Here is a 42,133-nt window from a genome sequence, read left to right as displayed (position 1 = left end):
CCCTGGGCACCGCCACCAGCGCTGCAGCGCTGAACGCTATCGCTGCTGCTTCGGCTGCTGCGCACGACGGCGCTGTCAACAACCCACAAACCTTCATCCTGACCAAAGGTCTGGACAACGTGGTTGGTGGCGCAGGTAACGATGTGATCATTGGTGCGATCGACACCAGCGGCGCCCCAAATGCAGAACTGAACACCCTGAGCAACCTCGACATCATCAATGGCGGCGCAGGTATTGACACCCTGAAAATCGCGAACAACGGCACCGACCCTATCATCTTGGGTAATCTGAGCAGCGTCGAAATCGTTACCGTCGACAGCGCTACCGCTCTGACCGTTGATTCGTCGACCATTTCCGACATCACCAACCTGAACGTAACCAAGGCTGGCGGCACGATCACCGCGACTGCTGGTGCGACCACCAGCGTTGACGTTTCGGTTAAGGATAGCGGCGACGTGACCGTCAACGGCGGCAAAGACGTCAACGTTGCCCTGACCGACGCGGTTAACGACGTCGTTGTTGGCAATCTCGCCGGTGCCGCTGGCGCCGTGACCGTCGACGTGACCGGCAAAGCTGCCGCTAACAACGCCAGCACTGGCCTGGGCAACATCACCGTTACCGGCGGCAAAACCGTCAGCGTGACCCAGCACGCGACCAGCTCGTCGAGCGCAATCGTTGCTGATGGCACGACCGAAACCATCACCCAGGGTAATGTCGTTGTTAACGCTTCCTCCATCACCACCGATGTGACCGTTAAGCAAGACGCTCAAGTTGACGCTGCCAGCCGCGCTGCTGCAACCGGTGCAACCGAAGTTGCTAGCGTTAAATTCTCGGCACTGAAAGCCGCCGAAACCGTCACCGTTGGCGGCCTGACCTTCACCGCATCCAAAGACCTGACCGCCGCTCAAGTGGCAGAAGCCTTTGCCAACCTGTCGTCGAGCGCTGTGAAGCCAACCGACGTCACCCCAACCACCGCCACCGGCGATACCCAAGGTTCGGGCGTTCGTGCCAACGGCGTGTTCACCGGTTCGCTGCTGGCTGACTGGTCGTCGGCTGCAGCTTCGGCTGATGGCACCGTGGTGTTCACTGGCAAAGCCACCACCGCGATGACCGACCTGGTTGCTACCGCTACCGGCACCGCTACCGCTACGGCTACGACCACCACCCAAGGCATCACCGCTGTTACCGCACGTAACACCCTGGGCGTCGACAACGGCACCGTCACCATCGCTGGTGGCAGCGTGCTGAAAAACGTTACCGTTGACGGCTATTCGACTGGCTCCATCTCCGGCACCAACGCGGTTCTGGATACCATCAAACTGGCAAACGGTGGCAGCTTCTCGGTCGCTGGCGCTGCTGCGACCCTGGGTCTGACCGCAGACAACGTTGACGGCACCGTCTCCGTGGCCGCTGGCACCAAAACCATCAATGCCGTTGTAACCGGCGCAGACGCCGAAACCACCCTGGTATCGGCTACCGCTGAAACCGTCAACGTTTCGGGTTCCGGTAACGTCATTGGCACCACCGTCACCGGTGGCCTGAATGTTGCAACCGCCATCAACACCAGCGGCCAGACCGCTGACGCTAGCGCAACCTTCACCATCGCTAACGGCACCGTCACCACCTACACCGGTGGCGCAGGTTCCGATGACGTGACCGTGGTCAACGCAGGCACCGCCATCACCAAGGCAATCAACCTGGGCGCCGGCGACGACGTTCTGACCCTGCAAGGTACCGTTGTTGTGCCAACCGCTACCCTGAGCGGCGGCGCTGGCACCGATACCATCGCAATGAACGGCGCTAGCGCTGCTTCCCTGTCGGCAAACGGCGATTTCGCAGCCAAGATCGACGGCTTCGAAAAACTGGCAATCACCGACAAAGTAGCAGCCGCTACCACCGTCAACATGGCTAACATGGACGGCATCACCTATGTGGTGAGCAATAACTCCCTGGGTACCTCCGCTTCGGGCGCGAAGGAAGTGTTCACTGCTGACTTCTCGACTTCGGGTGCTGTCACTAGCTCTGACACTATCACCTTCGCCGGCCAGACCGTCAACCTGGCTGGCGGCGAAACCCCAGCACAGATCGCTCTGAAAGTTGCAGCCGCTGGTGGCTACTCCGGATGGGTGGTAACCGGTGTGAACGGTTCCGTCGTGACGTTCGAGGCGGCTGCAGTTGGCGCTGTGACTGACACCGTTGCTGCTGACTTCGCCATTACCGGCCCAGATGCAACCACCGCAGCAGTTGCTGCCCCAGTGATAAGCACCCAAGGTAGCGTAACCTATACGCTGGATCTGACCGGTGTTGCACTCTACGATACCGACACCCTGACTATCGGTGGCGTAACTGTCTACACCGCGCCAGCTGCAGCTACTACTCTGCGTGACGCGACTGCAGTCAAGGCTGGTGTAGTTGCATTGGGCACCGTTACAATCGGTGGTGTGGCATACGCCATCACTGCTGGCTCGGGCAATAACGTTATTCTGACCGCCACCGACGCTGCAGCGGCTGCCAGCCTGCAGTTCCAAGCAATCGACATTGGCGCTGATGGCAACGGTTTCGCAACTGGCACCCCAGTTGCTGCATTGAAAGTCGGCGTCGCTACCGAAGTGTTCGTTGCTAACTTCGCTACCTCCGGCGCAATCAAAGGCGCCGACACGATCGTCTTCGACGGCGTGACCATCACCCTGGCAACCGGCGATACCCAAACGGCCATCGCTGCTAAGGTTGCTGCTGCTGTTAATGCTGCTAGCGCCGCTCACTGGACCGCTGTTGCTAGTGGTACTTCGGTTACCTTCACCAACAAGGTGGCCGGTGTTGTAACTGACATTGCTAACGGTGCCTTCGCTATCAACAACGTAGCTGATACCACTGGTGGTACTGCTAAGGTTGTGGTCACCACTACCGCCCAAGGTGTTGCCGCTGGTGGCATCGTAACTACCGCAGCCTTGACCCTGGACAAGTTTGCCAACGCTGGCACGCTGGAACTGGTTGACGGCGGCGCAGGCGTGATCGTGAAACTGGCCGACGCAACCGGTTCGGCTGACAGCTTCAATCTGGTAACCAAAGTGGTCACCGGTAGCCTGGACTTCGGTACCGTTACTGTTGCTGGCGTTGAAACCATCAAGTTCACCGCGACCGATACCGACACCTCGACCACCACCGGTGGCGGTGTTCAGACCTCGACTGTGACCCTGAACGCTGACAAGGCTGCTATCGTAACCATCGACGGTTCGTCGAACGTCAACCTGGGGCTGGGTACCGACACTGTCAAACTGACGACCATCGACGCTAGCGCTCTGACCGGCAACCTGACTGTCACCGCTAACGGTGCTAACGCGATGACCATCACTGGTGGTGCTGGTAAGGACGTTATCCACGCTTCGGTTGGTACTACCGCCAAAGCTGACATCATCAACGGTGGTGCAGGCAACGACACCATCTACGTTGGTTCGAATGGTGCCAAGCTGACCGGTGGTGACGGCAACGACACCTTCATCGTTAATGGCGACGGCAACAAAGAAGCCAACACCTACTCGGAAATCACTGATTTCAAAGCTGGCGACATTCTGCAACTGCGCGCTTTCAACACTGCCGCTACCGCTGTTGTCGACGTTGCTGGCTTCGGTAAGCTGACTGCAACCCTGAACGAAGCAACCGCAACCTTCTCGAACTTCGTTGATGCTGCTATCAAACAGGCTGCTCAGGTTGCTACCGATGCAGGCACTGACATTAATGCTGCTGTGTGGTTCAGCTTCAAAGGCGACACCTACGTTGTTGTTGACAACGGTACTCATACTGCTGCCTTCGATAACGGTACGGATTCGATCGTTAAGCTGACCGGCATCAATGGTGACAGCCTGAGCTGGAACGCGACCTTCGCTACCGCAGCACTGGTGTAATCTCTTCGGAGACGGCCCTCTTGCTTACATAGAAGAGGGTTGCTAAAGTCTCAAAACCCCGGCACTTCGGTGCCGGGGTTTTTTTTCGTCCAGAGTAAGACGCTGTTTGGCTGCAGAAATCAGCAGCAAGCTCGCGCATACATTATTTTGACGGCAGCGCGCAACCGAACCCCAAGGCCTTTCCGGTAACAAGCAAGTCAATACTTACACCGCCGTCGCAGCCTTCCAGGCTGGTGACGTACTGCAACTGATGTGGAATAATGCTGATAGTAGCGGTATCGAACCTCACCTCCCGCAAGGGGTGGGGTTTTTTTTCTGAGGATTGCATGCATATTTTTTCTTTGAGCAAGGATGTCACGCTCGACACCAAGGCTTTCCGCCGCCACTTTCAGGCAGTAACTGATCCGGATGCTGCCCAAGTGGACCGGCTCTACCTTGAGGTTGGCTGCGAGTTGCGCCTGATTATCGAAAAGTTGCAGGACGAATACGTCCTCGCACATCCAGGCACGGATGAAGCTGCCAAGCAGATGCTGTCCTTGGACGTGCTGGGCGTGAAGCTGGGCGGTGAGGAATCCCTGCTGGCTTGGCCCTTTTTTCCGACCCGCCTGGGACGAATGTCTTCGCGTCTGGTCGGCGAGGGGCTGTATTTTCACAAGGAGGCCGAGGTGCTTCCGGCGCAGTTGCAGGCTTTGCGGGCCAGCAAGCCTGACAAGCAGCATTTTCGCATTGCAGTAATCAACGGCTTTGGTGCCAACCTCGGTGATTGCACCATGGGTATCACCGCCTTTCGGCAGGTGCAGTCCTGTCTGGCTCGCTATCTTCCCGGCGTGAGCTGCGATATCGTATTCGGGGGCGGGGTGGCCGCAGCCGCAGCAGATATCGTTGCATTTGATAAATCCGTCGAGCGCGTGTTGCTCCAGACACCAACGGTATGCGAGTTTGCCCAGTACGACGGCTATTTTGACTTTTCCAGCATCACCGACATGCCAGAATACGAAACCTTGCCTGCGGTGGACTGGTATTTGTGGTGGTGTGGCCTCGACCCGCAGGCCGTACGCCCCGAGGAAAAACGCAACCGTGGCCACATCCGCCGGAATGCTTGGAACGAAGTACACAGCGTGCTTCGTGACGAACCGGGAAAAAAGGTGCTGTTTAATCCTAAGGCGTCCGCTCAGCTACGCACAATGCCGCCTGAGATTGCCAGCAAATTTGCCAAGCGGCTGCTGGAGCTCGATCCCGAGATGAAGCTGATTGTGGATCAGCCTATTGATTTGGTGCATAAACGGTTGATCGACCTCTCCGGCCAGATCAACACACCCGAAAAATTCAAGGCGCTATGCGGCTTGGTTGATGGTCTGATTACCGTGAACAGCTTTGCGTCGCATGTGGCAGACCTGTGTTCTACGCCGGCGGTTCATCTGTGCTCCACAATTGCTGGAAGCCACTATCCTTATTACCCGTTTTCTGCGGCGATCAATCCGCAAGGCTATGAACAATTGCCGGCCTTTGGCAAAGTCAAGGTGGAAGATGACGTGTGGGAGAAGATTAGCTCGCTTTATCACAACGTCTGGGAGAGTATTTCGCCGGCCGAAGTGTTGAGTAGGCTGCAAGAAAAGATGGTGCAACGCCAGGCGGCGGCCCATGAGCCAAAGCGACTTTCCCTTGTGGGGGATATCAACACGGCCAGCTGTGTGGACAGCAATGACGCCACGCGCCGCCTGGTACGGCAAAGGCTAATTGCCGAGCACGTGCACGCCACCGAGCGCCTTGCTCATTTGATACAACAGATTCTCAAGCCTGGCAGCGTGTGTGTCCTGGCCTGCGCTCCTGACGCCAGCTTGGCGGTGACCTTGGCGAAGCGCGTAGCGCCGCACGGCGAGCTGATCGTTATGGAGCCGCGCGCCTTGTTGGCGCGCAGCGTGGAAAGCAGCCTATTCAACGCCGGCTTGTTTGCCTCGCGCGTGATGCAGACGATGGCCGTGGGCGGCGCCAAGAAGGTGACAATGAGAGCGTTGGACCCTTGGACCGAAAGCCGTTCCAGCGAATGGGGCAATACCCATCAGGTAGTCACTGTGCCTAATCAAACCGTGGATGATTTGGCCCTGACATCTTGTGGCAGCCTGGTTGTGCAGTCACCCATGCCCTTCGGGCAATTCATTGCCGGGGCCATGCAGACCTTGAAGCGCTGTCGTCCCTTCATTTTCATGGGGCCTGTCAGCCGTGATGAGGCTGCCAATGCCTTTACCGTTGGCCTGGAGGCCGGCTATGAGTTTTGGGCCGAAGCCGCCTTGCCGGGCAATGACCTGAGCAGCATGCTGGTCGTTGGATGCCCCAAGGAGAAGGGCGTGAAAATGGATAGATTTCTCAAGGTTAATGTGACGTAATGAGCGAGGAGACGGTAATGACCATGGAAGCGGCAGCGGCAACTAATTGCCCGGCATGGCCCGCCATGCCGCAACTGCCTGTGGCATGGGGGGAGGTGTTCGACAAGCTGACCATTCTGCAGATTAAGGCAGAAAAGTTGCAAGATGCTAATAAGCTTGCCAATGTGAACAAGGAGCGCCAGGAGATCGACAAGGTAGTCGGCGATCTGGCCCGCTTCCCTGCTGGCTTGCCTGGACTGCTGCTGCAGTTAAAGGACATCAACAGCCAATTGTGGGAGGTAGAGGACGGCAAGCGCGACAGTGAACGCCGCCAGTGTTTTGACGACAGCTTCTTGCAGTTGGCGCGCAAGGTCTACTTTGGCAATGATCAGCGTGCGGCGATCAAGCGTCAGATCAATGAATTGCTGGGCAGCGCCATCGTGGAAGAAAAATCCTATCAGGCCTATTGACGCGTGTACTCTCACGCGCACAACACTCCTCAGACCGTTGTAACCGAAGTGTAAAATATGTGATGCACATCACATTTCTTGAGCGTTTTCAGCGATAATGCTGCTTCGCGTTAAATTTTCATTCCCGTACGAATTCCACTTTGCAAGTGACCGGGGGCGAAATCGAGCGTAACGAGCGGTTCCGCGTTCAACCTGCATAGTGATGCATAAATGAAAAACTTCTTAAAAACCAAAGGCGAAATAGCCGAACTCCTGACGACGTTCAAGTCGACCTTCGTCACCATCGGTGTATTTAGCGCTATCACCAATATGCTGATGCTGGTGCCATCGATCTATATGTTGCAGGTGTATGACCGCGTGCTGGCCAGCCGCAGCGAATTGACGCTGCTGATGCTGACCATCATGATGCTGGTCGCCTACCTGATCATGTCCGGCCTGGAACTGATACGCAGTTACGTGCTGATCCGTGTCGGCGCGCGTTTCGATGTCCAACTGAACAAGCGTGTCTACACCGCTGCGTTCGAGCAGAATCTGAAAAAAGCCGGCGGCAATGCCGGTCAGGCACTGCAAGACTTGACCAATGTCCGCCAATTCCTCACCGGTAACGCGCTGTTCGCTTTCTTCGACGCGCCCTGGTTCCCGGTCTACCTGATCGTGATCTTCATGTTTGAGCCGTCGCTGGGCTTGTTCGCCTTGGGCGGTACTTGCGTGCTGGTCGTGCTGGCGTTTATCAATGAGCGCATCACGCACAAGCCGCTGGCCGATGCCAACGCCAGTGCTATCGTGTCGAACGCGCTGGCCACCAACAATCTGCGTAACGCCGAGGTGATCGAATCGATGGGCATGTTGCCGAGCCTGCTGCGCCGCTGGCATAAACTGCATGACAATTTCCTGCAGCTGCAGGCAGAGGCCAGCGAGAAAGCCGGTCTGATTGGATCGATCACCAAGTTTGTGCAGGTATCGCTGCAGTCGCTGGTGCTGGGCTTTGGCGCACTGCTGGTGCTTGAAAATAAAATTTCCGCAGGCATGATGATTGCCGCGTCGATCCTGGTGGGCCGTGCATTGGCGCCGGTGCAGCAAGTGATCGGCGTATGGAAAAGCTTCGCCAGTACACGTAGCGCTTATGAGCGTTTGACGGCGCTGCTGGAGAATAATCCCGAACGTCCAGCGGGCATGGAGCTGCCGAAGCCGCAAGGTGCGCTGGCGGTGGAAAACGTCACCGCTTCGGCACCAGGCATGACCTCGCCGGTGCTGAAAGGTGTCACCTTTGCGATTGCTCCGGGCGACGTGCTAGGTGTGATCGGCCCGAGCGGTTGCGGCAAGTCGACGCTGGCGCGCTTGCTGGTCGGTGTGTGGCCTGCCGCCGGCGGCAAGGTGCGCCTGGATGGCGCGGATATATACCAATGGAATAAGGGCGAACTCGGGCCGCACATCGGTTACCTGCCGCAGGACATCGAACTGTTTGGCGGTACTGTCACCGACAATATCGCGCGCTTTGGTGATGTCGACCCTGAGAAGGTGGTGCTGGCGGCCAAGCGCGCCGGCGTGCACGATATGATTTTGCACCTGCCCAAGGGCTACGATACCCCGCTGGGCGACGGCGGTGCCGGCTTGTCCGGTGGTCAGAAGCAACGCCTCGGCCTGGCACGTGCGATGTACGGCGATCCTGCGCTGCTGGTGCTGGATGAGCCAAATTCGAACCTGGACGATGTCGGCGAAGCAGCGCTGGTTCAGGCAGTGAACGATCTGCGCCAGCGCGGCAAAACCATCGTGCTGATTACGCACCGTACTTCGGCGATCAGCGCTACCACCAAACTGTTGCTGCTGCGTGATGGCATGGTCAACATGTTCGGCCCTACCAAGGATGTGGTCAACGCCTTGAACGAAGCCAATCAGAAACAAGTGCAGGCGCAACAACAGGCCCAGGCCCAGGCGCAGGCTCAAGCCCAAGCGCAAGCTCAAGCTCAAGCTCAAGCTCAAGCTCAAGCGCAAATGCAGGCCGACGCGGCTGCCAAGGCCCAGGCCGACACTTCGAATCAGGAGTAATCATGCGAAATTTATCTACCAATACCACGCCGCCGGCTGAGGTTATCGCCCATGACGTGACGCCGCTGGCAGTCAATACCGATGCATCGCGCTATGCGCGCATCGGCTGGATGATCGTGCTGTTCGGCTTCTGCGGCTTTGTGCTGTGGGCATGCTTCGCGCCGCTGGACAAGGGCGTGCCTATGTCCGGCACGGTGGCCAAGGAAAGCAGCCGCAAGGCGATTCAGCATCTGAGTGGCGGCACGGTGCAGGAAATCCTGGTCAAGGATGGCGATGTGGTCAAGGCCGGCCAGGTGCTGGTGCGCCTGAACAACACGCAGGCGAAATCGCAGACGGAAACCTCGCGCGCCCAGTACATCACCGCGCGTGCGACCGAGGCGCGCCTGATCGCTGAACGCGACGGCCTGAGCAAGATGGCTTTCCCGGCTGCCTTGGTAAAAGACAAGCAGGACCCACGTGTGGTGGCTGCGGTGGATGTGCAAAACCAGTTGTTCAATTCGCGCCGCACCTCGCTGAGCAACGAGTTGAGCGCCTACGATGAAAACATCGCCGGCCTCAAGTCGCAGTTGCAGGGAACGCAGGAATCGCGCGCCAGCAAACAGCAGCAGATCGTGATTATCAAGGAACAGCTCGACAATATGCGTGACCTGGCCAAGGATGGCTACATCGCCCGCAGCCGCATGCTCGATGTCGAGCGCACTTTTGTCCAGTTGAATGGTGCGATCTCCGAGGACAACGGCAACATCGGCCGCGCGCAACGCCAGATTGCCGAGATTACCTTGCGCCGTCTGCAACGCATCCAGGACTATCAGAAGGAAGTGCGCACCCAGTTGGCGGACGCGCAGCGCGAAGCGGAAGCGCTGGACAGCCGTCTCGACGGTCAGGAGTATGAACTGGCCAATACGGAAGTCAAAGCACCGGTGGACGGCACTGTCGTCAACTCGGCCGTGTTCACCAATGGCGGCGTGGTGGCCCCTGGCTTCCGCATGATGGATCTGGTGCCGACCGACGACCCGCTGGTGGTAGAAGGCCAGCTGCCGGTCAACCTGGTTGACCGTGTCCACACCGGCCTGCCGGTTGAGCTGATCTTCTCCGCCTTCAACAGCAACCGCACGCCGCACATTCCTGGTGAACTGATCCAGGTATCGGCCGACCGTACCGTCGATGAGCGTACCGGCCAGCCTTACTACAAAGTGCGCGCCCGCGTGACCCAGGAAGGCGCGAAGATTATCGCCGACAAGAAACTCGACATCCGTTCCGGCATGCCGGCCGAGTTGTTCGTCAAGACTGGCGAGCGCACCATGATGAGCTACCTGCTCAAGCCGCTCAAAGACCGCGCCAAGTCGGCATTGGCGGAGGAATGATCAAGTGAAGAAGACTCTCGCAATCAAACGCGCGCCGGCGTTGCGCGGGATCAGCGCCGCGCTGCTGGCCAGCGCGCTGTTGTCCGCCAACAGCGCTTCGGCCATGACCATCATGCAGGCGTTCCAGGCGGCGCTGACCAACGATGCTGTCTATCAGCAGGCGGTACAGGATTCGATAGGCGGCAAGGAATACGCGGTCTTGGGCAAATCGAATTTGCTGCCCAATCTGCAGGCCAACTATTCGTCCAACCGCAACCGGGTGGATCTGGAAGCGCCGAACGTCCTTGGCCAGATGCGCACCACGCACCCGGAGTACATCAGCCGCTCGTCGAGCGTGTCGCTGCGTCAAACGCTGTTCAATATGGATGCCTGGGCACGCTACAAGCAGGGCCTGGCGCAGACCAAGTACAGCGACCAGAACTTTGAGGGACGCGCGCAGGAAATGATCGTGCGCGTGACGTCGGCTTACATGGATGCCTTGTTTGCCAACGAGCAGGTGCGCATTACGAAGGCACAGCGCGATATGTACGCCGAGCAGAAGGCCGTCAATGACCGTCTGTTTGCCGGCGGCGAGGGCACCAAGACTGATATGCTGGAAACCCAGTCGCGGTTGGACCTGTCCGAGGCCCAGCTGCTGGAGGCCGAGGACAATCGCCAGACCCAGCTGGCCACACTGTCGACCCTGGTTGGCGAGGAAGTGACGGTGCTGGACGAGCTGGCGCCGAGCTTCCGCATCGCGCCGCCGCCGGAGGGCGGATTCGAGGCGTGGCGCAAGCGGGCGCTGGAAGAGAATCCCGACCTGCGCGCACAAGCCTTCGCCATCGAAGCTGCGCGCCAGGAAGTCAACAAGAGCCGCGCCGGCCACATGCCGCGCCTGGATTTTGTCGCCAACTATAACCGTGCCGATTCGGAAACCATCAATACCTACAACCAGAATACGGTCAACCGCACGATTGGTATCCAGCTGACGGTGCCGCTTTACTCCGGTGGCTCGGTGGCAGCGTCCAGCCGCCAGTCGGTGGCGAGCCTGGAGAAGGCCAAGTCGGAATTGCAGGTGCGCACGGACAGAATTCTGATTGAACTGCGCAAGCAGTACGCAGCGGTATTGAGCAGCGTGACGCGTATCCGCGCGCTGGAAAAGGCGGTGGCGTCCGGTGAGTTGCTGATTACCGCAACCGAGCAGAGTATCAAGGGCGGCGTGCGCATCAATCTCGATTTGCTGAATGCACGCCAGCAGCTGTACACCAGCCAGCGCGACCTGGCGCAGGCGCGTTACAACTATCTGCTGGCACAGCTCAAGCTGAAAGCGGCAGCCGGCGTGCTGGAGCCGGAGGATGTGCAGGAAGTCAGCACCTATTTCCGCTGAGCGGAAATCGACAGTAATTCAGTTCAGCGCCGTCGTCCCGACGAAAGCCGGGATGACGAGGTGCAATCGGGCTTAACTGAATTTTTTTAGGCCGCTGCTGCCGCCGGCTTGCCGCGCGACAGCGCCGCGCCCCAGCGCCGTCCCAGCGTATTGCTGCCGTTTTCCACGGTACGGTGCACCAGCCAGGCCAGCACGAAGGTGCACGGCAGCGTGATCAGCATCGCCACGCCGTAGCGGCAGCCCTGGCCGATCAGGATCTTCAGCGCGCAATAGCCGAATAGCGCATGCACGCAATACAGCGGATAGCTGATGGCGGCCAGGAAGTCCAGTACGCGCACCGGGCGGAAGCGCTCGCGCAGCGCGTAGCAGGCGCCAAATACCAGGTAGGCGCAGTAGTACCATACCGTCACCGCCGGGAATTGACCTTGCTGCGGCCCCATCGACCAGGTCCAGCTGAAAGCAGCCACGGTCAGCAAGGAGCGCCATAGCAGCGCGCGGGTGGAAATCAGCTGCGCCGCATGCTGGTAGAACAGGCAGCCCGTCATCATGAAAACGATATAGTTCAATTCCATCAGCAGCGGTGTGGCGACGCCGATGCCATGCTCGCCATTCCAGGTCAGCGCCAGCGCTGCCGCCAGGAAGCCCAGCAGCCAGCCAGGAGAAGGGCGGAACAGCGCGGCGGCGCCGAACGCCATCAGCAGGTAGAACTTGATTTCAATCGCCAGCGTCCAGTTGACCGCATCCATCGATGGGAAGCCGAGCAGGTTGTGCACCAGCAGTGCATTGGCCGCCAGCACCTTGGCGTCGTAGCTGAAAGGCTGGCCCCAGTAGCGCGCGCTCAGGTAGACCGCCAGCGTGCCGATCGCCAGGCAGCAGGCATAAGTCGGGAAGATGCGCAACGCACGGTTGACCAGGAAGCCCGGCAGGCTGGTCTTGCGCAGGCTGAACGGAATCACGAAGCCGCTGATCAGGAAGAACAGCGCCACGCCGAACGGGCCCTGGTATTCCAGCTCGAAGATGTGTACCCATGGCGCCTTGACCAGGTGCAGATTGGTCGAGAAGGTGCGGGCTGCCAGCAGATCCTGCTCGGCGAAAAAAGTGCCGAAGTAGTGGGTCATGACCACCAGCAGTGCGGCGATGCCGCGCAACTGGTTGGCGAAGATGAATTTTTTCATGGCGGCCTGTAAGGCGGTTTATAGGACTTCGTCGATTGCGCGTTATTATAATGTGCAATTTCTTGCTTGAAATGGAGATTACCCGCCGATGAAGTCTGTCAATTTGCCCTATAGTCCACGCATCGATCAGTTGCGCTGGTTCGCCGCGACGCTAGTGTTCCTGTTTCACTTTGAATTGAAATGGCGCAGCCTCGGCGGTGTTGGCATCGACAGCCCATGGGCCGGCATCATCAACGAAGGGCATACCGGGGTGGCCTTGTTCTTCACGCTGTCGGGCTTTCTGTTCATGCGCATCGCCCAGTTTCAGCAGCAGATCGCTTATGCCCCGTTTGTCCGCAACCGCTTACTGCGCATCGCGCCGCTGTACCTGACCGTCTTTTTGCTGGCATTGTCGCTGACCCGCGACGAATTCAAGCCGCAGGATATTTTTTACCTGCTGACCGCCAACCTGGGCGATTCGCCGACCTCGCGCAGTGTTGTGACCGGCGCGGTCTGGTGCATTCCGCTGGAGTTCATGTTTTACCTGGCGTTTCCGTGGCTGAGCCGCTTCGCGCTGGAGCGCGGCATGCGCTACCTGTTGCAGCTGCTCGGCCTGATGCTGGTGTTCAAGCTGATGCTGTACCGCGAGAGCGCGCATAGCACCATGATGTATTTCAGCACCTTCGTCGGCCGCTTCGATCAGTTCGTGATGGGCATGCTGGCCGCCATGCTGTACCAGCGCCATCTGGATTGGCTGCGGCGCTGGGCCGGCTGGCTGCTGGTGCCGGCGTTCGCGCTGGCGGTGTGCGCCAGTGCGCTGCAGGCGCATGTGGCGCCGTTCAATGTGGCGCCGAATGCGCCGTTCTGGATCAGCTGGTCGATGATGGAAAGCCTGGTCTGGGCTGGCGCGATCCTGGCTTGGGTGGGCTGGTGCGGCCAGCTACCCGCGTGGCTGGAGCGGGTGCTGGTCCATGGCGGGAAAATCAGCTTTTCGTTTTATCTGTTGCACATGGGCGTGATCCAGATGCTGGCACAGAAGTTCGGCATGCAGCACTGGACCGGCATAGGCTGGCTGGACAGTGTGCTGGTGATGTCGCTGGTGTATGCGCTGGTATGGGCGGTGGCGACGCTGTGCTACCACACCATCGAAGAGCCTTTCCTTCGGCTGCGCGGTAGCTATGGCGCGGTGCGTTTATAATCCTGCCTCAGTATTTTGAGGAGAATGGCATGGATGATGAATTGGAAGTGACGGTGGACGGTATCAGCTACAAGGTAAGGGAGCTGAGCACCGAGGCGCAGAATCAGGTGACCAGTCTGCAATTCGTCGATGCCCAGATCGCCGATCTGAGCGCCAAGCTGGCGGTGTACCAGACGGCGCGTAACGCCTATCAGGCGGCGCTGCAGCAACTGGTGCCGCGCGCGCGCCAATAAGCTGGCTTACTGCTTGCCGTAGCAGGCCGGGCAGGATTTTTCGTACACATACTCCGGCGCCAGTTGCTGGCGCGGCGTCACCACCGAGCGGCAGACGAAGCATTGCACGGTTTCGGTTGGCTCCAGTTTCGGATTGAGCGCGGTGCGGTAGTCGAACACGAAGCAGTCGCCGGTGTAGTGGGCGCCGCCGACTTCCTCGAAGTATTTGAGGATGCCGCCTTCCAGCTGGTAGACGTTGTCGTAGCCGATGTTCTGCATGTGGATTGCGGCCTTTTCGCAGCGGATGCCGCCGGTGCAGAAGGTGACCACGGTCTTGCCGGCAAAGTCGTCCTTGTGCGCGGCAATCAGGTCCGGGAACTCGGTGAATTTCTTGATGCGGTAGTCGACCGTGTTGTCGAAGGTGCCGACATCCACTTCAAAATCATTGCGCGTGTCGACCATCACCACCGGCTTGCCGTTGTCGTCGACGCCGTTGTCCAGCCAGCGCTTCAGCGTGTGCGCTTCGACGAAGGGCGCGCGGCCTTCTTCCGGCTTGATCAGCGGCATGCGCATGGTGATGATTTCTTTTTTGATCTTGACCAGCATGCGCTTGTGTGACTGTTCGCTGGAGAAGCTTTCCTTCACTTCCAGGTCGGCGAAGCGGGCGTCGCTGCGCACCCAGGCGAGGAACTCGTCGATATGGCCGCGCGGGCCGGACAGAAACATATTGATGCCTTCCGGCGTCAGCAGGATGGTGCCTTTCAGGCCCAGGCGGTTGCAGATGTCCTGGTACTGCGGGCGCATCGCCTCGGTGTCATCGAAGGTGACGAATTTATAGGCGGCGATGTTGACGTGCTGAGCAGCGCCAGCATGCGCTTCAGCTTGTAAAGCGGTATTAGCTTGCATGATGGTGTAGGGATCAAAAAAGGGAAAGGCGACATTATACGCGTTTTTAAGATCATTTTTTGCGGCGTATCATGATCTAGGAGGTAAGTCAGTCGCACGATGACATAGAACTTTTGCGATCGAGCGTGTATCAAATGATTATTAATAATCGCCATTTGTATTTTTCACACAGACAGTTGCGACACGCATATAAACACGCGCATTGCCTTGGGATTGCAGGTCAGGCAAGCAACGTTACATTGGATGCTTTTCGTCTCGCGCTGACGCGGCACGTGCAATCGTTGGATACTCGGCTTGTTCAGGGGAGCTTTCGTGGAATTCCGGTTACGCATTTTGTGAATTTTCGTACTGGTCTGAACGTCATGCGAGATTCAAGAGGATATTTTTTATCGGTATGGATTCTCAGTGCGGTGCAGATGATGCACATGGTGAACGGTGGCAAGTTAGGAGGTGGAGTATGAATGCTGGTGACGAAGATTATTTGAGATTGTTGCAGCGCTTTTTGCAGCATCAAATCTCGCCGCAAGAATTTCAGGTAGCCTTCTTTGCGCGCTTTCAGAACGAGCCACCAAACATGGACGAGACTTTGTTTCTGCTTTTGGATGAATTGTTTGGCGCTCTTGATTGCTACACGGAAGATATTGGCTTGCAGGCAGAGAGGCCGGGCTTTTATCTCGATATAAAAGGATTGGAGCGCGAGTCTGTCGAAATTTTGCGGCGCCTGGAAGCTTGGCGGGCTGCACAGATCGTGCTGTGAGCCGGAAGTACGTCGTCGCTGAATCAGATTCATCGCTTGCGGCCGCTGCGCGGTAAAATAGGGGGTTATTGAACCTGCATTGAGCCGCGTATGAATATGGTAGCAAACGAACAAGCATTGACCAGCACCGCCGTGGTGCCGGCCGGACCGTCTTTTGTCCATTTGCGCGTGCACTCGGAGTATTCGATTGTCGACGGCCTGGTGCGCATCGACGACCTGGTCAAGCAGGCGGCCAAGGACAAGCAGGGCGCGCTGGCGGTGACCGACCTGGCCAATATGTTCGGCATGGTCAAGTTCTACAAGACCGCGCGCGGCAAGGGTATCAAGCCGGTGGTCGGCGTCGATGTCTGGATTACCAATGACGAGAACCGCGAGAAACCGTCGCGGCTGATGCTGCTGGCCAAAAACCGCATGGGCTATTTGCAGCTGTGCGAGCTGCTGTCGCAAGCCTGGCTGACCAACCAGTACAAGGGCCGTGCCGAGATCCGCACCGAGTGGCTGCAGGAGCTGACCAGCAAGACCTATGCGCTGCTGCCCGACGATAATCCGGCCAACGGCCTGATCGCGCTGTCCGGCGCGCATTTCGGCGACATCGGCACCGCCATCGAAAACGGCAACCCGGCGCTGGCCGAAGCCCATGCGCAAAAGTGGGCGCAGATCTTCCCCGGCCACTTCTACATCGAGATCCAGCGCGCCGGCCAGGCGAATCAGGAAATGCAGGTGCGCCACTCGGTGGCGCTGGCGTCCAAGCTGGGCCTGCCGGTGGTGGCCACCCATCCGGTGCAATTCATTTCGAAGGACGAGTTCATCGCCCACGAGGCGCGCATCTGTATCGCCGAGGGCGAGATGCTGGCCAACGCCAAGCGCGTCAAACGTTTCAACGAGCAGATGCGCTTCCTGACCCAGGCTGAGATGCAGCAGCTGTTCCATGACCTGCCGGCGGCGCTGCAAAACTCGGTGGAGATCGCCAAGCGCTGCAACCTGACGCTGACTTTGGGCAAGCCGCAGCTGCCGAACTTCCCGACGCCGGGCATGACCATTGACGAATTCCTGCGCGCCGAAACCAAGAAAGGCCTGGAAGAACGCCTGATCCAGCTGTACCCGGACCCGGAAAAGCGCGAGGCCAACCGCAAGCGCTACGAGGACCGGCTGGAGTTCGAGAACAACACCATCATCAACATGAAGTTCCCTGGCTACTTCCTGATCGTGGCGGAGTTTATCCAGTGGGGCAAGAACAATGATGTGCCGATCGGCCCTGGCCGTGGTTCGGGGGCGGGCTCGCTGGTGGCGTATGCGCTGAAGATTACCGATCTGGACCCGCTGAAGTACAACCTGCTGTTCGAGCGTTTCCTGAACCCTGAGCGGGTATCGATGCCCGACTTCGATATTGACTTCTGCCAGGAAAAGCGCGAGCTGGTGATCCAGCACGTGAAAGACCTGTATGGCCGCGATGCGGTGTCGCAGATCGCCACCTTCGGTACCATGGCGGCGAAAGGCGCGATCCGCGACGTTGGCCGCGTGATGGACTTCGGCTATAACTTCTGCGATGGCGTCTCCAAGCTGATTCCGTTCAAGCCGGGCAAGCCGGTGTCGATCGCCGAGGCGATCGAAGAGGAACCGATGCTCAAGGAGCGCCAGCAGAATGAGGAAGAAGTGGCGCAGCTGCTGGACCTGGCGCAGCAGGTCGAAGGCATCACCCGTAACATCGGCATGCACGCCGGTGGCGTGCTGATCGCGCCGGGCAAGCTGACCGACTTCTGCCCGCTGTACACGCAGGGCGGCGACGGCGGCGTGGTATCGCAGTACGACAAGGACGACGTGGAAGCCGTCGGCCTGGTCAAGTTCGACTTTTTGGGCCTGACCACACTGACCATTCTGGACCGCGCGGTGCGCTACATCAAGGCGCTCGATCCGGAAGAAAAAGACTTCGACCTGGCCAAGCTGCCGCTGAACGACCGTCCTTCGTACGACCTGCTGACCAAGGCCAAGACGGTCGCGGTGTTCCAGCTGGAGTCGCGCGGCATGCAGGGCATGCTGAAAGACGCGCGTCCCGACCGCTTCGAAGACATTATCGCGCTGGTGGCGCTGTACCGTCCGGGCCCGATGGACCTGATCCCCGACTTCTGCAAGCGCAAGCACGGCGAGAAGTTCGATTATCCCGATCCGCGCACCGAATCGATTTTGTCCGAAACCTACGGCATCATGGTGTATCAGGAGCAGGTGATGCAGATGGCGCAGATCGTCGGCGGCTATTCGCTGGGCGGCGCCGACATGCTGCGCCGCGCGATGGGTAAGAAGAAAGCCGAGGAGATGGCCGAGCACCGCGCCATCTTCCGCGCCGGCGCTGCGAAAGACGGCCTGTCGGAGCAGAAGGCCGACGAGATCTTCGACTTGATGGAGAAGTTCGCGGGCTACGGCTTCAATAAATCGCACGCGGCCGCGTACGCGCTGCTGTCGTATCACACCGCCTACCTGAAGGCCCACCATCCGGCCGCGTTCATGGCAGCCAATATGTCGCTGGCGATGGAGGATACCGAGAAGGTCAAGATCCTGGTGGAGGACGCGATTGATATCTGCGGCCTGACCATCCTGCCGCCGGACATCAACAAGTCCGAGTTCCGCTTTGTGCCGGACGGTCCTGCGCCGTCGGTCACTGGCAAGAAAGTCACGCAGATCCGCTATGGCCTGGGCGCGTGCAAGGGCGCTGGCCAGAACGCCATCGAGGCCATCATCGCGGCCCGCACGGCTGACGGCCCGTTCACCAGCCTGTTCGATTTCTGCAAGCGCGTGGACAAGAAGCAGATCAACCGCCGCACCATCGAATCGCTGATACGCGCCGGCGCTTTCGACTGCCTGAATATCGACCGCGCCATTCTGCTGGCCTCGGTCAGCTTCGCGATGGAATATGCTGACCAGCAGGCCAAGTCGGCCAACCAGGTCAGCCTGTTCGGCGGCGATGACAGCGATCTGGAACCACCGCCGGATTACGTCAAGGCGACGCCGTTCACCGACCGCCAGAAACTGGCGGAAGAAAAGATTGCGCTGGGCTTCTACCTGTCCGGTCATATGTTCGACTCGTTCGCGCCGGAAGCGCGCCGGTTTGCGCGCACCAAGCTGGCCGACCTGGAGCCGTCGCGCGATCCGCGCATGCTGTGCGGCGTGATCACCGGCATCCGTCCGCAGATGACCCAGCGCGGCAAGCTGCTGATCGTCACGCTGGACGACAAGAGCGCGGTGGTGGAGGTGACTGTCTATGCCGAAGTGTTCGAGGAGCACAAGCATATGTTCAAGGAAGATGAATTCCTGGCGGTGATCGGCAAGGTATCGGAGGACCGTTTCTCGGGCGGACTGCGGATTTCGGCGGAGAAGGTGTTCGACATCATCAGCTCGCGGGTCAAGCACGGCAAGCAGCTGGGCATGGCCTTGCCGTCCACGGTGGATGCGAAGAAGGTGGCCGAAGTGCTGGCGCCGCACCGTCAGGCGGATGGCTTGCCGGTGTCGGCGCGCGTTGCACCGCAAGGCATCAGCTGCGTGCTGCAATTTGGCGAAGGCTGGCGCGTGGCGCCATCGGACGAGCTGCAACTGGCGCTCCAGCAGGTGCTGGGCGCCAGGGAAGTCACGGTTGAGTATTAAGATCGTCCCGGCGCAAGCCGGGATCCATGCTGAGCTTGCGTTCTATGGACTCCCGCCTGTGCGGGAGCGGCGTGGCGTCAGAACTGGGCGCTGACGCCAGTGATGGCATACCCCTTGGCGCCGATCTGCGCCAGCGGATGTTCGATGTGATAAGCGGGGAGTTCGTCGCGGTCGTCGTCGACTTCGACGCGCTGTGCTTCAGCGTGCCAGTCGGTATTGGTGGCTTCTTCAGGAATCGGCTTGCCTTCCGGCACCGCCAGATAAGTATGTTTGCCTTGTGCTTCATCTCGGCAATAAATATCCACACGCATGGTATTTCTCCTCGGACGAAAATCCCATGGTACTCGATTTTTTTACGCCAGTGCGTACTGCTCCGCGCTGTCATCCAGCGGCTCATACGACGGCGCTTCCACTAGCGTCGGCACCGTTTCCATACGCGGTTTCTGCAGGCTGACCGCCACCGCCTGCGCCAGCTCGCATAGCAGCTCATGACGCTTGCGCGCCTCCGAGCGTTTCTTCGACACAATCAACGACAGGTCCGGTTCGCAGATCGGCTCGGACGGCAGCTGGAAGTTACCGTCGGCGCGTTTGCGCGCGCCCAGCTCCAGCCATAGCGCGTCGTAGTCGGCGTGCACCTTGCCCTGGCGGGTGGCGCTGCATACCGCGCGGTTGGCGTTGCCGACCAGGCGCAGGCCCTCGCAACCCTGGTCGTGGGCGATCTGGCCCAGCAGCTTGATCATCATATTCTTCGGCCGCATGCCGTGCAGCTCGCGGGTGGCGTCCTTGATCAGTTGCAGGCCGCGTTCGCCCTTCGGACCCTGCATGCAGCCGACGCCCAGCAGCATGCCGCCGCCTTCGTCCTCAAGGAAGGCGAACGCGCAGCTGGTGACCAGCTCGTCGCCCTGCATCAGTTGCAGCACCAGTTCGCCTTCGCGCTCCATCGGATCGATGGCACGCAATTGCAGGTGGTAAGGCAGGCCGCTCTTGCCGTCGATGCGCGCCAATACCACCGCCGCGCGCGCTGCCTGCACCGTCAGCGGACCCATGCCGTGGCGGAAGATGTGGCGGTAATGCGCACGCAGCAATGCCAGCCGGCCGTGGGCGCACATGGTATTGCTCAGGTAAGGGCGGTAAATCTTGTAGATCAGGCGCGGGCGGGCTTTGACCAGCTCGGCAAACATCGGATGCGAGTTCAGCAGTTCCAGCCAGCCGAAAGTGGCGCGGCGGTTCATGCGGGCGCGGATGGCCAGTTTCAGGCGTTCGCGCATATGCTTGAAGCCAGTAAAACCTGCTGCGCCGGAGCGGATGGTGACGGACTGCGACATGGAACTCTTCCAAAAGGCATGGTGGATGAGTGGCGATGGTACGTCCCGTGTAACGCATTGTAAATTAGTGTAAAGATCTACGCATTTCCCTTAATAATTGCCACCAGGATAATTGGCTTGTTGTATAGATGAGATGCCGTTCCACTAAGGGTTGCCCGTAATGGGTAAAAAGCAATGCACGATGAATAAACGCAATGCATAATGATACATTGCGATACAAAACCGTCTGTATGACTGCTTCTGCACCTACGCGCTATCTGGTATTTCCAGCGTTCATCGCTTTGTACGTGCTGTTCGATTGGGCCACTTACATCGATCCGCTGTACGGGCTCAATATCACGCCCTGGAATCCCGATCCTGCGCTGGGGCTGGTGTTCTGGCTGCGCTACGGCTGGCGCGCGGCGCTGCCATGGTATGTGGCGCTGGTGCTGGGCGAATGGCTGGTGCGCGGCATGCCGGCCGGTGTGCCGCTGACCTTGCTGCTGTCGCTGTGGCTGGTGATCGGCTACGGCTTGCTGGGGGCGGCGCTGAAGCGCGCGTTTGGCACGGGCGGCGTGTTTGATAACCGGCGCAAGCTGTTCGAATGGGTGCTGATCGTGGTCGGCGGCACGCTGTTGAATGATCTGGTGTACATGACGCTGCTGTCGCTGGCCGGGCTGATTCCACCCGGCGAGTGGCTGGCGGTGGTGCTGCGTTTCGGCATCGGCGATATCGTCGGCGTACTGGTGTCGATGCCGCTGGTGTGGATGCTGTCCAGCGCGCATGGGCGCAGCCGGCTGAAGTCAACGGTGTGGCGCTACGAAACCTTGGGCTACCTGGCGCTGGCGATCTGTGTGCTGGTGTTTGTGTTCGGCACCATCGCCACCTCGGAGTTCAAGCATTTCTACTTCCTGTTCCTGCCGGTGATCTGGGCGGCTTCGCGCCAGGGGCTGTACGGCACGGCGCTGATGGTGTTTGTGCTGCAACTGGGCATCGGCGGCCTGGTCAAGTGGAATAACGCGGTGAATATCGAAGTGGCGCAGTTGCAGATGCTGGATGCGATGCTGGCGCTGGTCGGCTTCTCGCTGGGCATCGTGGTCGATGAGCTGCGCCAGGTGTCGAATGATTTGAAGCAGTCCTTGCGGCTGGCGGCGGCGGGCGAGATGGCGGCGGCGCTGGCGCACGAGCTGAACCAGCCGCTGACGGCGCTCAGCGCCTACGGCAAGGCCTGCGAATACCTGGTCGAACGCAATGAGGCGGGCGCCAACGGCGAGATGCTGAAAAGCGCGATCCAGCGCATGATTGCCGAATCGGGCCGGGCGGCGGACGTGGTGCGGCGCCTGCGCGACTTCTTCCGCACCGGCGCGATGCAGCTGGAGCCGGTCGATGCCGGCCAGCTGGTGTCGACGCTGAGCCAGCAATTCTTCACCCAGCTGCGCCAGCACGGCGTGGTGTTGCAGGTGGAGCCGATGCCGCCGCTGGCGATGCTGGCTGACCGGCTACAGATCGAACTGGTGCTGCGCAACCTGCTGGCAAATGCGCTGGACGCGGTGCAGGAGCAGCCCGAGGGGCAGCGCCGCATCACGCTGTCGGTGCAGCAGCTGGACAGCAAGGGCAAGCTCAACAGCGATGGCAAGGGCAGCTGCCTGCAGCTGACGGTGGAAGACAGTGGCAAGGGGGTGTCGGAGGAATTGCTGGCGCGCCTGTTTGAGCCGTTTGTATCGTCCAAGGCTTCGGGCCTGGGACTGGGCCTGGTGTTGAGCCGGGCGATTATGGAAGCGCACGGCGGCTCGCTCTGGGCCGAAGTGGGCGATCACGGCATATTCAAGATGGCGCTGCCGCTGGCGGCGCACGCAGTAGAGGGACAGGAAAACTATGTTGCAGCATGATTTAACCGTATTCATCGTCGATGACGATCCCGCCGTGCGCGATGCGCTGGGCTTGCTGCTGGGCGTGCGCGGCTACCGCACCGCCGTGTTCGCCAGCGCCGAAGCCTTTTTGCAGGGCTGGCAGGCGGCGTGGAGTGGTTGCCTGCTGATCGACATCCGCATGTCGGGCATGGACGGCTTAAGTTTGCAGCAAGAGCTGCTGCGGCGTGGTTGCCAGATTCCGGTCATCATCATGAGCGGCCATGGCGATGTCAGCACGGCACGCGCGGCGTTCAAGGCGGATGCGGTCGACTTCCTAGAAAAACCGTTCGACGACGCCAAGCTGATCGCCGCCATTGACGAGGCCCTGTCGCGCGCCCGCGCCAACCAGAGCGAGCGGCAACGCCGCAGCCGCGGCGCCAGCTTGCTGAGCGAACTGACGCCGCGCGAGCGCGAAGTCATGCAGTTGGTGGTGGTCGGCCGGCACAACCGCGACATCGGCCCGGCGCTGGGCATCAGCGTGCGCACGGTAGAAGTACACAAAGCCCGGCTGATGAGCAAGCTCGGCGTCGACAACGTCGCCGACCTGGTCCGCATCAGCATGCTCGACGAAGAATAATCCCCGGATTAACGCCAGCTGCGGATGACGTCGTAGACTTGCTGCGGAGTGATGGCCAGCATGCAGCTGCATTTGGCCGGATCGGCGCAGTGGCCGCAGCCGGTCGGCTGTACCAGGTTGGTGGCGCGTGGACCCAGCGCCGCCCAGCGGGCCGGGTCGATCGGCTTCAGCGGCGGGAACAGGCCCACTACCGGACGGCCCAGCGCCGCCGCCAGGTGCAACGGGCCGGTGCCGCTGGCGACCAGGCCGCCGCAGCCGCCGATCAGTGCCGTGAATCCGGCCAGGTCGAGCTTGCCGCACAGGTTTTCCACATTCGGCAGCGATAGCAATGCCGGCGCCTGCTGCGCCAGCAGTTCGCCTTCCGATGGGCTGCCGGTGACCAGTACCCGTACACCTGGGTCATCGGCCAGCATGCGCGCCAGCGTGGTGTAGTGCTCCAGCGGCCACTCGCGGCCGTTGCCGTTGGATTTGGGATGCAGGATCAGTTTGAAGGCCGGCCCGGCCAGCACCGCGTCGGCGTCCGCGTGGCGCGGCGTGTTGAGGCCGTACAGTTTCCAGATTTCCTCCAGCGGCGGCTCGTAATCGACGCCCAGCGGCAGCAGCAGCTTGAAGCTGAGCTGCGCTTCGTGCAGGCGTTTCAGCGGGCTGCTGAAGTTGACCAGGCGGTTGCAGGTCAGCCAGTGGTAGGCGCGGCGCGCGCTGCCCACCCGGCGGCCGATGCCGGCGCGGCGCGCTGCGTACGCCAGCGCGCGCCGCGGATAGGTGAACAGCACCGTGTCGCAACCGGTCTGGCGCAGGCTGGCGGCGACATCCCGGCCCAGCTCTTCCACCGTCAGCACCCGGTCCACATGGCGGCATTGCGCCACCACGGCCGCCGCGTACAGGCGGCACAGGAAGACGATCTCGGCCTGCGGATACAGCTGTTTCAGGTAGCCGGCCAGCGGCAGCGTCAGCACCACGTCGCCGATGTTGTCGGTGCGGGTGATCAGGATGCGGCGCGGCGTCGGTGCGCGGTGGCGCACCGCCAGGCACATGCCGATCAGGCTGCACAGCATCATCACGTAAAACACTTTTGGCATCATCAGCCAGAACATCGCCTCGGTCAGCCCGAAGCCGATGAAGGCCACCACCAGCACCACGCCGGCCAGCGCCAGGCTGTGCTGGCCCTGGTCCGGACGGCGCAGCTCGCCCATGAAGTAGCGCAGCGGCGCGATGTACATGAACAGCAGCAGCGAGGCGTCCAGCAGGCCACCGGTAGCCAGGCAGTGCAGCAGGTCGTTCTGGGCACTGCTGAAGGCCAGTGCCGGCGATGGCGGCAGACGGCCGGCGGCGGCCAGCGCGTGCAGCGCGGCGTCGAAGTTGTCGCGGCCCACGCCCAGCCATGGATGGTCGGCGAACATCATCAGCGAGGCGCGCCACAGTTCCAGCCGGATGCCGAAGCTGGTGGTCGGACTGCCGCCATGCAGGTAGCCTTGCACATCGGCGATCGTCAGTGCGACGCGCTGCGCCACGCCGGTAGCCGGAATGAAGCAGGCCAGCGCCACCATGCCGAGCATCAGCGCTACCATCAGCACCAGCGGGCGGCCGTACATGCGGCGGCCGTAGGTCAGCAGCGGCACCAGGACCAGCGGCAGCGTGAGCCAGTTGCCGTAGGCACCGGACAGCAGGGTGGACAGCATGCCGGCCAGCAGCGCCAGGCCCGGCAGCCAGCTCAGCCGCACCAGGCGCGGATCGCGGAAGGCGCCAAAGCAGCAGACCGCCATCAGGCCCGAGGCCAGCGACAGGTCGCCAAAGGTGATCGGATGATGGGTGAAGCCGACCGCCTGTGTCATCTCGCCGCTGAACACCTGCCCGCAGGCTACCAGGGCCGCCACGATGGTGGTGACGCACAGGCCGAGGCAGAAGTAGCGGATGCGCGGCCGCAGGTAGAACATCACGCCGATGCAGCTGAGGCCGAGCAGCAGCCGCGCCGGTCCGTCCAGCGTGCGCAGCGCCTGCTCATCCAGCACCAGGCGCAGCAGCGAGACCAGGAAATACAGCAAGAAGGCCAGCGTCACCCCCGATAGCTCGCCCCAATGCTGGAGGTGGCCGCGCAGCACCGACGGCAGGTGACGCAGGAAGATCAGCAGGATGATGCCTTGCACCAGCCCCAGCCCGGCCTTGCTGGTCAGGGCCAGCGCGGGGAGGGCAAACAACAGGAACGAGGATAGGGGGCTGCCGCGCTCGGTAACAAGCGGGGAGGTGCTGGCGGTGGTCATGGGCAAGTCAGTGGAGAGATGTTGAATTAGGCGTATATTTATTATACCAGCAGCAACAATGTCAGGGATTTATGTGCCAACCTGGCAACTACCGCGCAAGCCCTTGACCGCCATGATGGTGCGGTCGACTGCGCGCTGCAGCACGGCGGCACGATTGCTCATTTCCTGTTCGCGCGGGCTGTCGCGGTGCCACAAATGGAAGACCTCGGTGGCAAAAGCGCCATCCTTGCGCATCACGCCGGCGTTGAACAGGCGCAGCACCAGGTCGGCGTCCTCATGGCCCCAGCCGAGGAAGCTTTCGTCGAAGCCGTTCACCTTATCGAGGTCGGTGCGCCACACCGCCAGGTTGCAGCTCTTGATGCGGCGCCAGGTGAAACGGTGGCGGGTGCGGCCCACGTCTGGCAAGGTCATCAGCAGTGGCAGTACCTTGTTGAGCGCGCCACGGCTGCGCCAGGCCAGTTTTTCGGTGGTGGCCAGCGCGTGCAGATTCAGGTGCTGGCCCAGCACCACGCCGGTGGCTTGTTCATTGAGCAAGATACGGCTGCCCTGCACCAGATAGCCGGCTTGCGCCAGTTTGCGGTGCTGGCTGATAAAATTCCGCTGCGGCACGCAATCGCCGTCGAGGAAGATGATGTAGTCGCCGCGTGCCTCCAGCGTGCCGAGGTTGCGCGCGCGGGCGGCGCGGAAGCCCTGGTCTTCCTGCCAGACATGGCGCAGCGGCACCGGCGCGCGCGCCTGCAGCGCGGCGATGGCCTGGCGCGTGTTGTGGCCCGAGCCGTCATCAGCGATAATGAGCTCGAACCCGAGATCGTCCTGGGCAAAGCAGGCTTCGACGACGGCGGTGAGCGCATCCGGCCGGTTATATGTAGTAATAACAACTGAAATGAGGGCGGCTGGCATGGTTGTGCGAACTTCTGTGCAGATTGCTAATTTGCAATGAACGATTATATGAATGAATAATACCACCCAGTCCCGCGCCAGTACTGTCCTGATCCACAGCCTGCTTTTCCTGTTTCCCTTCCTGCTGCTGATTACCAATTTTGGTGTCGGCTTGTGCAGTTTTGCCTTTTTGATCACCGCCATCGTGTATCGCCGGCAGGGCTGGCCGGAGCTGGTGCGCCATCTTACTGAGATTCGCGGCGTATTGATAGCGTTCAGCTCGGTATTGCTGCTGGCAGTGCTGCTGGCGCTGCTCAACGGCGACGGCCGCCTGCGCGACGTGGAAAAGCCGCTGCGCATGCTGGCCGCCGTGACCGTCACGCTGAGCGTGCTGGCCTGCCGTCCCAGCCGCAAGGCGCTGTGGTGGGGGCTGATCGCCGGCGCCGTGGCCGGCTGCGCCTTCATCGCTTATCAGCGCTGGGTGCTGGAGATTGACCGCCCCGGTGGCCTGATCAACTCGATTACCTTTGGCGACATCATGCTGTGCATGGGCCTGATGTGCCTGGCGGCGACGCTGGACTTTGCCGGCCGAAGTGCGCTGTGGCCGTCGCTGGGCGCGCTGGCCGGACTGGCCGGCTCGATCTGCACCGGCACGCGCGGCGGCTGGGTCGCCATCGCGCTGGCGCTGGTGCTGCTGGTGCGCTATGGCCATGTGCTGCATGGCCGCTGGCGCAAAGTGCTGGCGCTGCTGGCGCTGGCATTGGTGGTGAGCACCTACTTCATCCCGCAGACGGGTGTCCGCGAGCGGGTCGACGAGGGCGTCAGCGATGTCCGGCAATATTTTAGCGGCGGCCCTACCCAGACCAAGCTGGGCATCCGGCTGGAACTGTGGCGCAGCGCGCTGCAGCTGATCGAACGCCACCCGCTGACCGGCGCCAATGATAAAACCGTGCGCGCTGAACTGGAACAGCTGGTGGCCGATGGCCGCGCCCATCCGTATGTGCTGGACACCGATCACTTCCATAACGACGTACTGCAAGTGCTGGTGTACGGCGGCGTGGCTGGCCTGCTGGCCTGGGGCTCGACGCTGGTGGCGCCGTTCCTGTTCTTCCGCCGCCAGCTGGAGAACGGCGGCCACCTGAATGCGCCGGCGCTGGCCGGCATGCTGCTGGTGCTGAGCTACTTCAGCTTCGGCCTGAGCGAAGTGATCTTCTGGTCCATGCTGAGCAATATTTTTTACGCGATGATGGTGTTCCTGCTGGCCGGCTTGTGCCTGAACGCCAGGGAGCAGGCACAATGAGCGAATTGCGCACCCTGATTATTTCCCCCAACTGGATCGGCGACGCCGTCATGGCCCAGCCGCTGCTGCAACTGCTGCGTGCCGCGCATCCGGAGCGGCCGATCGACGTGCTGGCGCCGCCGGCGGTGTCGCCGGTGTGGCGCCAGGCCGCCGAAGTGGACCAGGTGCTGGAGACGCCGTTCCGCCACGGCGCGCTGCAACTGAAGCAGCGCTGGAAGTTTGCCCGCATGCTGCGCAAGCGCGGCTACGCTGACGCCTACGTGCTGCCGAATACCATCAAGTACGCGCTGATCCCGTGGCTGGCCGGCATCCGCCAGCGCGTTGGCTACAAGGGGGAAAGCCGCCATGGCCTGATCAATGTGATGCACCACGACGAGCTGCCGCCACGGCCGATGGTGGCGTTCTACGCCGCGCTGGCCAAACCGCCGGTGACGGTGCAGGGCCCCGGCCTGCGCGCCGCGCTGCCGCGTCCGCGCCTGTTTGCCAGCGAGGCGCAGATTGCCGCCGTGTTCGGGCGCGCCGGCCTGGACCCGGCGCGGCCGGTGGTGGCCATGGCGCCCGGCGCGGAGTTCGGCGGCGCCAAGCGCTGGCCGGCGCGCCATTTCGCCGGTCTGGCGCAGGCGCTGCTGGCGCGTGATCCGTCGACGCAGATCGCGCTGCTGGGCTCTCCCAAGGATCAGGAAGCCTGCGCCGAAGTGGCTGCCGCGCTGCAAGCCGGCCTGCACGCGGATGCGGCGGTATTCAACCTGGCCGGTGTCACCAGCCTGGCCGAAGCGATTGCGCTGATCGCGCGCGCGGCGGCAGTGGTGGCCAACGACTCCGGCCTGATGCACATCGCCTCGGCGCTGAACCGGCCGGTGCTGGCGCTGTACGGCCCGACCGATCCCGATCATGCGCCGCCGTTTTCCGATCTGGCGGCGTCGGTGTCGCTGCGGCTGGACTGCGCGCCATGCAAGCAGCGCGAGTGCCCGCTGGGCCATCAGGACTGCATGGTCAAGCTGACGCCGGATCTGGCGTGGCGACATCTGCAACCGCTGCTCGACGCCAGCAGCAACTCGGCGCACGGCTGAGCGCCGCACCACGATTTGCTGTATAAAGCAGGGAGTGCCTAGCCCTGCTAACACCGCCATGTTCAAGCGTTTTTCCATTACGTTCTGGGCCACCGTTTTTGTCAGCGTGGTCTGCCTGTCGCTGGTCGGTATCGACGTCTGGCGCAGCTTCCACGCGCGCACCGAACAGCTGCAGGAGATGGAGCGGCAGGGCGCCAATCTGGCGCGTGCCATGGCGCAGCAGGCCGACGACACCATCAAGGCTGCCGATATCGCGCTGGCCGATATCGTGGAACGCATCGAAACCGAAGGCCAGGGCGCCCAAGTGCTGGCGCGCCTGCAGCCGCAGATGCGCGCGCAGGTGGAGAACCTGCCGCAGCTGGTCGGGCTGTTTGTCTACGATGAGCACGGCCGCTGGGTGGTCAATTCGCGCGGTGTGCTGAGCCAGGCCTACAACAACGCCGACCGCGAATATTTCATCTACCACCGCAGCCACCCGCAGCGCGGCCCGCATGTCGGGCTGCCGGTGATCAGCCGTTCTACCGGCAAGTGGATCATGCCGGTATCGCGCCGCCTGGATAAGCCGGACGGCAGCTTCGGCGGCGTGGTGCTGGCGACGCTGGACATCGATTACTTCCGCCGCTTCTATGAAAGCTTCGATTTGGGCGCGCGCGGCGCGGTGGCGCTGCTGTCCAGCGATGGCGTGCTGCTGCTGCGCCAGCCCTTCGACAGCACGCGCGTCGGCAGCAGCATGCGCGACAGCGATCTGTTCCGCCATTACTCGCGCCTGTCGGGGCCTGCGCGCGTCGGCAACGCCTTCTTCCATTCCTTCCACGATGACGAGGTGCGGCTGAACAGCTTCCGGCCGCTGGAGCACTATCCGCTGTTCGTGACGGCGGCGCTGTCGCGCGACGAGATGCTGGAGCGCTGGCGGCGCGACACCTTTACCCGTTCGATCGGGGTGGTGGTGCTGGCGGCTTTCATCGGCTTCTTCGGCAAGCGCCTGGTTGACCAGATCAAGCTGCGCGCGCAGGCCGAGGCGGAGTTGCGGGTGGCGCGCGATGCACTGGAAAGCGCCAACCGCACGCTGGAGCGGCAAGCCATGTCGGATGGCTTGACCGGACTGGCCAACCGGCGCCAGTTCGATGTCACGCTGGGCAATGAGTTCAGCCGCGCCATGCGGCATCAGGACACGCTGGCGTTCATCATGATTGATGTTGACTACTTCAAGCAGTACAACGACTTGTATGGCCACAGCGCCGGCGACGAGGTGCTGCGCGCGGTCAGCAAACTGATACGCGCGCTGACGCCGAAGCGGCCCGGTGATTTAAGCGCGCGTTACGGCGGCGAGGAAATCGGCATCCTGCTGCCGAATACCGGCATCGAGGGCGCGCGGGCGGTGGTGGAGCGCATCCGTGCGGCAGTGGAGAATTTGCAGATGCCGCACAGCGGCAGTCCGTTCGGGCTGGTGACGCTGAGCGCCGGCGTCGCCACCATCTCGCCGCAGCGCGGCGTGCATGAATCGGCGATGCTGGTCGAGGCGGCCGACAAGGCGCTCTACGCCGCCAAGTCGGCAGGCCGCAACCAGGTTTGCCTGGCCTAGCCACTGTCACTCCGGCGCAGGCCGGCGTCCATGGAGCGCCAGCTCAGCATGGGTACCGGCTTATGCCGACACGGCGGGTGCGCGGGGCTAGTCTGCCAGCCGCTGCAGTGCGGCGCTGGCAATCTCCGGAGAGACGGTATGGGCGCCGTCGAATTCTTCATAAGTCACCGCATAGCCCTCCTGCTGTAGCCGCTGCACGATATCCTGGCCGCGCTGCACTACCAGCACCGGATCGTGGCTACCGTGCGAGACGAACACGCGCGGCCGGCCCTCGCGCCGCAGCGGCGCCATGAAGCCGGGCGAGAACGCCAGGATGTCACTGAACAGCTCACCATTCATCAGGCCCACCGACAAGGCATAGGAAGCGCCGTCCGAAAACCCGGCAATCGCCATATTCTGTTCATCGACTTCATAGCGCTGCATAGTCCACAGCAGCGCGCGATCGATGAAAGCCAGGTCGGCACCAAAGCCGCCGCGCAGAAAGTCCCAGCTGGTCGACAGCGCATCCGGTATCAACAGCAAGCTGCCGTGATGCAGCGCGTGCGCCAGCGCGATCTGATCCGCGCCACCATGCTGGCCAGCCGCGCCGTGCAACAGCAACAGCAGGCGCAAAGGCTCGCCGTGCGCGCCAGCGCCGGAATCCAGATGCGGCGGTACATGCAGCACCGCCTTGCGGCCATCGGCGAACGACAACTGGTGCGTGCCGCTATCCAGCGCCGGCTGGCGCTGGTGCGCGATCTGTCGCAGCAGGTCTGGCCGTGCGTGCAGGCGGCCGTCGGCGTAGGGAGTAGGCTGGCTGTCCACAATGCCTCAGTCGGTGACCGGGAAGCTGGCCTGCGTGACCGTGCCGTTCGGTGTGGTCACGGTGACGGTCAACACGCCGCTGGTGATAACGTTGGTGCAGTTCAGCGCCGAGTCCTGGCCAGCGTCGCTGATCATCGCCACGTTGTAGAGCCAGCCGCTGGAGTCGGCAGCGCTGGTGTTTTGCACGGTGTAGTTGGCCGCGCTGAGCAGCGTGCCATTGGAATTGCTGAAAGCGATGCGGGTACCGGCCGGCAGCGGATTACCTGGCCGGTCGAACAGCCACGCCGGGTCGCCGGCGTGGGCGGAGCGCCGGTTGGTGGCAAACACGGTCGGGTTGTTGTCGCGGATGGCGAAGCTGAACGTGCGCGTGTCGTTGACAAAAGCGCTGCCGGTGCTGCAATGGGCCAGCGCCAGCGTGCCCGTGCCGGTGGCGCTGCTGAGCAGCTGGATATTCGGCGTGCTGTTCGACAGCACCATCACCAGCGACTGCCGCACATGCACGGTGTTGGCGTTGCCGGTGTTGACGTTGGGCGTGGCTTGCAGCACGCCGTTGTAGATGCGATTGCCATTCTGGTCCCAGCTGTTGCTGGCATTGGAATCGATGTATTGCTCGCCGTTGGCGCGCAGCGCATTGCCGCTGACGTAGGCGTCATCGATGCCGTTGGCATTGGCGTCGGTGACGGCGCGGTCGTTGCGGAATGCTTCGCCCAGATCGGTGTACGGCTCGCCGGCGTCGTAGCGGTTGTTGCCGTTGCTGTCGCTGAAGCTTTCCTCACCCAGTGCGTAGGCAAGGATGGTGACGCGGCCATCGGCAGGGCGTGGATTGCCGGCGCAGAAGTTGACGCTGCATTCACCTGGTACGCCTTTCTGCGTGACCACCGTGCCATCCGGCTGGGTAACCTGGATCAAGCCGGTCAGGCAGGAGGCACCGATGCTGCCGCCTTCGGCGGTGAAACTGACCGCCGTGCCGTCTGGCGCGGCATTGTGGAAGTGGTCGGCCAGGCGCGCGGTGATCACCGTGCCAGTCGGTGCGGTGCAGCCGTTGAACTGGCCCCCTTCGATGTTCTTCATGGCAGCGCTGAGCGAGAAGCTGTTCTGCTCCGGTACACCGGTCGACACCACCAGTTGATCGGACAGGGTGCTGACGTTGCCGTTCAGCGTGGCGGTCACGCGTACCGGCGTGTTGACCGTGCCGGCTGACACCGTGGTGCTGACCAGGCCACTGGCGTTGCTGGTGGCGCTGGCCGGACTGAGGGTGATGCCGCCAGCGGTGGTGTTCAGCGCAAAGCTGACATTCTGGCCGCCGACCGGATTGCCGCTGTTGTCGAGCACCTTGAAGGTGACGGTGGCGGTTTCCTGGCGTCCCGCGCCGCCGGTGCCTTTCAGCGCGATGCTTTGCGGCGTGGCCGCGATAAAGGTCAGCTGGCTGCCACTGGCGCCTGGCGTGGCGCCGATCGTGTAATTGGCGCTGGCTGACAGCACCACGCCGCCGACAGTGGCGCTGGCGGTGAGCACATAGCTGCCGGCGGTGCTGGCAGCGCCGGGGCTGAGTTGCAGCGTGGCCTTGCCGCTGGCGTCGCTGACAATGCTGCCACCCGCCGCCGAAAATACCGCGCTCTTGTCGGTGCTGCTGAAGGTCACCACCACATTTGCCGCAGCGGCATTGCTGGCGTCTTTCAGCACGGCGCTCAGTGTGGCGCTGCCGCCCGGCGGGATCGAGGTCAGCGCGGCGCCGCTGCTGTTGGTGATACTGAGCGTGATGGTGGGCTTGCCGGTGCTGCCGCCGTTGGTGCCGCAGCCAGGCAGATTGGGATCGCGGTTGGGATCGATGGTGGTGCAGCCGCCGTTGCTGCCGCCGCCACCGCCGCCACAGGCGGACAGCAGCACAGCGCACAGCAGGGCAAGCAAGGTGTGGGTGTAGCGGTCGATCCAGCGCAATCTCATAATCACTCCTGGGGTGGTCAATTGGTTCCGGCCATGGCGGGCAGCAGGTTGCGGTACAGGTTCAGCATCGCAGGACCCAGCAGCACCACCAGCAGACTCGGGAAGATGAAGAAGATCAGCGGAAACAGCAGCTTCAGCGAAATCTTCGCCGCCTGTTCCTCGGCGCGCTGGCGGCGCTTGGTGCGCAGCTGTTCCGACTGCACCCGCAGCGAATCGGCAATGCTGGTGCCGAAGCGGTCGGCCTGGATCAGCATCGTCACCAGCGCGTCGACATCCTCGACGCCGGTGCGCAAGGCCAGGTTGCGCAAGGCTTTTTCCTTGGCGCTGCCAGCGCGCAGCTCCAGCGTCACCAGCTGCATCTCCTCGGCCAGCACCAGGCTTTTCAGGCCGATCTCGTTGGCCACGCGCGCCAGTGCGGCATCCATCGCCAGCCCGGCTTCGACGCACACCGTCATCAGGTCGAGCGCGTCGGGGAAGGATTCGAAGATATCGCGCTGGCGCGTCTTGACCACATGGTTGAGCACCAGGTTGGGCAGGTAGTAGCCCAGCCCGCCGGCGACAATCATCCACAGCATTTCCGCATTGCGGTCGGTGGCGATGGCCTTGCTGCTCATGTACAGGAACACGATCAGCGGCAGCAGCACCGCCAGCCCGGTTTTACCGGCGAAGAACAGCGCCGGCGTGGAAGGCGTGCGCCAGCCGGCGTTGATGAAGCGCATCCGCACCGGCGAGTTTTCCCAGCCTTCGGTCGGCAGCGACAGCCGCGCCAGCGGCGCCGCCAGGTTGACGATAGACTCGATCCACAGTGAACTTTTGCGCGTCACCTGGCTGCGGTCGTGCAGCGCTTCCAGCCGGTCCTTGACCGGATTGGCGGTGAACAGGCGGATCGCCAGCACCACGCCGCCAAACACGGCGATGAAGACGACGATCAGGAACATGATCTGGACAATGGTCATGGCCTGTTCCTCATATACGGATGGTGGTGATCTTGCGGATCGCCAGCATGCCGATCAACATCAGCGCTGCCGACACGCCCAGCATCTTGCGCCCGCCCGGATCGGTGAACAGGATTTCCAGCGAGCCTGGATTCACCACCGACACCAGCCCGCCAACCGCAAACGGCATCAGTCCCAGCACCCAGGCCGACATGCGGCCCTCGGCCGACATCACCTTGACCTGGCCGAGCAGCTTGAGGCGGTCGCGGATGATGGCGCTGATCGACGACAGCAAATCGGTCAGGTTGCCGCCGGTTTCGCGCTGGATCAGTACCGCGATCACGAAGTAGCGCAGGTCGGTGCTGGGCACGCGCAGCGCGAGGTTCATCAGCGCATCCGGCATCGATACGCCGAAATTGACTTCGTCGAAGACGATGCGGAACTCGGCGCCCAGCGGATCGGGAATCTCTTCGCCGACCATTTTCAGCGCGGTAGGGAAGGCATGGCCGGCGCGCATGGCGCGGCCCATCATGTCCAGCGCATCCGGCAGCAGCGTTTCAATGCGCAGGATGCGCTTGCGCTTGGCGCGCATCGCTTCCAGTACCGGCAGTGCGGCCACCAGCGCGCCCAGCATCAGCCGGCCGAACCACGGCAGACGCATCGCGCTGGCGATGATGAAACCGATCAGCAGACAGCCGCCGATCAGTGCGCACAGCTGGGCGGCGCTCATGCCACGTCCGGTTTGCAGCAGCAGCCGGTCCAGCTTCTGGATGCCGGGGATGGCGGCCATGAACTGCTGCATGCCGGCGTCCTGCGCCAGCGTGCGTTCCTTGGTGATCGACACCGCCAGCTCGCTGCCGCTGTCGCCGATGGCGTTGCGCAGGCGGCGCGCAATGCGCTCTGCCTCGGGGCCGCGCGCATTGTTCCAGCTGGTGTAGATGCCCCACACCAGCAGCGCTACGGCGGCGAAGATCAGCAGGATGAATATCGGCAGCCGCAAGTCCATGATCATTGGCCCGACGGATCAAACACGCTGTTGCCGACGTTGACCCCGAAATTGCGCAGACGTTCGATGAAGCGCGGGCGGATGCCGGTGGCGGTGTGGTGGCCCAGCACCTTGCCATCATCACCCAGGCCGGTCTGCTTGAAGAAGAAGATTTCCTGCATGGTGATGATTTCTCCCTCCATGCCGGTGACTTCCTGAATCGACATCACCTTGCGCTTGCCGTCGGTCAGGCGCGACACCTGGATCACCACGCCGACGGCGGAGCTGATCTGCTGGCGCATCGCCTTGGTTGGCAGGCTGGCGGCTGCCATCGACACCATATTCTCCAGCCGCGTCAGGCCGTCGCGCGGCGTGTTGGCGTGGATGGTTGCCATCGAACCTTCGTGGCCGGTGTTCATCGCCCCCAGCATGTCCAGCGCCTCTGCGCCGCGCACCTCGCCGAGGATGATGCGGTCGGGCCGCATCCGCAGCGCGTTGCGCACCAGTGCGCGCTGCGTGACTTCGCCCTTGCCTTCGATGTTAGGCGGGCGCGTTTCGAGGCGCACCACATGCGGCTGCTGTAGCTGCAGCTCGGCCGCGTCTTCAATCGTCACGACGCGTTCGGTGGGGTTGATGAAGCCTGAGATCACGTTCAGCATGGTGGTCTTGCCGGAGCCGGTGCCGCCGGAGATGACGATGTTGACCTTGGCCTTGCCCAGTCCTTGCAGCACTTCGGCCATGTCAGCGGTCATGCTGCCGTAGGCAACCAGGTCGGCCAGCCGCAGCGGATCGGCCGAGAAGCGCCGGATCGACATGATCGGGCCGTCGATCGCCAGCGGCGGAATGATGGCGTTGACCCGCGAGCCGTCCGGCAGGCGCGCATCCACCATCGGGCTGGACTCGTCGATGCGGCGGCCGACGCGTGAGACGATCTTGTCGATGATCTTCATCAGATGGGCGTCGTCGCTGAAGGTGACGTCAGTCAGTTCAAGCTTGCCGCGCCGCTCGACGTAGATCTGGCGGTAGGTGTTGACCAGGATGTCGGACACGGTCGGATCTTCCAGCAGCGGCTCCAGTGGGCCGAAGCCCAGCATCTCGTTCTGGATGTCGCGCGTCAGTGTCTTGCGCTCGGCGTCGTTGATGACCACCGCGTCTTCTTCCAGCAGCTTTTCCACCAGGTTGCGCAGTTCGACGCGGATCTGGTCCGGCGTCAGCCGTTGCAGGCTTTCCAGGTCGACCCGATCGAGCAGCGCGGCGTGCAGGCGCTGCTTGAGTTTCTGATAGGCGCGGTTGTCGATGCCGCCATGGGCACGCTGGCCGGAGCCGCGTACATCGGTGTTTTCCAGTCTTTCGCGCAGGGAGACAGGGGTGCTCATGATGCTGTCCTTTATTTACGCAACTTCAGTTTGCCCAGCCAGCTTCCGCCTTGCTGTACCGGTGCCGCTTCGCCCGACAGCTTGCGCGCCAGTTCCGCCAGCGACTGGCTGATTGGCGCGTTGGGCGACAGCTGCAATACCGGCACGCCCTGGTTCACCGAAGCCGCCGCCGCGTCGTAGTTGTTGGGAATGGTGAAGGAGATCTCGGCGTCAAAGGCGCTCTCCAGATCCTTCAGGCGGATCTCGCTGTTCTTGTCGTGGCGGTTGACGATCAGCTGGATTTTCTCCTTGGGGTATTCCAGCGAGCGGAATACGTTGAGCAGGCGCTTGCTGTCGCGGATGTAGGGCAGCGTGGTTTGCAGGATAGGGAAAATCATGTCGGCGTGATCCAGCGCGCGGATGCTGACCGCGTCCAGGCTGCGGCCCACGTCCAGTACCACAAAGTCGTACTGGCGGCGCGCCAGTTTGAGGATGGCATCGATGTGGTCCGGCTTGACGTCGTTGGCGTGCGCCGGATCGGACGGCGCGGCCAGTACGCCGTAGTTCGGTGTGATGGTCAGCATCGACGAAGTCAGGAAGGACGGGTCGAGGCGGTGGATCTGCTGCGCCACGTCGCTCAGCGTGGCCAGCGGCTTGTGGTCGGAGACGAATAGCGAGGCGTCGCCGAATTGCAGGTTCATGTCGATCAGCGCCACTTTCTGCTTGCCGCTGGCGGCCAGTGCGTAAGCCAGGTTGGTGGCCAGGAAGGTGGCGCCGCTGCCGCCCTTGCACGAGATGAAAGCCAGCACTTTGCCGCTGGTATGGCCGCGACGCTCCAGCTTTTCAGCGATGCGTTCTATCGCCGGATACAGCGCGCTGCTGTTGACCGGTGCCGGCAGCACCTCGCGCACGCCGGCGCGCATCGCTTGCAGCAGGAATTGCGGGTCCTGATCTGTGGATAGCGCCACGAAGGCGATATTAGGATGCTGCGACGAAAAGCGTTCCAGGTGTTGCAGGTCGTCGTCGGCGCTTTGCGGCCGGTCGATGATCAGCACGTCCGGCATGGTGTCGTCGGTCAGCAGCGAGGCGGCGCGCGCGACACTGCCTATGGTCTGGTCGATTTCATCGGAAGACGAGCGCGCGCGCAGCAGCCGCACCAGGTCGGCCAGTTGCCGTTCGTCGCGGGATATGACGGTGATCTTCAAGTGTGCCGCTCCTTAGCGTTTGCCGACGCCGATGCTGAAGGCGTTGCTCTGGTCTTCCTTGGTGGTGAAGGACTGCTGGTAGCTCTGGTAGGCGGCAGCTGCCGCTTGCGCGTCCAGGCCGTTGACCAGGCTGCGGTTATAGATGGCGTGCGGGTCGAGTGTCTGTTGTTCACGCACCTGGCGTACGCTCTTGCCGAATTCGCGGTCCAGCCGCGGCGTGGTGCCGCAGGCGGTCAGCAAACAGGCAGCGAGGATGATGAGGAATCGCATGGCGCCTCCTATTGAACGTTGCCGGGCACATTGGCCGGCTGCGTTGCCGTTGGTGGGGCGGGCTGCGATGCGCCGGATGCGCGGCCTTCCATCTTCCCGTTCAGGAAGAAGTCGAAGCGGCTCGGCTGCACGTAATCGTCGGTCGGCAGCTTGGGGTTCGGCGGCAGCGGCTGCGCCAGGTGTGGCGTGACGATGAATACCAGCTCGGTACGGTCGTTCTGGAAATCGCTGCTGCGGAACAGCGCGCCCAGGATCGGTATTTCGCCCAGGCCGGGGAAGGCCTTGATGCTGCTGGTGACGTTGTTTTTAATCAGGCCGCCGATGGCAAAGCTCTGGCCATCGAACAGCTGCACCGTGGTGCTGGCGCGGCGTGTGGTGAACGAGGGCAGCACTGCCGTCGCCGTGCTGCCGGTGGCGCTGATGCCGATGCCTTCGCGGTTCAGCTCCGACACCTCCGGCGACACGCGCAGGTTGATGCGGCCATTGTCCAGCACTGTCGGCGTGAAGCGTACCGCGATGCCATACTCTTTTTCCTCCAGCGTGACGCGTGGGGTACCGCCGCTGCTATTGTCCTGCGCGACCGGGATGAAGATCTTGCCGCCAGCGAGGAAGCTGGCTTCCTGGCCGCTGATCGCCATCACGGTCGGTTCGGCCAGCACTTTCACCAGGCCGTCGTTCTTCTGCGCGTCCAGCGTAACGAACTTGCCGCTGCCGTTGTTGAAGGCGTCGATCTTGCTCGGGTTGCCGCTCAGTAGATTAGACAGCATGGTGTAGGTCCAGCTGCCGCGCGAGCCATTCAGGCCGACGCTGGCGCCCAACTGGTCGACCAGGGTTTTCGATACCTCGGCTATTTTCACTTCCAGCATCACCTGCTGCGGCGCGGCCACCGCCAGCATATTGACCACGCGGCCATTACCGCCGCCTTGCGACAGGCCGGACATCGGGTCCATCGCCGCCTGGAAGGCTGCACCTGCCGCTGCGCCGGAAGCTGCGGTAGGTGCACCGCTGCCGGCTGCTGCCTGTGCCGCCTGCGCCGCCGCATCGGGCGCCGCCGCGCTGCCGCTGTTGCCGCTACGCGAGGTGCGTTGCAAGTAGGCGCTGGCGACCGCCACCACCTGCGCCGCGCGTACCGAGTCGGCCACGCTGCCCGACAGTATCAGCGAGTTGCCGGAGACGGTAATGCGGATGTCGCGCTCGTTAGGGAACAGCTCATTGAATTGCTGGCGCAGGCCTGCGGTGTCCAGGCCGACGGTGATGTCGATGACGCTGGCCTGGTTGCTGCGGTTCCACACAATCAGATTGGTCGAGCCGGTGGTCTTGCCCAGCATGTAGATCTCGCTGGGATTGAGCAGGATCACGTCGGCGATCTTGGCGTCGCCGACCGCCACTCGCGCTGCCGGGAAGGGCAGGCGCATCAGCGTCGACTTGCCGGCCGATAGCGTGACTTCGCGCGCCAGTTCAAGGCCGGGCGCGGCAGCGTTGCTTGCGGAGGCGGCAGGGCCGGCTTTGCTGGCGGCCTGCGGCCTGGCCGGTTCGGCTGCGTAAATGGCCGGCGGCGCAGCGCTCAGCAACACCGCAAGGGCGGCCGCCCGCAGCGGCAGGTGATGCAATGGCGCAGAAGATACTTTGCTCAAGTCGCGTTCTCCAATGCTTAAAATTGTTGTGAACTACGCTCCAGGCCTTTGATGACTTCAACCTTGTCGCCCTGACGCTCGACCCGTGGCGCCGGCTTGGGCGCGGCCGGGGGCGGCGTCGTGGTCAGCGGTGGCGTCGGCAGTGTGGTGGTGTTGCGCGCCGGCGCTGTGGCGATCGCACTTTCACCCAGCAAGCTGGTTTTGGTGGCGCCTTCGGTATTGGCGGAATTCGGATCGACCTGATTGCGCAGCACCAGCGATAGCGTGCCGACGCTGCGCGCCAGGTCCAGCTTCTCGACCTGGTCGGGCGTCAGTTCCAGCGTCACCGCGTTGACCACTTTCGGCTTGGTGTCGTCGCGGCTGGACTCCTGCGCGATCGCCAGCACCAGTATGCGTTCCAGCACGATCTTGGAGATAGCCTGCTCGCGCGCCAGATGGTCGCCATTGCTGTCGCTTTGCGTGTTGACCAGGATATCGACGTAATTGCCCGGCAGAGCGAAGCCGGCCACGCCCACCACGTCGTTGACCCGCACCGTCATTGCGCGCTTGCCTTCTGAGACCACCGATGACAGACCGCCTTGCGTGCCGGCTGGCGCCAGCTTGCCTTCGGAGATCGGTTCGCCGCGCTGGATATTGGCGCGCGTGATGCGGCCTTCCAGCGCTTTCAGATCGGTGGCGGCACCCGGCGGCACCGAGCTGGCCGGCCAGTCGACCATGTGCACCAGTTCCGGCGTGAGCCGCGCGCCCATGCTGATGTCCAGCATCGCCACCGCCACCTTGTTGCTGTTGCTTGCCGACTGGCCGGCGATCCATTGCGCCGCCACCACCACGGCCGCCAGCGCCAGGAAGAGCGCGACCCCTATCATTGTCAGAGCACGAGTATTTCTCATCCCAGCCTTCCCTGAATATGCGGATTTGCTTGCTGCTCGCGGCGTTCGCGATCCTTCTTCTGCTGCTCGGCGGCGACGCGTCGGGCGCCGGCGCCGGCAAAGTAGTTATGCCAGGCCCAGTCCAGCGAGCGCTGGTCCAAAGTGGGCGGCGTGCTTTCGTAGCGGGCCAGGTCGCGCACCTGGCGTATCAGGTCGCGCGGGTAGCAGGCCAGCAGCGGTGTCTCGTCCCTGGCATGCAGTCCGCTCAGCAGATAGTCGAAGGCTGCGGCGTCGAATGCGATGCCGTACTGCGCGCAGGCCTGGCGGAATAGCAGTTGATATTCGGCGGGCGTTTGCGGCGGCACTTCTATCTTGTATCCCAGCCGGCGGAGGAAGGCGCCATCCGATAAACGCTCCGGCAGGAAGTTAGACGAGAATACCACGACCACATCGAAAGGAACTTGAAAAACCAGGCCGGTGTGCAATGAAAGATAATCGACGCCACGGTCCATCGGTACGATCCAGCGGTTCATCAGTTCCAGGGGCGAGCAGCGCTGCCGTCCCAGGTCGTCGATGATGAAGATGCCGTTGTTGGCTTTCAGATGAGGAGGCGCCTGGTACAAGCGGGTGTTGGGATCGAAGCGCAGATCGAGCATCTCCAGCGTCAGCTCGCCGCCGGTCAGCGCGGTCGGGCGTTGCAGGCCGCGCACCCAGCGCGCGTCCAGCGTGCGCAGCAGGTCGATGCCTTCTTCTTCGGCCGGTGCGGCGCCGGCCAGCGGCCGATGCTGCACCGGATCGTAGAACGGTACCACCTCGCCGTCGATCATGATCGCGTAGGGCACGGCGATCGCGCCTTTCAATAAGTCGCACAGCCGTTCCGCCAGAAAGGTCTTGCCGCTGCCGGCCAGGCCGTAGATGAAAATCGCGCGGCCGGAATTCATCGCCGCACCCATCTGGTCGAGTACTTGCGTGCTGGCTACAACATCGCGGAAGGCGGCTTGCACATCGGCGCGCGTGACGTGCAGATGGCGCACGCTCTGCGCTTCCATCTGCGCCACGTAAGCGGCCAGCGTCACCGGCGCGGGGCCGGCGTAGGAGTTGCGATTGAGACTGGCGGTGGCGCGCTGCATGCCGGCGTCGGTCAGGTGATAGGTCAGATCGGCGTCAGTGCCGCTGCCGCCGCTGCGCGTCACCTCGCATAATTTTTCGTTGCGTAAATGCGTCACCAGCGGTGTGATGACGCTGATACTGAGTTTCAGATGGCTAGCCAATTCAGGCAGGCGGACCTGGCCGCGCTGGAACAGCACCTTGGACAACAGCTCGACCAGGAACAGAAACGGCAAGCCGGTTTCGTCCGTGGTACGCGGCGCGCGCGCGTCGGCGGGGGAGTCTGTCGATGGCTGAGTCAGCATGCGTCTCCTTAGAAAAACAGGCTGTTGCCGGTGCTGGCGCCGTAGGCCAGGTAAGGTGCGGCACCGGCGGCAATGGCGACTGCGTAAGGCAGGCGGCCGCTGGGTGTGGCAGGTGCGTCCATCTTCGGCACTTCGCCGGCGAGCGAGCGCAGCATGCTGTATTTAATCAGGTGCCAGGTGTTGTAGAGCATCGGCTTGAGGCGGCCATTGAAGCCGGCCACCACCAGGGCCAGCACGCCGCCAGCCAGCAGCGTCAGTAGCGTGATGCCAGCTACGGCGCCGGGGCCGGTGAAGGCGCCGATCATCGCCATCAGCTTGACGTCGCCCGCGCCCAGTGCGCGCATGGCGTACATCGGTAGCAGCAGACACAGGCCAAGCGCCAGGCCGGCCAGTGCTTTGAGGATGCCGATGCCGCCGAATACTTGTATGAAGAGACCATCGCCTGCGGGCAACGCGGCGTTGAACAGCA

Annotated in this window: 33 protein-coding genes (1 of these 33 running past the window's edge); 16 read left to right on the top strand and 17 right to left on the bottom strand. The window is 62.2% G+C overall.

The window, feature by feature from the left end; all coding sequences use genetic code 11:
- From KW842_RS15645 to KW842_RS15620, 6 genes are all read left to right on the top strand, one after another.
- Positions 1–3,902: bluetail domain-containing putative surface protein (locus KW842_RS15645; RefSeq protein ID WP_218305018.1), on the top strand; the 3,902-nt coding region annotated here is incomplete at its 5' end.
- 326 nt (positions 3,903–4,228) lie between these two features.
- Positions 4,229–6,286 (top strand): glycosyltransferase family 9 protein, encoded by a 2,058-nt coding sequence (locus KW842_RS15640; RefSeq protein ID WP_218305017.1) that lies wholly within the window; start codon positions 4,229–4,231, stop codon positions 6,284–6,286.
- 17 nt (positions 6,287–6,303) lie between these two features.
- Positions 6,304–6,735: a DUF6165 family protein gene (locus KW842_RS15635; RefSeq protein WP_218305016.1), complete on the top strand. Its 432-nt coding sequence runs from the start codon at positions 6,304–6,306 to the stop codon at positions 6,733–6,735.
- Between the two features lie 210 nt (positions 6,736–6,945).
- Positions 6,946–8,781 (top strand): type I secretion system permease/ATPase, encoded by a 1,836-nt coding sequence (locus KW842_RS15630; RefSeq protein ID WP_218305015.1) that lies wholly within the window; start codon positions 6,946–6,948, stop codon positions 8,779–8,781.
- 2 nt (positions 8,782–8,783) lie between these two features.
- Positions 8,784–10,145, top strand: a complete 1,362-nt coding sequence (locus KW842_RS15625; RefSeq protein WP_218305014.1) for an HlyD family type I secretion periplasmic adaptor subunit — start codon at positions 8,784–8,786, stop codon at positions 10,143–10,145.
- A 4-nt stretch (positions 10,146–10,149) separates the two neighbouring features.
- Entirely contained in the window at positions 10,150–11,511 is a 1,362-nt protein-coding gene (locus KW842_RS15620) for a TolC family outer membrane protein (RefSeq protein WP_373925190.1), read from the top strand.
- An 86-nt stretch (positions 11,512–11,597) separates the two neighbouring features.
- Here KW842_RS15620 and KW842_RS15615 read toward each other — a convergent pair whose 3' ends face one another.
- Entirely contained in the window at positions 11,598–12,686 is a 1,089-nt protein-coding gene (locus KW842_RS15615) for an acyltransferase (RefSeq protein WP_218305013.1), read from the bottom strand.
- Between the two features lie 88 nt (positions 12,687–12,774).
- Here KW842_RS15615 and KW842_RS15610 point away from each other — a divergent pair, with 88 nt between their 5' ends.
- Both KW842_RS15610 and KW842_RS15605 read left to right on the top strand, forming a co-directional pair.
- Complete coding sequence (locus tag KW842_RS15610) at positions 12,775–13,863, top strand: acyltransferase (RefSeq protein ID WP_218305012.1); 1,089 nt, start codon at positions 12,775–12,777, stop codon at positions 13,861–13,863.
- 29 nt (positions 13,864–13,892) lie between these two features.
- Complete coding sequence (locus KW842_RS15605) at positions 13,893–14,096, top strand: DUF6447 family protein (RefSeq protein WP_218305011.1); 204 nt, start codon at positions 13,893–13,895, stop codon at positions 14,094–14,096.
- Between the two features lie 6 nt (positions 14,097–14,102).
- On the opposite strand, the gene KW842_RS15600 is transcribed toward KW842_RS15605, so the two are convergent.
- Positions 14,103–14,981, bottom strand: a complete 879-nt coding sequence (locus KW842_RS15600) for a sulfurtransferase (RefSeq protein WP_218305010.1) — start codon at positions 14,979–14,981, stop codon at positions 14,103–14,105.
- 134 nt (positions 14,982–15,115) lie between these two features.
- On the opposite strand from KW842_RS15600, the gene KW842_RS27895 reads away from it, so the two are divergent.
- The 3 genes from KW842_RS27895 (at position 15,116) to dnaE (ending at position 19,371) form a co-directional block, all read left to right on the top strand.
- A complete protein-coding gene (locus KW842_RS27895) occupies positions 15,116–15,442 on the top strand; it encodes a colicin D domain-containing protein (protein ID WP_373925191.1) in 327 nt (108 codons plus the stop codon).
- Positions 15,439–15,738: a colicin immunity domain-containing protein gene (locus tag KW842_RS15590; RefSeq protein ID WP_218305008.1), complete on the top strand. Its 300-nt coding sequence runs from the start codon at positions 15,439–15,441 to the stop codon at positions 15,736–15,738. Before KW842_RS27895 ends, KW842_RS15590 begins: the two co-directional genes overlap by 4 nt.
- A 90-nt stretch (positions 15,739–15,828) precedes the next feature.
- Positions 15,829–19,371 (top strand): DNA polymerase III subunit alpha, encoded by a 3,543-nt coding sequence (gene dnaE / locus KW842_RS15585; protein ID WP_218305007.1) that lies wholly within the window; start codon positions 15,829–15,831, stop codon positions 19,369–19,371.
- A 77-nt stretch (positions 19,372–19,448) separates the two neighbouring features.
- On the opposite strand, the gene KW842_RS15580 is transcribed toward dnaE, so the two are convergent.
- Together KW842_RS15580 and KW842_RS15575 are read right to left on the bottom strand one after the other, a co-directional pair.
- On the bottom strand, positions 19,449–19,682 hold the full coding sequence (locus tag KW842_RS15580; RefSeq protein ID WP_218305006.1) for a DUF6139 family protein: 234 nt from the start codon (positions 19,680–19,682) through the stop codon (positions 19,449–19,451).
- A gap of 42 nt (positions 19,683–19,724) precedes the next feature.
- A complete protein-coding gene (locus KW842_RS15575) occupies positions 19,725–20,696 on the bottom strand; it encodes a DUF535 family protein (RefSeq protein WP_218305005.1) in 972 nt (323 codons plus the stop codon).
- A gap of 230 nt (positions 20,697–20,926) precedes the next feature.
- Here KW842_RS15575 and KW842_RS15570 point away from each other — a divergent pair, with 230 nt between their 5' ends.
- Together KW842_RS15570 and KW842_RS15565 are read left to right on the top strand one after the other, a co-directional pair.
- Entirely contained in the window at positions 20,927–22,564 is a 1,638-nt protein-coding gene (locus tag KW842_RS15570; protein ID WP_218305004.1) for an ATP-binding protein, read from the top strand.
- Positions 22,551–23,162: a response regulator transcription factor gene (locus KW842_RS15565; RefSeq protein ID WP_229223716.1), complete on the top strand. Its 612-nt coding sequence runs from the start codon at positions 22,551–22,553 to the stop codon at positions 23,160–23,162. The genes KW842_RS15570 and KW842_RS15565 overlap by 14 nt, the downstream gene beginning before the upstream one ends.
- A gap of 8 nt (positions 23,163–23,170) precedes the next feature.
- On the opposite strand, the gene KW842_RS15560 is transcribed toward KW842_RS15565, so the two are convergent.
- Positions 23,171–25,420 (bottom strand): glycosyltransferase family 9 protein, encoded by a 2,250-nt coding sequence (locus KW842_RS15560; protein ID WP_218305003.1) that lies wholly within the window; start codon positions 25,418–25,420, stop codon positions 23,171–23,173.
- 69 nt (positions 25,421–25,489) lie between these two features.
- Positions 25,490–26,320 carry a glycosyltransferase family 2 protein gene (locus KW842_RS15555; protein WP_218305002.1) on the bottom strand — a complete coding sequence of 277 codons (831 nt, stop codon included), beginning with the start codon at positions 26,318–26,320 and terminating at the stop codon, positions 25,490–25,492.
- Positions 26,321–26,372: 52 nt separating this feature from the next.
- Here KW842_RS15555 and KW842_RS15550 point away from each other — a divergent pair, with 52 nt between their 5' ends.
- From KW842_RS15550 to KW842_RS15540, 3 genes are read left to right on the top strand one after another with little or no spacing between them, the layout of a single operon-like run.
- Positions 26,373–27,599, top strand: coding sequence for an O-antigen ligase (locus KW842_RS15550; protein ID WP_218305001.1), 1,227 nt, complete (start codon positions 26,373–26,375; stop codon positions 27,597–27,599).
- Positions 27,596–28,669, top strand: a complete 1,074-nt coding sequence (gene waaF / locus KW842_RS15545) for a lipopolysaccharide heptosyltransferase II (protein WP_218305000.1) — start codon at positions 27,596–27,598, stop codon at positions 28,667–28,669. The genes KW842_RS15550 and waaF overlap by 4 nt, the downstream gene beginning before the upstream one ends.
- Positions 28,670–28,727: 58 nt before the next feature.
- Entirely contained in the window at positions 28,728–30,251 is a 1,524-nt protein-coding gene (locus tag KW842_RS15540; protein ID WP_218305040.1) for a sensor domain-containing diguanylate cyclase, read from the top strand.
- Between the two features lie 87 nt (positions 30,252–30,338).
- Here the strand turns inward: KW842_RS15540 and KW842_RS15535 are convergent, their stop codons facing one another.
- The 11 genes in view from KW842_RS15535 to KW842_RS15485 are tightly spaced (at most 17 nt apart) and all read right to left on the bottom strand, a layout consistent with a single transcriptional unit that may run on beyond the window.
- The gene (locus tag KW842_RS15535; RefSeq protein ID WP_373925189.1) at positions 30,339–31,055 is read right to left on the bottom strand and encodes an alpha/beta hydrolase; all 717 of its coding nucleotides are present in this window, start codon (positions 31,053–31,055) and stop codon (positions 30,339–30,341) included.
- A gap of 6 nt (positions 31,056–31,061) precedes the next feature.
- Positions 31,062–32,999, bottom strand: coding sequence for an Ig-like domain-containing protein (locus KW842_RS15530; RefSeq protein WP_218304999.1), 1,938 nt, complete (start codon positions 32,997–32,999; stop codon positions 31,062–31,064).
- A 17-nt stretch (positions 33,000–33,016) separates the two neighbouring features.
- Positions 33,017–33,955, bottom strand: coding sequence for a type II secretion system F family protein (locus tag KW842_RS15525; protein WP_218304998.1), 939 nt, complete (start codon positions 33,953–33,955; stop codon positions 33,017–33,019).
- A gap of 10 nt (positions 33,956–33,965) precedes the next feature.
- Positions 33,966–34,940 carry a type II secretion system F family protein gene (locus KW842_RS15520; protein WP_218304997.1) on the bottom strand — a complete coding sequence of 325 codons (975 nt, stop codon included), beginning with the start codon at positions 34,938–34,940 and terminating at the stop codon, positions 33,966–33,968.
- A 2-nt stretch (positions 34,941–34,942) separates the two neighbouring features.
- Positions 34,943–36,295, bottom strand: a complete 1,353-nt coding sequence (locus KW842_RS15515) for a CpaF family protein (protein WP_218304996.1) — start codon at positions 36,293–36,295, stop codon at positions 34,943–34,945.
- An 11-nt stretch (positions 36,296–36,306) separates the two neighbouring features.
- The gene (locus tag KW842_RS15510) at positions 36,307–37,479 is read right to left on the bottom strand and encodes an AAA family ATPase (RefSeq protein WP_218304995.1); all 1,173 of its coding nucleotides are present in this window, start codon (positions 37,477–37,479) and stop codon (positions 36,307–36,309) included.
- A 12-nt stretch (positions 37,480–37,491) separates the two neighbouring features.
- A complete protein-coding gene (locus KW842_RS15505; protein ID WP_218304994.1) occupies positions 37,492–37,749 on the bottom strand; it encodes a hypothetical protein in 258 nt (85 codons plus the stop codon).
- A gap of 8 nt (positions 37,750–37,757) precedes the next feature.
- Positions 37,758–39,383, bottom strand: a complete 1,626-nt coding sequence (locus KW842_RS15500; protein ID WP_229223715.1) for a type II and III secretion system protein family protein — start codon at positions 39,381–39,383, stop codon at positions 37,758–37,760.
- A gap of 17 nt (positions 39,384–39,400) precedes the next feature.
- Positions 39,401–40,273, bottom strand: coding sequence for a Flp pilus assembly protein CpaB (cpaB, locus tag KW842_RS15495; RefSeq protein ID WP_218304993.1), 873 nt, complete (start codon positions 40,271–40,273; stop codon positions 39,401–39,403).
- Complete coding sequence (locus KW842_RS15490; RefSeq protein ID WP_229223714.1) at positions 40,270–41,664, bottom strand: ATP-binding protein; 1,395 nt, start codon at positions 41,662–41,664, stop codon at positions 40,270–40,272. The genes cpaB and KW842_RS15490 overlap by 4 nt, the downstream gene beginning before the upstream one ends.
- 8 nt (positions 41,665–41,672) lie before the next feature.
- A protein-coding gene (locus tag KW842_RS15485; RefSeq protein ID WP_218304992.1) for a prepilin peptidase crosses the window boundary here: on the bottom strand, positions 41,673–42,133 show its 3' portion. It continues 115 nt past the right edge of the window; the window shows 461 of its 576 coding nt (coding positions 116–576); its start codon lies off the right edge, out of view; the stop codon is at positions 41,673–41,675.

Origin of the sequence: Duganella sp. sic0402 (genome assembly GCF_019219065.1) — a bacterium.
Lineage (GTDB): Bacteria > Pseudomonadota > Gammaproteobacteria > Burkholderiales > Burkholderiaceae_D > Rugamonas.
This window is presented reverse-complemented; position numbering and strand designations above follow the sequence as displayed.

Bases quoted from the DNA above. Each gene is read 5' to 3' on its own strand.
- KW842_RS15640 (WP_218305017.1), top strand. From the start codon at position 4,229: ATGCATATTTTTTCTTTGAGCAAGGATGTCACGCTCGACACCAAGGCT.
- KW842_RS15635 (WP_218305016.1), top strand. From the start codon at position 6,304: ATGACCATGGAAGCGGCAGCGGCAACTAATTGCCCGGCATGGCCCGCC.
- KW842_RS15630 (WP_218305015.1), top strand. From the start codon at position 6,946: ATGAAAAACTTCTTAAAAACCAAAGGCGAAATAGCCGAACTCCTGACG.
- KW842_RS15625 (WP_218305014.1), top strand. From the start codon at position 8,784: ATGCGAAATTTATCTACCAATACCACGCCGCCGGCTGAGGTTATCGCC.
- KW842_RS15615 (WP_218305013.1), bottom strand. From the start codon at position 12,686: ATGAAAAAATTCATCTTCGCCAACCAGTTGCGCGGCATCGCCGCACTG.
- KW842_RS15610 (WP_218305012.1), top strand. From the start codon at position 12,775: ATGAAGTCTGTCAATTTGCCCTATAGTCCACGCATCGATCAGTTGCGC.
- KW842_RS15605 (WP_218305011.1), top strand. From the start codon at position 13,893: ATGGATGATGAATTGGAAGTGACGGTGGACGGTATCAGCTACAAGGTA.
- KW842_RS15600 (WP_218305010.1), bottom strand. From the start codon at position 14,981: ATGCAAGCTAATACCGCTTTACAAGCTGAAGCGCATGCTGGCGCTGCT.
- KW842_RS27895 (WP_373925191.1), top strand. From the start codon at position 15,116: ATGATTATTAATAATCGCCATTTGTATTTTTCACACAGACAGTTGCGA.
- KW842_RS15590 (WP_218305008.1), top strand. From the start codon at position 15,439: ATGAATGCTGGTGACGAAGATTATTTGAGATTGTTGCAGCGCTTTTTG.
- dnaE (WP_218305007.1), top strand. From the start codon at position 15,829: ATGAATATGGTAGCAAACGAACAAGCATTGACCAGCACCGCCGTGGTG.
- KW842_RS15580 (WP_218305006.1), bottom strand. From the start codon at position 19,682: ATGCGTGTGGATATTTATTGCCGAGATGAAGCACAAGGCAAACATACT.
- KW842_RS15575 (WP_218305005.1), bottom strand. From the start codon at position 20,696: ATGTCGCAGTCCGTCACCATCCGCTCCGGCGCAGCAGGTTTTACTGGC.
- KW842_RS15570 (WP_218305004.1), top strand. From the start codon at position 20,927: ATGACTGCTTCTGCACCTACGCGCTATCTGGTATTTCCAGCGTTCATC.
- KW842_RS15565 (WP_229223716.1), top strand. From the start codon at position 22,551: ATGTTGCAGCATGATTTAACCGTATTCATCGTCGATGACGATCCCGCC.
- KW842_RS15560 (WP_218305003.1), bottom strand. From the start codon at position 25,420: ATGACCACCGCCAGCACCTCCCCGCTTGTTACCGAGCGCGGCAGCCCC.
- KW842_RS15555 (WP_218305002.1), bottom strand. From the start codon at position 26,320: ATGCCAGCCGCCCTCATTTCAGTTGTTATTACTACATATAACCGGCCG.
- KW842_RS15550 (WP_218305001.1), top strand. From the start codon at position 26,373: ATGAATAATACCACCCAGTCCCGCGCCAGTACTGTCCTGATCCACAGC.
- waaF (WP_218305000.1), top strand. From the start codon at position 27,596: ATGAGCGAATTGCGCACCCTGATTATTTCCCCCAACTGGATCGGCGAC.
- KW842_RS15540 (WP_218305040.1), top strand. From the start codon at position 28,728: ATGTTCAAGCGTTTTTCCATTACGTTCTGGGCCACCGTTTTTGTCAGC.
- KW842_RS15530 (WP_218304999.1), bottom strand. From the start codon at position 32,999: ATGAGATTGCGCTGGATCGACCGCTACACCCACACCTTGCTTGCCCTG.
- KW842_RS15525 (WP_218304998.1), bottom strand. From the start codon at position 33,955: ATGACCATTGTCCAGATCATGTTCCTGATCGTCGTCTTCATCGCCGTG.
- KW842_RS15520 (WP_218304997.1), bottom strand. From the start codon at position 34,940: ATGGACTTGCGGCTGCCGATATTCATCCTGCTGATCTTCGCCGCCGTA.
- KW842_RS15515 (WP_218304996.1), bottom strand. From the start codon at position 36,295: ATGAGCACCCCTGTCTCCCTGCGCGAAAGACTGGAAAACACCGATGTA.
- KW842_RS15505 (WP_218304994.1), bottom strand. From the start codon at position 37,749: ATGCGATTCCTCATCATCCTCGCTGCCTGTTTGCTGACCGCCTGCGGC.
- cpaB (WP_218304993.1), bottom strand. From the start codon at position 40,273: ATGAGAAATACTCGTGCTCTGACAATGATAGGGGTCGCGCTCTTCCTG.
- KW842_RS15490 (WP_229223714.1), bottom strand. From the start codon at position 41,664: ATGCTGACTCAGCCATCGACAGACTCCCCCGCCGACGCGCGCGCGCCG.